This window comes from Microvirga sp. 3-52 (assembly GCF_018383585.1).
Taxonomy (GTDB): Bacteria; Pseudomonadota; Alphaproteobacteria; order Rhizobiales; family Beijerinckiaceae; genus Microvirga.
In genome coordinates, this window is sequence record NZ_JAHAMK010000001.1 from 279,423 (window position 1) to 337,093 (window position 57,671).

47 protein-coding genes (2 of these 47 cut by a window edge) are annotated in these 57,671 nt (G+C 62.3%); 27 read left to right on the forward strand and 20 right to left on the reverse strand.

What is annotated here, in order from left to right; all coding sequences use genetic code 11:
- The 3 genes in view from KHP60_RS01350 to KHP60_RS01360 are tightly spaced (each overlapping or abutting the next) and all read left to right on the forward strand, a layout consistent with a single transcriptional unit that may run on beyond the window.
- Positions 1-472, forward strand: partial view of a DUF3341 domain-containing protein gene (locus KHP60_RS01350; protein WP_213561732.1) — the 3' portion only. It extends 68 nt beyond the left edge of the window; only the last 472 of its 540 coding nucleotides appear in the window; its start codon lies off the left edge, out of view; its stop codon occupies positions 470-472.
- Positions 463-960, forward strand: a complete 498-nt coding sequence (locus tag KHP60_RS01355) for a cytochrome c (RefSeq protein ID WP_213561733.1) — start codon at positions 463-465, stop codon at positions 958-960. Before KHP60_RS01350 ends, KHP60_RS01355 begins: the two co-directional genes overlap by 10 nt.
- Positions 957-1,907, forward strand: coding sequence for a hypothetical protein (locus KHP60_RS01360; RefSeq protein WP_213561734.1), 951 nt, complete (start codon positions 957-959; stop codon positions 1,905-1,907). Before KHP60_RS01355 ends, KHP60_RS01360 begins: the two co-directional genes overlap by 4 nt.
- 4 nt (positions 1,908-1,911) lie before the next feature.
- Here the strand turns inward: KHP60_RS01360 and KHP60_RS01365 are convergent, their stop codons facing one another.
- Both KHP60_RS01365 and KHP60_RS01370 read right to left on the reverse strand, forming a co-directional pair.
- Positions 1,912-2,445 (reverse strand): cytochrome c family protein, encoded by a 534-nt coding sequence (locus KHP60_RS01365; RefSeq protein ID WP_213561735.1) that lies wholly within the window; start codon positions 2,443-2,445, stop codon positions 1,912-1,914.
- Entirely contained in the window at positions 2,442-3,425 is a 984-nt protein-coding gene (locus KHP60_RS01370) for a cytochrome c oxidase assembly protein (protein WP_311924528.1), read from the reverse strand. The genes KHP60_RS01365 and KHP60_RS01370 overlap by 4 nt, the downstream gene beginning before the upstream one ends.
- 45 nt (positions 3,426-3,470) lie before the next feature.
- Here KHP60_RS01370 and coxB (KHP60_RS01375) point away from each other — a divergent pair, with 45 nt between their 5' ends.
- From coxB (KHP60_RS01375) to KHP60_RS01390, 4 genes are read left to right on the forward strand one after another with little or no spacing between them, the layout of a single operon-like run.
- Entirely contained in the window at positions 3,471-4,499 is a 1,029-nt protein-coding gene (gene coxB, locus KHP60_RS01375) for a cytochrome c oxidase subunit II (RefSeq protein WP_249688394.1), read from the forward strand.
- On the forward strand, positions 4,496-7,063 hold the full coding sequence (locus tag KHP60_RS01380) for a cbb3-type cytochrome c oxidase subunit I (protein ID WP_213561738.1): 2,568 nt from the start codon (positions 4,496-4,498) through the stop codon (positions 7,061-7,063). Before coxB (KHP60_RS01375) ends, KHP60_RS01380 begins: the two co-directional genes overlap by 4 nt.
- A 1-nt stretch (position 7,064) precedes the next feature.
- Positions 7,065-7,421, forward strand: a complete 357-nt coding sequence (locus tag KHP60_RS01385; RefSeq protein ID WP_213561739.1) for a hypothetical protein — start codon at positions 7,065-7,067, stop codon at positions 7,419-7,421.
- A 25-nt stretch (positions 7,422-7,446) separates the two neighbouring features.
- Positions 7,447-7,974 (forward strand): DUF421 domain-containing protein, encoded by a 528-nt coding sequence (locus tag KHP60_RS01390; RefSeq protein WP_213561740.1) that lies wholly within the window; start codon positions 7,447-7,449, stop codon positions 7,972-7,974.
- Positions 7,975-7,979: 5 nt separating this feature from the next.
- Here the strand turns inward: KHP60_RS01390 and rhaI are convergent, their stop codons facing one another.
- Together rhaI and KHP60_RS01400 are read right to left on the reverse strand one after the other, a co-directional pair.
- On the reverse strand, positions 7,980-9,275 hold the full coding sequence (gene rhaI / locus KHP60_RS01395) for an L-rhamnose catabolism isomerase (protein ID WP_213561741.1): 1,296 nt from the start codon (positions 9,273-9,275) through the stop codon (positions 7,980-7,982).
- Positions 9,276-9,427: 152 nt separating this feature from the next.
- On the reverse strand, positions 9,428-11,533 hold the full coding sequence (locus tag KHP60_RS01400) for a bifunctional rhamnulose-1-phosphate aldolase/short-chain dehydrogenase (protein ID WP_213561742.1): 2,106 nt from the start codon (positions 11,531-11,533) through the stop codon (positions 9,428-9,430).
- Between the two features lie 244 nt (positions 11,534-11,777).
- On the opposite strand from KHP60_RS01400, the gene KHP60_RS01405 reads away from it, so the two are divergent.
- The 7 genes from KHP60_RS01405 to KHP60_RS01435 all read left to right on the forward strand — a co-directional run bounded on the left by KHP60_RS01405 (position 11,778) and on the right by KHP60_RS01435 (position 19,018).
- Positions 11,778-12,590, forward strand: a complete 813-nt coding sequence (locus KHP60_RS01405; RefSeq protein WP_213561743.1) for a DeoR/GlpR family DNA-binding transcription regulator — start codon at positions 11,778-11,780, stop codon at positions 12,588-12,590.
- A 36-nt stretch (positions 12,591-12,626) separates the two neighbouring features.
- Entirely contained in the window at positions 12,627-13,622 is a 996-nt protein-coding gene (gene rhaS / locus KHP60_RS01410; protein WP_213561744.1) for a rhamnose ABC transporter substrate-binding protein, read from the forward strand.
- A gap of 77 nt (positions 13,623-13,699) precedes the next feature.
- Positions 13,700-15,217, forward strand: coding sequence for a sugar ABC transporter ATP-binding protein (locus KHP60_RS01415; RefSeq protein ID WP_213561745.1), 1,518 nt, complete (start codon positions 13,700-13,702; stop codon positions 15,215-15,217).
- Positions 15,218-15,248: 31 nt separating this feature from the next.
- Positions 15,249-16,268, forward strand: a complete 1,020-nt coding sequence (locus tag KHP60_RS01420) for an ABC transporter permease (RefSeq protein ID WP_213561746.1) — start codon at positions 15,249-15,251, stop codon at positions 16,266-16,268.
- The gene (locus KHP60_RS01425; protein ID WP_213561747.1) at positions 16,265-17,311 is read left to right on the forward strand and encodes an ABC transporter permease; all 1,047 of its coding nucleotides are present in this window, start codon (positions 16,265-16,267) and stop codon (positions 17,309-17,311) included. The genes KHP60_RS01420 and KHP60_RS01425 overlap by 4 nt, the downstream gene beginning before the upstream one ends.
- On the forward strand, positions 17,308-17,631 hold the full coding sequence (rhaM, locus tag KHP60_RS01430) for an L-rhamnose mutarotase (RefSeq protein ID WP_213561748.1): 324 nt from the start codon (positions 17,308-17,310) through the stop codon (positions 17,629-17,631). The genes KHP60_RS01425 and rhaM overlap by 4 nt, the downstream gene beginning before the upstream one ends.
- 4 nt (positions 17,632-17,635) lie before the next feature.
- A complete protein-coding gene (locus tag KHP60_RS01435; protein ID WP_213561749.1) occupies positions 17,636-19,018 on the forward strand; it encodes an FGGY-family carbohydrate kinase in 1,383 nt (460 codons plus the stop codon).
- Between the two features lie 480 nt (positions 19,019-19,498).
- Here the strand turns inward: KHP60_RS01435 and KHP60_RS01440 are convergent, their stop codons facing one another.
- The gene (locus KHP60_RS01440) at positions 19,499-20,650 is read right to left on the reverse strand and encodes a GlxA family transcriptional regulator (RefSeq protein WP_213561750.1); all 1,152 of its coding nucleotides are present in this window, start codon (positions 20,648-20,650) and stop codon (positions 19,499-19,501) included.
- 167 nt (positions 20,651-20,817) lie between these two features.
- On the opposite strand from KHP60_RS01440, the gene KHP60_RS01445 reads away from it, so the two are divergent.
- Positions 20,818-22,698 (forward strand): tetratricopeptide repeat protein, encoded by a 1,881-nt coding sequence (locus KHP60_RS01445; protein WP_213561751.1) that lies wholly within the window; start codon positions 20,818-20,820, stop codon positions 22,696-22,698.
- A gap of 45 nt (positions 22,699-22,743) precedes the next feature.
- On the opposite strand, the gene KHP60_RS01450 is transcribed toward KHP60_RS01445, so the two are convergent.
- The 4 genes from KHP60_RS01450 to KHP60_RS01465 form a co-directional block, all read right to left on the reverse strand.
- Positions 22,744-24,624: a CHASE2 domain-containing protein gene (locus tag KHP60_RS01450; protein WP_213561752.1), complete on the reverse strand. Its 1,881-nt coding sequence runs from the start codon at positions 24,622-24,624 to the stop codon at positions 22,744-22,746.
- A 7-nt stretch (positions 24,625-24,631) separates the two neighbouring features.
- Positions 24,632-25,150, reverse strand: coding sequence for a FecR domain-containing protein (locus KHP60_RS01455; RefSeq protein ID WP_213561894.1), 519 nt, complete (start codon positions 25,148-25,150; stop codon positions 24,632-24,634).
- A gap of 207 nt (positions 25,151-25,357) precedes the next feature.
- The gene (gene tam, locus KHP60_RS01460; RefSeq protein WP_213561895.1) at positions 25,358-26,131 is read right to left on the reverse strand and encodes a trans-aconitate 2-methyltransferase; all 774 of its coding nucleotides are present in this window, start codon (positions 26,129-26,131) and stop codon (positions 25,358-25,360) included.
- A gap of 65 nt (positions 26,132-26,196) precedes the next feature.
- A complete protein-coding gene (locus KHP60_RS01465; protein WP_213561753.1) occupies positions 26,197-27,366 on the reverse strand; it encodes an adenylate/guanylate cyclase domain-containing protein in 1,170 nt (389 codons plus the stop codon).
- A 194-nt stretch (positions 27,367-27,560) separates the two neighbouring features.
- Between KHP60_RS01465 and KHP60_RS01470 the strand changes: the two genes are divergently transcribed.
- Entirely contained in the window at positions 27,561-28,949 is a 1,389-nt protein-coding gene (locus KHP60_RS01470) for a dipeptidase (protein ID WP_213561754.1), read from the forward strand.
- Between the two features lie 183 nt (positions 28,950-29,132).
- Positions 29,133-29,957 (forward strand): DUF2189 domain-containing protein, encoded by an 825-nt coding sequence (locus tag KHP60_RS01475; protein ID WP_213561755.1) that lies wholly within the window; start codon positions 29,133-29,135, stop codon positions 29,955-29,957.
- 58 nt (positions 29,958-30,015) lie between these two features.
- Here the strand turns inward: KHP60_RS01475 and KHP60_RS01480 are convergent, their stop codons facing one another.
- From KHP60_RS01480 to coxB (KHP60_RS01500), 5 genes are read right to left on the reverse strand one after another with little or no spacing between them, the layout of a single operon-like run.
- On the reverse strand, positions 30,016-30,357 hold the full coding sequence (locus KHP60_RS01480; RefSeq protein WP_213561756.1) for a cytochrome C oxidase subunit IV family protein: 342 nt from the start codon (positions 30,355-30,357) through the stop codon (positions 30,016-30,018).
- Between the two features lie 10 nt (positions 30,358-30,367).
- Positions 30,368-31,090, reverse strand: a complete 723-nt coding sequence (locus KHP60_RS01485; RefSeq protein WP_213561757.1) for a heme-copper oxidase subunit III family protein — start codon at positions 31,088-31,090, stop codon at positions 30,368-30,370.
- Between the two features lie 14 nt (positions 31,091-31,104).
- Entirely contained in the window at positions 31,105-31,803 is a 699-nt protein-coding gene (locus KHP60_RS01490; RefSeq protein ID WP_213561758.1) for a cytochrome c oxidase subunit 3, read from the reverse strand.
- The gene (gene ctaD, locus KHP60_RS01495; RefSeq protein WP_213561759.1) at positions 31,796-33,577 is read right to left on the reverse strand and encodes a cytochrome c oxidase subunit I; all 1,782 of its coding nucleotides are present in this window, start codon (positions 33,575-33,577) and stop codon (positions 31,796-31,798) included. The genes KHP60_RS01490 and ctaD overlap by 8 nt, the downstream gene beginning before the upstream one ends.
- A 58-nt stretch (positions 33,578-33,635) precedes the next feature.
- Positions 33,636-34,442: a cytochrome c oxidase subunit II gene (coxB, locus tag KHP60_RS01500; protein WP_213561760.1), complete on the reverse strand. Its 807-nt coding sequence runs from the start codon at positions 34,440-34,442 to the stop codon at positions 33,636-33,638.
- Positions 34,443-35,053: 611 nt separating this feature from the next.
- Between coxB (KHP60_RS01500) and KHP60_RS01505 the strand changes: the two genes are divergently transcribed.
- Positions 35,054-37,033, forward strand: a complete 1,980-nt coding sequence (locus KHP60_RS01505; RefSeq protein WP_213561761.1) for an autotransporter assembly complex family protein — start codon at positions 35,054-35,056, stop codon at positions 37,031-37,033.
- Entirely contained in the window at positions 37,033-41,334 is a 4,302-nt protein-coding gene (locus KHP60_RS01510) for a translocation/assembly module TamB domain-containing protein (RefSeq protein WP_213561762.1), read from the forward strand. The genes KHP60_RS01505 and KHP60_RS01510 overlap by 1 nt, the downstream gene beginning before the upstream one ends.
- A gap of 37 nt (positions 41,335-41,371) precedes the next feature.
- Here the strand turns inward: KHP60_RS01510 and KHP60_RS01515 are convergent, their stop codons facing one another.
- The 5 genes from KHP60_RS01515 to KHP60_RS01535 form a co-directional block, all read right to left on the reverse strand.
- Positions 41,372-42,373, reverse strand: a complete 1,002-nt coding sequence (locus KHP60_RS01515) for a tripartite tricarboxylate transporter substrate binding protein (protein WP_213561763.1) — start codon at positions 42,371-42,373, stop codon at positions 41,372-41,374.
- A 99-nt stretch (positions 42,374-42,472) separates the two neighbouring features.
- On the reverse strand, positions 42,473-43,126 hold the full coding sequence (locus tag KHP60_RS01520) for a methionine ABC transporter permease (protein ID WP_213561764.1): 654 nt from the start codon (positions 43,124-43,126) through the stop codon (positions 42,473-42,475).
- Positions 43,127-43,147: 21 nt separating this feature from the next.
- A complete protein-coding gene (locus KHP60_RS01525; RefSeq protein WP_213561765.1) occupies positions 43,148-44,461 on the reverse strand; it encodes an acyl-CoA dehydrogenase family protein in 1,314 nt (437 codons plus the stop codon).
- Between the two features lie 30 nt (positions 44,462-44,491).
- Complete coding sequence (locus KHP60_RS01530; protein WP_213561766.1) at positions 44,492-45,892, reverse strand: LLM class flavin-dependent oxidoreductase; 1,401 nt, start codon at positions 45,890-45,892, stop codon at positions 44,492-44,494.
- 31 nt (positions 45,893-45,923) lie between these two features.
- Positions 45,924-46,796, reverse strand: coding sequence for a MetQ/NlpA family ABC transporter substrate-binding protein (locus tag KHP60_RS01535; RefSeq protein ID WP_213561767.1), 873 nt, complete (start codon positions 46,794-46,796; stop codon positions 45,924-45,926).
- Between the two features lie 454 nt (positions 46,797-47,250).
- Between KHP60_RS01535 and KHP60_RS01540 the strand changes: the two genes are divergently transcribed.
- The gene (locus KHP60_RS01540; RefSeq protein ID WP_213561768.1) at positions 47,251-47,706 is read left to right on the forward strand and encodes an Lrp/AsnC family transcriptional regulator; all 456 of its coding nucleotides are present in this window, start codon (positions 47,251-47,253) and stop codon (positions 47,704-47,706) included.
- A 247-nt stretch (positions 47,707-47,953) separates the two neighbouring features.
- On the opposite strand, the gene KHP60_RS01545 is transcribed toward KHP60_RS01540, so the two are convergent.
- Complete coding sequence (locus KHP60_RS01545) at positions 47,954-48,634, reverse strand: GntR family transcriptional regulator (RefSeq protein WP_213561769.1); 681 nt, start codon at positions 48,632-48,634, stop codon at positions 47,954-47,956.
- A 193-nt stretch (positions 48,635-48,827) separates the two neighbouring features.
- On the opposite strand from KHP60_RS01545, the gene KHP60_RS01550 reads away from it, so the two are divergent.
- From KHP60_RS01550 to KHP60_RS01580, 7 genes are all read left to right on the forward strand, one after another.
- Positions 48,828-49,808, forward strand: coding sequence for a TRAP transporter substrate-binding protein (locus KHP60_RS01550; protein ID WP_213561770.1), 981 nt, complete (start codon positions 48,828-48,830; stop codon positions 49,806-49,808).
- Between the two features lie 73 nt (positions 49,809-49,881).
- Entirely contained in the window at positions 49,882-50,421 is a 540-nt protein-coding gene (locus KHP60_RS01555; protein WP_213561771.1) for a TRAP transporter small permease, read from the forward strand.
- A 4-nt stretch (positions 50,422-50,425) separates the two neighbouring features.
- Positions 50,426-51,706, forward strand: a complete 1,281-nt coding sequence (locus KHP60_RS01560) for a TRAP transporter large permease (protein ID WP_213561772.1) — start codon at positions 50,426-50,428, stop codon at positions 51,704-51,706.
- A 23-nt stretch (positions 51,707-51,729) separates the two neighbouring features.
- Positions 51,730-52,566 carry a 5-dehydro-4-deoxy-D-glucuronate isomerase gene (gene kduI, locus KHP60_RS01565; RefSeq protein ID WP_213561773.1) on the forward strand — a complete coding sequence of 279 codons (837 nt, stop codon included), beginning with the start codon at positions 51,730-51,732 and terminating at the stop codon, positions 52,564-52,566.
- 10 nt (positions 52,567-52,576) lie between these two features.
- Positions 52,577-53,335, forward strand: coding sequence for a 2-dehydro-3-deoxy-D-gluconate 5-dehydrogenase KduD (gene kduD, locus KHP60_RS01570; RefSeq protein ID WP_213561774.1), 759 nt, complete (start codon positions 52,577-52,579; stop codon positions 53,333-53,335).
- Positions 53,336-53,353: 18 nt separating this feature from the next.
- Positions 53,354-53,692: a cupin domain-containing protein gene (locus tag KHP60_RS01575; protein WP_249688395.1), complete on the forward strand. Its 339-nt coding sequence runs from the start codon at positions 53,354-53,356 to the stop codon at positions 53,690-53,692.
- Positions 53,693-54,104: 412 nt separating this feature from the next.
- Positions 54,105-57,671, forward strand: partial view of a HAMP domain-containing protein gene (locus KHP60_RS01580; RefSeq protein WP_213561775.1) — the 5' portion only. 2,283 nt of this gene lie beyond the right edge of the window; the window shows 3,567 of its 5,850 coding nt (coding positions 1-3,567); it begins with the start codon at positions 54,105-54,107; its stop codon lies beyond the right edge, outside the window.

Here is a 57,671-nt window from a genome sequence, read left to right on the forward strand (position 1 = left end):
GGCAACGAAGCGTGCGGGTTTTACCAGGCTCGATGCGTTCAGCCCCTTTCCGCTCTCGGATCTCGCCCAGGAACTCGGCGTTCGCACCGCCGTCATTCCCTGGATCGCATTCATGGCTGCGCTGGTCGGCGCAGGCCTTCAATATGGTTCTCAATACTGGATGAATGCCGTCGATTATCCCCTGAACGTCGGCGGACGGCCGCTCGACAGCTGGCCTGCCTTCATCCCGTCCACGCTGATTGTCGCGATTCTCTGGGCGGGCGCCGCGACCCTGATCGGCCTGCTTCTGATCCTGCGGCTGCCGCGGCTCCATCATCCCGTCTTCGAGGTTCATGGTTTCGAGCGTGCTTCCAACGATCGCTTCTTTCTCTGCATCCTGAGCGACGATCCGCTTTTCGAGAGTGCGGCGACCCGGAATTTCCTGGAGGGACTGGCGCCGCAGATCGTGCGGGAGGTTCCCGCATGCGCTTAGCCGCTGCCTTCATCGCGAGTGCACTCCTGGCAGCCTGCGATACGGGTACGGAGCAACGGGATGCCGTCGCCTCGACCCGCACGGTCCAAAGACCCTATCTGCCCGTTCCTCCAGGAACCATCGCCAGGGGAACGGCCGCACGGCAGGCGGCTCTTGCATCTCCTGGACCGGAGGTGACACGAGACGTCATGGCGCGGGGCGAAGAACGGTTCCGGGCCTTCTGCTCCCCATGCCATGGCTCCAGCGGACGCGGCGACGGGACGGTGGTCTCGCGCGGCTTTCCGCCGCCGCCCTCCTATCACGAAGAGCGCCTGCTCTCGCTGTCGCCGGAGCAGATCGTACAGGTGATTACCAACGGAAAGGGGCGGATGTTCCCATATGCGGACCGCGTGCTTCCCGAGGAGCGCTGGGCCATCGCGCATTATGTCAAAGCCTTGCAGGCCCGGGACCCGGGCTCGGGTCCGGATCGCGGGGCGGCACGCCCATGAATTCGATGGAAGTCTTCTACATCGTGTTCGTCAGCCTGTCGGGTCTCGCGATGGGCAGTCTCGCGGTGCTGATGATCGGCCATCTCATGAGCGAACATTGGCTGGCTCCCGTGCGCGGCGAGGTGGAGGCTGCGGCGCTCACGCTGCCTTTGCTGCTCCTTCTCGGCATTCCCCCTGCCTTCGGGCTCGAGCAGCTCTTTCCGTGGGCGACCTGGCGGGGCGACCTGCCGTCGCTGCGGGCCGCTTTCCTGAGCCCTGCCTTCTATCTGATGAGGAGCGCCATCTATCTGGCGGTCTGCATCGGGCTGGCGTTCTGGCTGATCCGGACGCCAAATGTGCGCCGTACGAGCGCCGTCGGTCTGGCCCTGTTGACTCCGGTCATGAGTTTCGCAGCCTATGACTGGGTTCTGTCGCGCGAGCCGCATTGGTGGTCGAGCCTGTTCGGGTTCGCTTTCGGCCTCAGCCAGGTTCTTGCCGCCCTCGCTATGGCGATCCTTCTAACCTTGCTCAAAAGTGAGCCTGCCTCTCCTGCGCGCATGAAAAGCCTGGAGCGCGCATTGCTGACGCTCGCCCTGCTGAAAATCTGGACATGGTTCGCGCAGTTCGTGATCGTCTGGCTCGCCAATCTGCCACAGGGGGCGGAGTGGTATATCAGGCGCTCCGATCCGGGAAGCCTCGCTCTTCTCGCCGCCTCATACGGCCTGATGCTGATTGCGATCGTGGTGCTGGTTCCCTCCGGGGTGAACCGGATCGGCATGATCGTGGGAAGCGCGCTTGCACTTCTGCATCATGCAACGCACGTCATCTGGATCCTTCAGCCCCGAGGCGATCCGTCCTGGTTCGATCTGGGCCTGTTCGCAAGTCTTGCGGGCCTCTGGGTCGCGGCGCTCGCAATCGTGATGCACCTTCGTCCCACCTATGCGGAGGAAGCCGCCGCAGAGCCTTAACTCGTCACATCGGGGCGGCCCGGTCCGGGACGGCGCGGCGTGTCCGGGGCTGCGTCTCCAGTGGAACGGGCGGCGGCTCCGGGAGATCGACCGTTGTCTCCTCCTGACCACGGAGGGGGAGTGGCGGATCAGGGGGGTAGACCCGGACCTTGCTGTCGCCAAGAGTGTAGAGATAGCTTGCGATATGGCGCGCCTCTGTCTCCGTCAGGCCCTGGGCGGGCATGCCGGTTCGGGGCTTCAACGCGACGGGATCGACCAGCCACGCGATCAGATTCTGAGACGTGTTCGGCAGGAAGCCCGCGAGAAGATGCTGCTGCGCGTAATCGTTCAATTCGGGACCGACCCGGCCTCGTGCACCTCTGACTCCACTGATCGTGTGGCAGGTGCCGCAGCCATAGGACTGGATCAGGGCGCGCCCCTGCTCGGGCTCGCCGCCCGCAATTCTCAACGCGGCGGACGGCTCCTGCGAGTCGCTGCACGCGGAGAGCGCAGCAAGGGCCGCCAGGATCACTCTGGGGATGAGGGCGTGACCGGTCATGAACTTTGCTTGAGGAGGTCCGGCGGGGAAACCGGCAATGGCTTCCTCCGTTCCCGCCCCGGCGGCGTCACGAGCCGGAATGCCATGAGCAGACCGGTGACGAGATAGATCCCGCACATGGGAAGGGACATGATCGCGCCCGCCAATTGCTGATCCTCCAGGGCGCTCAGGCCCCAGCTGGCCGTGTCGGGCGCGTGATACAGGGCCTCCCGGGCGAAGCTGAGAAGGGCGCTCAGGAGTCCGCTCTGCAGCAGGGTGACGAAGCACGCGATCAGGGCGGCCGCCGCGCCCTCGCGGCCCGACCGGGCTTTGATGACGCCGCGCCAGAACAGGAGCGCGGTTCCGAAGAAGAGAACATGCTCGAGCCAGTGAAGCCGGTCGGATGCGAGGGCGGCATCGAAGAGCGTCGGGCTGTGCCAGATCCACAGGGTCGCCATATGGATCATCGCGGCCGGAATCGGTCTCGCGCACGGCGAAAGGAAAGTGAGCGCCGCTCTCATCGGTCCGTTGCGGGCCAGCCCGCGCCGCCGGCGCTCGGGGAGCGCCCAGAGCCATGCGACCTCCGGCTTGCCGAGGACGAGGAGGGGCGGAGCGACCGCGATCAGGAGGATGTGCTGGACCATGTGGACGGACAGGAGCGGTTTGGAGAGCCCCTCCAGCGGCGAGAGGAGCGCGATGGCCAGCACGGTGATGCCCCCGGCGAAGCAGAGGATCTGCGGCATGCCGAAACCCGGCAGAAGACGACCGAAATGTCCTCGCAGACGCCACACGCCGAGGATGAACAGCAGGCTCGATGTGACGAGAGGAATTGTGACGAGAGGGTCGGCATGCCAGGAATGCCAGAGATCGTCCGGCCCGTGAGGCGCTGTTCCATGGGCAAAGGCAGGGCGGCTGGACAGGAGAGCTGCCAATGCGGCGGCGAGGCCGAGTTCGCTTTTTGGAGGCCTGTTGCAGGATGTTTTGCGGGAACCAAGTCTCACGGCCAAGCTTATCCGTTCAGTGCATGCAAGACCCATGTAGGGCAGATGGATCTCGAAGCGACATGGCGTGACGCCCCGCGGCGGCTGCGCGCGGCGACGGCGCGTGCGGCAGCCTTTGCGTGCGTGCTGTCCCTCATGGGCTGCAGCGGCGTGCAATCGGCGCTCGATCCGGCAGGCGGCGACGCCCGGCAGATCTACTGGCTCACCGTGATCATGACGGTGGGAGGCACTCTGATCTTTCTCTTCGTCACCGGGCTTCTGCTTTACGCGATCTTCGCTCCGCCCGAGCGGCGGGCTTGGCTCGGCAGCCGCAGGACCATCGTCTATGGCGGGCTCGCTTTTCCGATCGTGATCCTCTCGGCGCTTCTGCCCTATGGCCTCATCGTCATGCGCGACACGGACGTGCCGATGCCGGACGCGCTGCCCATCGAGGTTATCGGAGAGCAATATTGGTGGCGGGTGAAATATCCAGTCGAAGGCGGGAAGCCCGAGTTCGCCACCGCCAACGAGCTCGTCGTTCCCGTCGGGCGGCCGGTGACGGTGTCTGTGACCTCCGCCGACGTGATCCACAGTTTCTGGATCCCGAATTTCGGCGGCAAGATCGACATGATCCCGGGGCGCATCAACCGCCTCAACTTCACGGCCGAACGGCCCGGGATCTATCGCGGCGTCTGCGCCGAGTTCTGCGGCGACCAGCATGCCCGCATGGCCTTCGACATGGTGGCGCTGGAGCCTGCCGCCTTCGAGGCCTGGCGGGCCGCGCAGGCGAAGCCGGCGCAGGATCCGGACGCTCCACATCTCGCGCGCGGCCGGGAACTGTTCCGCATTGCCGGATGCGGGTCCTGTCATGTGGTGCGCGGCACGGAGGGCAACGGGGCGTTCGGGCCCGACCTGACCCATGTGGGCAGCAGGCGCACGATCGGGGCGGGTCAGTTTCCCAACAATATCGGCACGCTCGCCGGCTGGATCGCCAACACGCAGCATATCAAGCCGGGGGTGCGAATGCCGTCCTACGGCTCGTTCACGGGTGAGGATCTTCGCGCGCTTGCCGGCTATCTGGAGAGCTTGAAATGAACGTGCCCGAGCGCCCCAGATCCTTCGAACCGCGAGAACCGGATCCTCCCAACCCCCTGCCGCGTCCCGAGGGCGAGTTCGAGGCGCTCAAGAAAGCCTGGGAGCCCCCGCGCGGCATCAGCTTCATCACGGCGGTCAACAATACCTATGTGGGCCTGTGGTATGTCGGCACGGCGTTCCTGTTCTTCATCCTGGCGGGAATCCTCGCGCTGATCATGCGTGCGCAGCTGGCGGCGCCGGAAAGCGACCTCGTCGGTCACGATCTCTACAACCAGCTCTTCACCATGCACGGCACGGTGATGATGTTCCTCTTCGCCGTTCCGGCCGTGGAGGCGGCGAGCGTCTATCTCCTGCCGAACATGCAGGCGGCCCGGGACCTGCCGTTTCCGCGCCTCTCGGCCTATGCCTTCTGGGCCTATTTCGTCGGCGGTCTCGTGTTCTTCTGCACGATCTTCTTCGGCCTTGCGCCTAATGGCGGCTGGTTCATGTATCCTCCGCTGACCAGTACCAGGTACTCACCGGCCGACAACGCAGATTGGTGGCTTCTGGGCATCGGCTTCATCGAGATCTCGGCCATCGCGGGGGCGATCGAGATCATCGTCGGCGTGATGAAAACCCGCGCCGTCGGCATGAGCCTCGACAAGCTGCCGGTCTACTCCTGGGCCATGCTGGTCTTCGCCGTCATGATCGTCATCGGCTTTCCGGCGATCATCCTTGGCACGCTGCTGCTCGAGCTGGAGCGCGCCTTCGACTGGCCCTTCTTCATCGCCGAGCGGGGCGGGGATCCGCTCCTGTGGCAGCACCTGTTCTGGTTCTTCGGCCATCCGGAGGTCTACATCATCTTCCTGCCCGCGACCGGCATGGTGTCGATGATCGTGCCGACGATGGCGCAGACGCCGCTCGTCGGCTATCGCCTGGTCGTGCTGGCGCTGATCGCCACGGGCTTTCTCTCCTTCGGCCTGTGGGTGCACCATATGTTCGCCACGGGCCTGCCGAAGATGTCCCTGAGCTTCTTCTCGGCGGCCAGCACGGCGGTGGCCGTGCCGAGCGGGATCCAGGTCTTCGCCTGGATCGCCACCATCGCGTCGGGGCGCATGAAGCTGACGACGCCCTCGCTCTTCGTCATCGGCTTCCTGTTCATCTTCACCCTCGGCGGCCTCACCGGCGTGATGGTCGCCATGGCTCCCTTCGACTGGCAGGCCCATGACAGCTACTTCGTCGTGGCGCACCTGCACTACGTCCTCATCGGCGGCATGGTGTTCCCGCTCTTCGCAGCCTTCTATTACTGGGTGCCGGTGGCGAGCAGGCGTCCCCTGTCCGAGCGGCTCGGGCGCTGGGTTTTCGGCCTCATGTTCCTCGGCATGAACATCACCTTCCTGCCGATGCACATCACCGGCCTGATCGGCATGCCGCGGCGCGTCTATACCTATCCGGTCGGCATGGGATGGGACGCGCTCAATCTCGTGTCCACCATCGGAGCCTTCATGTTGGCTGCCGGCGTCGCGCTCTTCCTCGTCGATCTCGCAAGGAACTTCCGCTTCGCGGGCGAGGACAACGCGGGCAACGTCTGGAACGCCAGCACGCTTGAGTGGCTGCCGAACGGAAACTACAACACCCGCAGCATCCCGTCCGTCATCAGCCGCGATCCCCTCTGGGATCAGCCGAACCTGCCAAAGGACGTGGAGGACGGGCGCTATTATCTGCCGGGGACGGCCACGGGAGGACGCGAGGCCCTCGTGACGAGCCCGTTCGACGCCAGGCCGCAATACATCCTGCAGGTTCCGGGACCCGGATGGCAGCCGGTGTTGGCCGCCGTGTTCACGGCCGCCTTCTTCCTGCTCCTGACGGTGAAATTCGTTCTCATATCGACGATCTGTGGGGTGCTCGCGATCGGCTGCGTGATCTGGTGGCTCTGGGAGACCGATCCCGGGCCGGTCCGTCCGCCGGCCGACATCGGCGGCGGCGTCGTGATCCCGGTCTATGTCGCCGGCCCGATGAACCATTCCTGGTGGGCGATGATCGTTCTCATGGTGGTTTCGGGCATGGTCTTCACCTGCCTGATTTTCTCCTACCTCTTCCTGTGGCTCGTGAATCCGGGTGCATGGCCGCCTCAAGGGGTCGAACTTCCTGACCGGTTCTGGCCCTTCGCCGCCGCCGCTCTCTACAGCATCAGCGCGGCCCTGATCGCCTGTGCCAGCCGCACGCTGAGGGGGGACGATCGCCGCAGCCCGGGCTCCGTACCGGTTCTCATCGCCGTCGCGCTCCTGTTCGTGGCCGCAGCGTCCGCATTGGATCTATGGGCGCAATGGCAATCCGGCTTGAGTCCGTCAGCCCACGCTTATGGAGCGGCGGTCTACGCCATCGCCTCCCTGCAGATCTTCTTCGTGCTGACGACGCTCATCATGGGACTCTATACGATAGCCCGCTGGCTCGCCGGCAAGCTCGACAGCGTCCGCCATACGACGTTCGATAACACCATGCTGTTCTGGTGCTACACCGTCGGCCAGGGCCTGGTCGGTCTCATGGTCGTCTATGGCTTCCCTCGCCTGACCGGGGGCCTCTAGTATGACCGGGCAACGGACAGGGCAGGTTCTCCTGATGCTCGCCGGCCTTGTCGCATGGGCGGTCCAGTTCACCGTTATTTATGGAGCGACATCGACGCTGTGCGGCCGCGGATGGGTCGGCGCGACGATGCTCGGCGTGGGAAATGTTCAAGCGATCATCTTGGCTGCGACGCTCGCGGCTCTCGCCGTCACCGCCTTGGCCTTGGCCTGGTCGCTTCGGCTTTATGGACAGGCAGGGGATCGCGCCGCTCCGGCGGATCGGTTCATGAGCCAGACTGGCGCGCTGATCAACGGGTTCTCGCTTCTCGTCATCCTTTGGCATGGCATCCCTGCCTTCATCCTTCCGGCTTGCGCATAAGCGCTCAACTACATGGGGTCCCGCGATGATCGACTGGCAGGCGATTTTCATACCCGTTCATTCGATACCCGAGATCATCCTTCGCGGGACGATGACCTATATCATGCTGTTCCTGATCCTGAGATTTCTGCTCAAGCGGCAGACGGGCGTGATCGGGGTGGCGGACCTTCTCGTGATCGTCCTCATCGCCGATGCGTCGCAGAATGCGATGGCGAACGAGTACAAGTCGATCACCGAGGGAGCAATCCTGGTTCTCACCATCGTCTTCTGGAACTACGCCATCGATTGGCTGGGCTTCCACATCCCCGCCTTCCAGCGTTTCACCCGGCCCCCGCCGCTTCTGCTGATCGACAACGGCAGGATGCTGCCCCGGAACATGCGGCAGGAGATGATCACGAAGGAGGAGCTCGACAGTCAGCTTCGAGAGCAGGGGATCGAGCACTGCTCGGAAGTGAAGAGAGCCTATATCGAGGGCGACGGAACGATCAGCATCATTCGGAAGGACAAGGGTGAGACCGGCGGGAATGCCGAGTCGCTGAAGGGGATGACCTAGATGCTTCAGACGATGCCGCCGCTACCCCCGACGACGGCGGGACGCTCCTTCGAAACATTTTGGCGATAGCCGCTGGCGCGGTAGGCCGCAATCGGATCGATGGCGCCGCCGGCCTGCAGGCGCGCCGTTGCCAGAATCGGCTCGACATCGGTCCGATAGGCCGTCTTCAGCGTCTCCGAGGCCATAAGGGCATCATTGTCGTCCTGATAGCCTTCGAGTGCCTTCCGGTTCACGAGAAGCGCCTGGGCATAGGCGCGGCGGATCTCGTTGGCGCTGCGGATCAGGCTCTCGATCGGATCGGTCACGTTGTGCGACTGATCGATCATATGGGCCGGGTGGAAGTTCTCGGCCCGGCGGTGCTCGGCATCGACCAGCTCGTTGAAGACGAGGAAGAGGCGGTGGGGATCGATGGCACCGGCATCCAGATCGTCGTCGCCATATTTCGAGTCGTTGAAATGGAAGCCGCCGAGCTTCTTGAACTGGATCAGGCGGGCGACGATCATCTCGATATTGACGTTCGGCGCATGGTGGCCGAGATCGACGAGGCAATAGGCCTTGTCGCCAAGCTCCGTTGCGATCAGATAGTTGGTGCCCCAATCCTGCACGACGGTCGAATAGAAAGCCGGCTCGTACATCTTGTGCTCGGAGAAGATGCGCCAATCGTCCGGGAGTTGCTTATAGATGGCCTTCATGGAATCGAGATAGCGCTCGAAGCTCCGGGTGAAGTTCGTCTGCCCCGGAAAGTTCGAGCCGTCGCCGATCCACACCGTCAGAGCCTTGGAGCCGATCGCCTGACCGATCTCGATGCACTCGATGTTGTGCTCGATGGCCTGCCGGCGCGTTGCGGCGTCCGTGTGGCTCAAGGAGCCGAACTTATAGCTCTTCTCCTGACCCGGCGCATCGGAGAAGGTGTTGGAGTTCATGGCGTCGAAGCCGAGCCCCAGGGCGTCGCCATGGGCCTTGAGGCGCCTCGGATCATCGACCTTGTCCCAGGGGATATGGAGCGACACCGTTGGTGTCGCGCGGGTGAGCTGATGGATCACGGCGCAATCATCGAGCTTGTCGAAGATGTTGCGCGGCTCGCCGGTGCCTGGGAAGCGCGCGAACCGGGTGCCGCCCGTGCCGACGCCCCAGGACGGGACCGCCACGAAGAACTGCGCGACCTGGCCGGTTACGGCATCGATGTCGATGCCATCGCGCGCGAGCTTGGCACCCAGAGCATCGTAATCCGCCCTCAAGGCGCTCATGCGCTTCTCGTTCTCCGCGGAAATGATCGCTTCCGCAATCCTCTGTTCGGTCATGGCGTCCTCCCTGGAGCATCGGACCCAAAAGTGGATCCACTTTTGGGATCCAATCTGATGCTCAATTCCTTGAGCAGCGCATCGTGCGGAAAACCGGGGCCACTTTTCGCTGACGCGGCCCTCTGGGTCCGCACGATGCGCTGGTGCGGATCTTAGCGCGTGAATGATGTCGCGTTGCCCGCATCCACGTTGATGATGTTGCCGGTCGACTTGGCTGAAAGATCGGATGCGAGGAAGTAGATCGCCTCGGCAATGTCCTCCGGGAACACGTTCAGCTTCAACAGAGAGCGCTTGCGGTAATGCTCCTCCAGTTCGTCGACGGCGAGCTTCGACGAAGCGGCGCGCTGCTCGCGCCATTCCCCGGTCCAGATCTTGGAGCCGCGCAGGACCGCGTCCGGATTGACCGTGTTCACGCGGATTCCAGCTTCTGCTCCCTCCAGCGCCAGGCAGCGGGCGAGATGGATTTCGGCGGCTTTGGCGGTGCAATAGGCCGATGCATTGGGCGAGGAGGCGAGGCCGTTCTTCGACGAGACGAAGACGATATTGCCGCCGAGCTTCTGGCGCCGGAACAGTCGGAAGGCCTCCCGCGAGACGAGGAAGTAGCCCGTCGCGAGGATGTCGATGTTGCGGTTCCACATCGCCAGATCGGTCTCCTCCACGGGAGCCGAGGAGGCTATGCCGGCATTGGACACCAAAATGTCGATGCCGCCGAATTCGACGCTGGCCTCAATAAAGGAGGACAGGACCTCCGGCTCGCTCGTGACGTTGAGTTTCGCGCCGCGCACCGCGTCCTGCCCGAAGCGTTTGGAGAAATCCTCCACCGTGGAGGCCAGCGAGTCCTGATCGATATCCGCCAGCACCACGCAGGCGCCTTCACCCACCAGCCGTTCGGCGGTGGCACGGCCGATGCCGCCGGCGCCGCCGGTGATGAAGGCCACGCGGCCGGCAAGGCTCTTCGGCTTCGGCATGCGCTGGAGCTTGGCTTCCTCGAGCAGCCAGTACTCGATGTCGAAGGCTTCCTGCTCGGGCAGCCCCTGGTACTCGGACACCGAGGAGGCGCCGCGCATCACGTTGATGGCATTGACGTAGAACTCGCTCGCGATGCGCGCCGTTGCCTTGTCGCGGGCGAAGGACAGCAGGCCGACTCCGGGGATCAGGAAGATCACCGGATTGGGGTCGCGCATCTTCGGGCTGTTCGGATGCTTCGACTGCTCATAGTAGCGCGTGTAGTCGGCCCGATAGACCGCCAGCGCGTCATCGAGACCGGCGAGCACCGCATCGACATCCGGGGCCTTCGGATCGAAGTCGAGGACGAGCGGGCGGATCTTGGTGCGCAGGAAATGATCGGGGCAACTGGTGCCGAGCTGGGCGAGGGGCCTCAGGTCGGCCGAGTTGACGAATTCGAGCACCGCATCCTGATCGTCGAAGTGACCGAGCTTGCGCTCCGCCTGGCCGATCTTGCCGCGGATCTCCGGCATCAGGCGCGCTGCGATCCTGCGGCGCTCATCCCGCGAAAGGCTGGACGTGACGGCGCCGCCGAAAGCCGACTTGCCCGCCGTCTTCTCGGCAAACCACGTGATGGCCTGATTGATGATCCGAAGCGTCAGTTCGTAGCAATCCTTGGCGTCATCCGCCCAGGTGAACAGGCCGTGGCTCTCGAGCACCACGCCCTTGGCGTTGGGGTTGGCCTTGGCGAAAGCTTCTAGGTCGAGGCCCAGCTGGAAGCCGGGGCGGCGCCAGGGCAGCCATCCGATCTCGTCCCCGAAAATCTCCCGGGTCAGTTCACGGGAGTTCCTGGACGCGGCGATCGCGATGATCGCATCGGGGTGCATGTGATCGACATGCTTGTAGGGGAGGAAGCCGTGGAGAGGCGTGTCGATCGAGGCCGCCCGGGTGTTGAGGTTGAAGGTGGCATGGGGCAGGAAGCCTACCATGCGGTCTTCGTCCTCCACGCCCTTGTAGATGGTCTTCAGCGACCGCAGCTTGTCCATATAAAGCGTCGCGAAGCCGTCGAGCTTGATCGTGCCGACGTCGCCGCCCGAACCCTTGACCCAGAGCACCTCGACCTTGTCCCCCGTCAGCGGATCGGTCTCGGTCACTTTCGCCGATGTATTGCCGCCGCCGTAATTGGTGATCCGCTTGTCGGCGCCGAGAAGATTGGAGCGGTAGAGCAGCAGGCCCGGCTCGTCGAGGGTGGCTGCCTTTGCGTCGTCCCAGTGATTTTCGAGGAGTTTGACGGCTTGCGTCGCGGTGTCCACAGTTTCCTCCTGGCTGCTCGTGAGGCCGTAGGATGCCCCGGATTTGAGCGGAAAGGTGGCGGGAGCCCCCAGCATTGTCAACCAGAACCAATCAAATTTGATCAATAATGATCATGATACGAAGGTGGTATGCGGATATTGATTGACTGTGATTGGTCCGGTGAGCAGTCTAAGCCAGAACTTGCATGAATCTGAAAGGCACTCGATCCTCCCGATCTTTCTTGAGCCGCGTTGTTGAGGGACCATGCACGAACGTGAAAGGCACCGGATCATCCTGAGCGCCGTCCAGGAGAAGCCGGTCGCGACCGTCCAGGATCTTGTGGAGCTGACCTCCGCCTCGGAGGCCACGATCCGCCGCGATATCGCGGCCCTGCACGTTCAAGGGCGACTGCGCCGCGTCCGCGGAGGAGCAGAGGCCCTCCATCCGGCCCAAATCGGCAGTCTTGCGGCCAAGCCGTTTCGCGTGTCTGAAGGCGAGAACGTCGCCAAGAAGCGGGCCATCGCCCGGGAGGCCGTTGCTTTGTGCACGGAAGGGGATGCCATCATCATCAATGGTGGCACCACCACGTTCCAGATGGTGCATTATCTGACGGCCCGCCGCTTGCAGGTCTTCACGAACTCGTTCGCCATCGCCGAGCATCTCGTGAAGCATTCCAAGAACCAGGTGATGCTGCCAGGCGGATCGATCTATCGTGACCAGAGCATCATTCTCTCGCCGTTCGAGAATGACGTGACGCGCAATTTCTACGCTCGCCGCATGTTCATGGGTGCCCAGGGCGTCGGCGCGCTCGGCGTCATGGAGCAGGACGCCCTGATCATCCAGGCTGAGCAGAAGCTGATCAATCAGGCCGACGAACTGGTTCTGATGGTGGATTCCACCAAGTTTCAGCGCCGCTCCAGCCTCATTCTCTGTCCTCTCGATCGTGTCTCCACGCTGATTACCGATGACGCCATCCCGGATTCGGCCAGAACCATGATCGAGAATGCGGGGATCAAACTGATCATTGCCGGAACGACGGCGGCAGATCAGTCCGTGGAATCCTCATCGGCGGCCTGAGAGCCGGCGAGAGGTGTTTGAAAAGGGAGGAAGAACATGAAAGCAATTGCAAAGCTCGCCCTCGGTACAGCATTGGGTCTGGCGCTCTTCGCCGGATCCGCAAGCGCGCAGAATGTGAAGATCGGCCTTGTCGCAAAATCTCTCGGCAACGGATTCTTCGAGGCGGCCAACAAAGGCGCGCAAGAGGCGGCGAAGGAGCTGGGCGGCGTCGAGGTGATCTATACCGGACCGACCAGCACGACGGCCGAAGGGCAGATCGAGGTCATCAATGCCCTCATCGCGCAGCGCGTCGATGCGATCGCGATCTCGGCGAATGATCCCGATGCGGTCGTTCCGGCGCTGAAAAGGGCAGCGCAGCGCGGCATCAAGGTCATCTCCTGGGATTCCGCCGTCGGCAAGGACGGACGGATCGTGCACCTCAATCCGTCGTCGAACGAGCTGATCGGCAACATGTGCCTGAAGCTTGCAGCGTCCCATCTGCCGGACGGCAAGGGCGATTTCGCGATCCTGTCGGCGACATCCACCTCGACCAACCAGAACACCTGGATCGCCGAGATGAAGAAGCAGCTCCCGAAATACCCAGGACTGAACCTCGTCACGACCGTCTATGGCGATGATCTGGCCGACAAGAGCTATCGCGAAGCCCAGGGCCTGCTGAAGTCTCATCCCAATGTGAAGGTGATCGTTGCTCCGACGACGGTCGGCGTGCTCGCAGCCTCGCAGGTGGTGAAGGATGCCGGCAAGATCGGGCAGGTCTATGTGACGGGCCTTGGACTTCCCTCCGAGATGGCCGGTGCCGTCCATTCCGGCGCGACGAAGGAATTCGCCATCTGGAACCCGATCGATCTCGGCTATACCGCGACGCAGATCGCCTATCGCCTGGTCAAGAAGGAGACCGAGGGCAAGCCCGGTTCCGAGATCAACGTCGGCCGCATGGGCAAGATCAAGATCGGCGACAACGGCGAGGCCGCCATGGCCGACCCCTTCGTCTACAACAAGGGTAACGTCGACGAGTTCGCCAAGATCTTCTGAAATCGCGAAGCCACTTGGAACGAGGGCGCGGACAGCCGCGCCCTCCTTGCTCTCATCGGCTATTGGCAGAGTTTCCCATGTCCGTGGTTCAAGCGGTTCCCGAGAGCCAGACTCCGCTTCTGGAGATGCGCGGCATTTCCAAGTCGTTTCCCGGAGTCAAGGCCCTCGATCAGGTCGACGTCACGCTCCATCCGGGAACGGTGACGGCGCTGATCGGCGAGAATGGCGCGGGTAAATCGACGCTCGTCAAGATCCTGACCGGGATCTATCAGCCGGACGGCGGTGAGATCGTTGTCAGTGGCGCTCCGGTGCATTTCGCGAATGCCGAAGCGGCGATCCGGAGCGGCATTACGGCGATCCATCAGGAGACGGTGCTCTTCGACGAACTCTCGGTCGCCGAGAACATCTTTCTCGGGCATGCGCCACGCAATCGGCTGGGACTCGTCAATTGGGGCGCGATGAATGCGCGCGCCGCTGCTCTGCTGACCTCCATCGATGCGCCGATCAGTCCCTACACCCGCCTGAAGGACCTCTCCATCGCCCATCGCCATCTTGTCGCCATCGCGCGCGCGCTGTCCGTCGAGGCTCGCGTGGTCATTATGGACGAGCCCACTGCCGCACTGTCCTACAAAGAGGTGGAAGATCTCTTCCAGATCATCGAAAGGCTGAAGCGGCAGGGCAAGGCGATCCTCTTCATCAGCCACAAGTTCGAAGAGGTCTACCAGATCGCCGACAGATTCGTGGTGTTCCGCGATGGTCGCTCCATCGGTGCCGGGATGCTGTCACAGACCGGGCAGGACGAGATCGTCCGGATGATGGTCGGCCGCTCCGTCGAGCATGTCTTTCCGAAAGTCGATGTGGCGATCGGGAGCACCGTTCTGAATGTGTCGGGGTATTCGCATCCGACGGAGTTCAATGAAGTCTCCTTCGACCTGCGCCGCGGAGAAATCCTGGGTCTCTACGGACTGGTCGGGGCAGGGCGCTCGGAGTTCTGTCAGGCCTTGTTCGGCATCACCCGCCCGAGCGCAGGAACCATTGAACTGGAGGGGCGCCGGATCGACATCCGCTCACCGGCGGATGCCATTGCGGCCGGCATCGTCTACGTTCCCGAGGAGCGTGGTCGCCACGGTGCCGTTCTGCAGATGCCGATCTTCCAGAACATGTCCATGGCGACGCTCGGCAGCACGACCAGGGTGGGCTTCCTGCACCAGGCGGAGGAGTTCGCTTTGGCACGGCGGTATGCCGAGCGGCTGGATCTTCGTGCCGCAGCACTCTCGGTTCCCGTCGGCACCTTGTCCGGTGGCAACCAGCAGAAGGTCGTCATCGGGAAGTGGCTCGCGACAAGGCCGAAGGTCATCATCCTGGATGAGCCCACGAAGGGCATCGATATCGGCTCCAAGGCGGCGGTGCATGCCTTCATGAGCGAGCTCGCGGGCGAGGGCTTGAGCGTGATCATGGTCTCGTCCGAACTGCCTGAGATCCTCGGTATGTCCGATCGCGTGCTGGTCATGCGCGAGGGACGGATGGCCGGCATGTGGCAGCGCGACGGACTCGATGCCGAGGTGCTCGTACGGGCAGCCACGGGCAATATGTGATCCCTCAGGACAAGGAATTTGGAACGGAACGATGAGCCGAATCCTGAAGTATCGTGAACTCCTGCTGGTGGCGATCATCGTCGTGTTGATCGCAGTATTTTCCTATCGCGCGCCGGGCTTCGCCTCGCCGGAGAGCCTTGCCAACATCTTCAACGATACGTCCATTCTGATGATCCTGGCGCTTGGCCAGATGGCCGTGATCCTCACCAGGTCCATCGACCTCTCCGTGGCCGCGAACCTGTCGTTCACTGGTATGGCCATCGCCATGATGAACGCGGCCTTTCCGCAGATTCCGCTGCCTCTTCTCATCGCGGTGGCCATGAGCATCGGAGCGCTCCTTGGCGCCATCAACGGGTTCATGGTCTGGAAGATCGGCATACCATCCATCGTGGCGACGCTTGGCACCCTGACGATCTATCGCGGCATGGCTTTCGTGCTCTCCGGCGGTGCCTGGGTCAACCAGACCCAGATGACTCCGTCCTTCCTTAATACTCCCCGCATGTCGGTGCTCGGGCTGCCGTTGCTCGGCTGGATGGCTATCCTCGTGATTGCGATCATCAGTCTGGTCTTCACCCGCACGGTGTTCGGGCGCGCTCTCTATGCGACGGGTGGTAATCCGACGGCGGCGCTCTATGCGGGCATCGATGTCGGGCGCACGCGCTTCTTCGCCTTCGTCCTGTCAGGCGCTCTGGCGGGCCTTTGCGGGTATCTCTGGGTCTCCCGCTATGCGGTCGCCTATGTCGATATTGCGGCCGGGTTCGAGCTCGATACGGTCGCGGCCTGCGTGATCGGTGGAATCTCGACGCTCGGGGGCATCGGTTCCGTCGGCGGCGCGATTCTCGGCGCCCTGTTCCTCGGCGTGATCAAGAATGCATTGCCGGTGATCAACATCTCGCCGTTCTGGCAGATGGCCATTTCCGGCTTCGTGATCATCGTGGCGGTGCTCTTCAACGCTCGGCAGGAGAAGCGGAAGGGCCGCCTCATTCTGCGCGATGCCGTGAAGCATCAGCCTGCGCTGACGGAAACGCCGGCCGAAGGAGCAGCCGCATGAGCACGCTCGCTCTCGAGAAACAGCCGACGCGGCATATTCCTGACAAGCTCTCGACGCCGGCCGGGCGAATCCTTGGCAGCTGGGAGACTCTGCTTGCCGCGGTCGCAATCTCGATCTTCATCGCCAATTCGTTCGCCTCTCCGCATTTCCTTGATCCGTGGAACCTGTCGGACGCCACGTACAACTTCACAGAGAAGGCCATGATCGCCTTCGCGATGACATTGCTGATCATCTCCGGCGAGATCGATCTTTCGGTGGCTGCCATCATCGCATTGGCTTCGACGGCCATGGGAGCCGCTGCGCAAGCCGGATTTCAGACCCCGGCTCTCGTCGGGATCGGGCTTGGTGCCGGACTGCTCTGCGGAGCCTTCAACGGTCTTCTTGTGGCGCGTGTCGGTCTTCCCTCCATCGTCGTGACCATCGGCACCATGAGCCTGTTCCGAGGCATCGCGCAGATCGTCCTCGGCGATCAGGCCTATGGCGGCTACCCGGCGAGCTTTGCCTGGTTCGGGCAGGGCTACATGTCGGACTTTTCCTGGTGGCCTGCGCTCCCCGGTTTCGAAGTCGTCACCTTCGAAATGGTCGCTTTCGTGATCCTCGCCCTTGCCTTCGGTATCCTGCTCCACTGGACCGCTTTCGGACGGCGGATCTATGCCATCGGCAATAACGCCTTTGCAGCCCAGTTCTCCGGCATCCCGGTTCAGCGCACCAAGTTCATCCTCTTCCTGATGACCGGTCTCATGAGCGGGTTCGCGGCTGTCTGCCTCACCTCGCGGCTGGGCTCGACCCGGCACACCATCGCAGCCGGCTGGGAACTCGAGGTGGTCACCATGGCGGTTCTCGGCGGCGTCAGCATCCTCGGTGGTTCGGGAACGATTCCAGGGGTGGTGCTCGCTGCCATTGTGATGGGGCTCGTGACCTTCGGCCTCGGGCTTCTCAATGTGCCCGGCATCGTCATGTCGATCTTCATCGGACTGCTGCTGATCCTCGTGATCGCGCTGCCGATCGTCATCCGCCGCATTCGTTCAAAGGCCGCAGCATGAGCGCGAAAGAGAAGTATGCCTTCAAGATGCAACTCAACCCGGGCATGGAAGAGGAGTATCGCCGGCGTCATGACGAGATCTGGCCGGAACTCGTAGAGCTTCTGAAGGAGGCGGGCGTCGAGGATTACTCGATCCATCTCGACCGGGAAACGGGCATTCTCTTCGGGGTTTTGTGGCGAAGGGCGGATCATCGCATGGCGGACCTCCCCGGCCATCCCGTGATGAAACGCTGGTGGGCTCACATGGCAGACATCATGACGACGCATCCTGACAATTCACCGGTCGATAAGCCGCTTGTCACCGTCTTCCATATGGCATGATCCCATGAGAGTCGCAGTACTCGATGTGGGCAAGACCAATGTCAAAGCCGTCATCGTCGATGCCGATGAGAGGCGTGAAGTCGCTGCACGCACTCGCCCCAACCGGGTCCTGACGGATGGGCCCTACCCACACTTCGACGTGGATGGGATCTTCACCTTCTTCCTGCAGGCCCTGAAGGAACTCCACTCGGAATTCGGGTTCGATGCCATCTCGATCACCGCTCATGGCGCGAGCGGGGCTCTCTTGAGCGCTGAAGGCCTGGCGCTGCCGATCCTCGACTACGAGTTTCGCTTCCCCGCCCATGTCGAGGCTGCCTATGACGAGATCAGGCCGTCTTTTTCGGAGACGTTCTCACCGCGCCTGCCCGGCGGACTCAATCTCGGAGCACAGCTTCACTACCAGAAGACCGTCTTTCCGGAAGCATTCGGGAATGTGCAGAGCATCGTCACCTATCCGCAATATTGGGGCTGGACGCTGACCGGCATTGCGGCCACGGAGGTGACCTCCCTTGGCTGCCATACCGACCTCTGGAGACCAAAGCAGGGAGGCTTCTCGTCGCTCGTCGAGACGCTCGAGATAACCGACAAGGTGGCCCCCGTCAGAAGACCGTCCGATCTTCTCGGTTATGTGACGGATGAGATATCCAAAGAGATCGGACTTCCTCAACCTGTGCCTGTCTATTGCGGCATCCACGACTCGAACGCTTCGCTTCTGCCTCATCTCGGCCAGTACCATGCGCCGTTCGCCGTGGTTTCGACCGGGACGTGGATCGTAATCTTCGCGGTCGGCGGAGATCTCGATCATCTCGATGCGCATCGTGACACCCTTGCCAATGTGGATGCCCTTGGCCGTGCCGTGCCTTCCGCACGTTTCATGGGAGGGCGTGAATTCGAGCTGCTGACAAAAGGGCAGGGGGCAGCGACACCAGAAGCCGTTCGTCGTATCCTGGAGGAGCGCATTCTCGTGATGCCGAGCGTGGTACCGGGATGCGGGCCGTTCCCTGATTCCCAGCATCGGATCGTCAATGCCTCGAGCGGGCTGAACCCGGATGAGACCTATGTCGCGGCCTCGCTCTATGCATCCCTGATGACGAAGGCTTGCCTCGACCTGACGCGCGCTGCGGGGCCCGTCATCGTGGAAGGCCCCTTTGCACGCAATGCCCTCTATGCGGAAGCTCTGGCGAAGGTGACCGGACGTCCGGTCGTTCCCGTTGCCGGTTCGACAGGCACGAGCGTTGGTGCGGCTTTGCTCACGCTGGAATCCCCAGCCCCGACCTCATCTCGCAAAAGCCAGGAGACTTTCGACGGTCAGCTTTCGGAAGACTTTTATCAGTATTATGCCGAGTGGTTCCGCCATGTCGGGGATGAAGAAAACCGAGGAGCCTAGAGCCGCGCTCTGGTCGGTCGTTCATTCGCCGTGACTGTATGATGTGGAACGGAGACAAGGAGCGTTTCCAATTTAGAACATATGCATTCGTGCATCGTTAAACCGTTCTCGTGGGGCTAATCCGTTATAGCAAGATTTGCAATTAACCTCGTTCTCAGCCTGCCATATTGCAGCCGCACTGCGACGCTTAGCTTGAAGTACAATGCATCTGAAACATTGGAAAAGCGAAACAGGCTGCTGATGAAATTGGAACGAAAGAACCTAACAACTGTAGTGGATACGAACACTGTTCTGTCGGAACTTGAGCGCACGATGATCGCATCCATCGCTCTGATGAAACGCCTACGGCGCGAGAGGAGGCGTTCGATCCGGATCGAACGCTCGACGGAAGAACAGAGCGCTTGATCGAAGCGATTTTGTTTCAATCATGAAACGGTGGCGCGGCTTGCTGTCTCTCACCAGGAGGGTCTTGCCGAAACCTCAATGCGAGAGCCGCGCCGATTGACGGGGTTTGTCATGGGTGGCGTTCCGAAGCGGGTTCGGTACTCCGTGGGACATACACCCGTATGGCGTTTGNGCCGAAACCTCAATGCGAGAGCCGCGCCGATTGACGGGGTTTGTCATGGGTGGCGTTCCGAAGCGGGTTCGGTACTCCGTGGGACATACACCCGTATGGCGTTTGAACAGGTCGCGGAAAAAAATCACGTCCTCATAGCCAACCGCCTGACTCACTTCCTGAATGGTCTGCTGCCCGTCCTCCAACAATCGCTTCGCCATAGTCACGCGAATGGTGTGGATGTAGCTCAAAGGGGTATGCCCAGTCGCGTCCTTGAAACGGCGGATGAAGTTGCGAGGGCTCATCCCAACCCTCGCTGCTATGGTGTCAACACCAATGGGGTGTTGAAAATGCCTGTGAACCCAGTCCTGCGCGCGCTGGATGCTTTCGTCGTTATGGTCCTGGCGCAGCATGACATCGGCGAACGCGACCTGCCATGTGCGAGGCATCTCGATCAGCAGGGCCTTGGCACATTCCAAGGCAATCTCACGACTTGCAAACCTCTCGACCAGATAAAGGCTCAAATCCGCGGCTGAGTTGATGCCGCCGCTGCAGGCAATATCTCCGGCGTCGGTAATGAGATATTCCGGTTGCCAGTCAACATCGGGAAAGCGCTTGCGGTAGATTTCGGCCAGTCCCCAGTGCGTTGTTGCGCGTTTTCCAGCAAGCAGTCCTGCCTCGGCCAGCAGGGCGACACCCGAGCAGACCCCTGCGATCTTTATGCCCGCGCTTGCCCATTTCTGCAGCCACGGGATGATGGCGGCGTTAGGCTCGATGACGGCATCGATCATATAGCCTGTCTGCATCATTGTATCGAACGGCAATCCGCCTGCGGGAACGAAGATGATATCGGGTTGCTCCACATTCTCAACGGCGCAGGAAGGGAGAAGCGATACCAGTTGATCCGTGACGGCAGGGCCACCACCGAGCGATGCCGTTGTCACGCGAAAACGCGGCTCCGGTGCCTTGCCGCTCAGGAGATTCCAGAGGACGCCCGCATTGCGGAAGATCTCCATCGGCAGAAGGGCTGTCGAGGCGCATCCGCCATTCAGGAACAGAACGACCACGTGGAGCATCGGTGCGTCTCCTTGGCAGTTTTGCCCTCTCACGTTGTCATGATCGCCTCTCCCGAGCAAGTAAACTTCCCGGCACAATCAAGCTGAGTTTGCTGCGTCCGTCGCACAGCGTTGGGACTATCGCCTGCGGGCGCAGCCCCTTTCCTCCAACCTGGGAATCCGTGCTCATGACGACTTTTATCGCTCAGCGCTGCCGTCTCTCAGCAAGATCCGTGCTTCTCTCGGCAACTGCCGCCTTGGCAATTCTGGCGGCAGGTCCTGTCGACGCCTGTCCGCTCGGAAGTCATGACAGTCCGCGGGTACGGATGCTGCATGCTCTGCAGAAGCCGAGCCAGCATGGCGCAGGGCATCATACGACAGTCACGCAACTCCAATCGCAGCCGCAGGAGGCTCATCCGAAACGCACGGAACTCGGCACTTACAGCCGGGATCTGCCGCGAGGTGCCGCGGCGCCTCGCTCGGAGGGCAAGCCGCCCCTATACGACAATCTCGGTCAGCTCTCCTGGGCCGTGACCAAAGATCGGAACGGGCAGGCTCAGGCCTATTTCGACCAGGGTTACCGCCTGGGCTGGGGCTTCAATCATGCGGAGGCGGCGCGCGCCTTCCGGACTGCCCAGGAACTCGACCCGGACTGCGACATGTGCCTATGGGGTGAGGCATGGGTTCTAGGCCCACATATCAACTATCCGATGGATGCAGACGCGAATGCGCGCGCCCTTGTCGTGCTCGAGAAGGCACGAGGCCTCGCAGCCGGCAGCGGCGACCTGCAGGCTGCATTGGTGGAAGCGCTCTCGAAACGGCACTCACCCGATCCTAACGCCGATCGCAAGGCATTGGACCAGGCCTATGCGGATGCCATGGAAGCGGTGCAGGCCCGCTTCCCGCAGAACGCCCATGTGGCATTGCTTACAGCCGATGCGCTCATGAATCTCACGCCTTGGGATTATTGGGCGGACGGGGGAAAAACCCCGAAAGGAAAGACCGAGAGGATCGTCGCGCTGATCGAGGGCGTTCTTGGGGTGCAACAGCTCGGCCCCTTGGAGCCATACCCCGATCATCCAGGTGCCATCCATCTTTACATCCATGCGGTCGAATCATCCGACCATCCGGAGCGTGCCGCACCGCATGCCGAGCGTCTGGAGAAACTGATCCCTGGCGCTGGGCATCTGGTACATATGCCGAGCCACATCTGGTATCGCCTCGGACGATGGCGCGACAGCCTCGATGCCAATGTGCGTGCTGCGGCGGCGGATGAAACATTCCTGAAGCAGGGAGGTGCAAGCCTTCTCTATTCCGAAGCTTATTACGCCCATAATGTCCATTTCGTCATGGTCTCTGCCCTGACAGGAGGCGATGGACGCACGGCCATCGAGGCGGCGCAGAAGCTGTCCGGCATCGTGTCGGATCGAGCCAAGCGTGAGGTTCCCTGGACGCAGCCCATTGCCGCCGCGCCTTATAACGCCCATGCCCTCTTCTCGACGCCTGAGGATGTGCTGGCCCTTCCGAAGCCGCAGGGAGACTTTCCCTTGGTCGAGGCCGCCTGGCATTATGCCCGCGGTGTCGCCCTGGCCCGCCTGGGGCGCGCAGACGACGCCCATGCCGAGGCGGCTGCCATCGAGGACCTGGCGAAGAGGCCGGAGATCACCGCCTTGCCCGATGCCGGTGTGCCCGGACCGGATGTGCTGACCATTGCCGCACGCGAAGTCGAGGCGCGGATCGCACAGGCTGCGGGAGATCAGGCGAGAGCTGCCACGCTGTTCACGGAGGCCGCTACGATCCAGGATCGGTTACCCTATATGGAGCCACCATACTGGTATTATCCGGTGCACCAGTCCCTCGGGGCGGCGCTGATGGCGCAGGGAAAACCCGCGGAGGCCGAGGAAGCCTTCCGTGCCGCCCTCCAGCGCTCGCCGAACAATGGATGGGCTGCTGCCGGATTGCTTCTCGCTGGAAAGGCGCGCGGTGATCAGAAAACGGTCGAGGAAGCACAGACCCTGATGCAGAAGAACTGGTTCGGCACGGACATGCCTGCCCCCAGTCAACTCTGAAACTGAGTCATTGAATTGACGTATGGGAGGCTCTGATGGAGATCATCAGGGCTTTCCCCATCGGGCCTCTGTGGACCTTTTCCTCCAGAGCCAGACCGGTAGCGAACCCGCTCGCCCCCGGATCGACGTGGCAAATGGCCCGTCCAGAACACCAGATTCAAGGACCGAGCGTGCCGGACCCGCCGCGTCGTAGAGAGCATCGCTCAAAGCAAGGCTGGCGTGGTGGGCCGCCGCTACTTCCATCAATCGGCTTGCCACATTGACCGTATCGCCGGTCGCGGTGATGTGTTGGTGGCTGTCTCCTCCGAGCCGCGATGCGATGATCCGCCCGTAATGGGCGCCGATCTTGAACCCGATACGCGATGCAATCGGCTGCGGCAGCGTCGCAAGCCAACTCTCCGTGCGCATGCAAAGGGCAACGCAGGCAGCCAGGGCGTGCCCGGCATCCTGAGGAGAGGGATCGGGAAGTCCGAACAGGATCATGGCGCCATCTCCCATGAAGCTGGCGACAATTCCATGGTTACCCACGGCTTCCTGATCGACAAGGGTATGGAAGCTTCGAAGAACCTCGCGTGTCTCGTCGAGAGGAAGGATTTCGCTTAGACCGGTGAACCCCGACAGATCGATGAAGATCACCGCAGCCTGTTGGCGCACCGGTTTGATGAGAAAGGTTGAATCCTTCGTCAGACGCTCGGTCAGGCGCGGATGCTGAAAGCTCTGCAGGGTTCTGCTCTGCACGGTAAGGCGCTCCGCCCGGCTGCGATCCAGCCAGATCCGGGCCGCCCCAAAGAGAATGACAGGTGGCGCTGAGGCCAAAATTGGCAGAGCGGCACTGAGCCAGACACCCTGCATGAACGCCACGACAGTCACGCAGATCCATAGGATGGCGATGCCGGCGATAGAGGCAAAGCCCCAAATGCTGCGATGCCAGGAGAGAAGCAGTACGAAAAGAACGGGCAGAACGACGGCCATGGTGGCATCGATGAGGCGAACATGCCGGTCTCGCACGAGGCCATCGCCTTCCATCAGATGAGCGATTGCAGTCGCCAAAACCTCCACACCCGGAAGAACCGGATCGAAAGGGGTTGGAAAGCTGTCGCCGCCGCCCGTCACCGTCGCGCCGATGACGACGACTTTGTCGCGAACCGCATCTTCCGCAACATTGCCGTTTAGGATCTGGCCTGCGCTGATCGTGCGAACAGTGCCGCCGGGCCCATAGAAGCGAAGCGGCAAGGCGTACCCTCTCTCGGTGCTCGTCGATGTCCCGCCTATATCGATTCCATCCGAGTGAAGAACAGGATCGCGGTTCACGGCAATGGAGACGGCCCGCAGCGGAAAAGAGGGAATAATCCTGCCGTCCGACTGCAGCAGAAGAGGAACATGGCGCGGAACGCCGGACGCGTCCGTCGCAATATTGACAACACCTACGGCTGCCACTCTGGTCAGTAATTCAAGCGGCAGAAGCAGGCTTTGCGCGGCAGGAAGGCCCTCACGGGCGTCGGTACGTTCGTGAGGGCGGTGCGAGTCGCGCCTGAACTGGCCTGCGGCCGCGAGAACGCTCGGCGCTCCACGAAGGGCGTCCGCGAGTGCCAGATCGCCTTCCGCCGGACCTGGATCAATGAACAGGATATCAAGCGCGATCACCTTGGGCTTCATGCGTCCGAGGGCTGAAACAAGGCGGGCCATTGTTGCTCTGGACAGGGGATAGGATCCTGCCGCGTGGATCGTCTGATCGTCGATCGCGACGATCGTGACCCCATCCGGCGCCGGACGTGGACCCCGGATCAGAAAGCGCAAATCGGCCAGAGGCGCTTCCACGCGGTCGAGGAAGGCCGCGCGACCTTCCCAGTACGACAGCGCGAGTCCGGCACCCCAGAGCCCGGCCAATGCTGCCGCGATCAGAGTGAAGGCGTAGCGCCGACCCATATTGATGCTATCGTCCGAACCGCGCCAGGAGAGCAGACGCACGAGCGGCGGGCCACCGCCTGACGACCAGAGGCGCCGTTCCCGGCTCCACATCCACGCCTTCCCCCGGGCCGAGATTGACACTGCGTGTTCCGCCGCTTACCCGTCTGACCGATACGCGACCGGTCACCACGAAAACAGCAGTCTTGCCTCCGGCGACATCGACGGCCCACTGCGTGCCGCGCACGGCTGCAATGGCCTGAGGGGTCAGAATCTCGAAGCCTTGTCTCCTGGATCGTGCCGGTGCATCGATGAGAATGGCGCGGTTCCGCAGGCTGACCGCATCGGGCTGGCTATCCCCGTTCCGGTCGACGAGATTGTAGTCGGCTCCTGCCTCGGCCTCGATGGTCAGCCCGTCACGGCAGCGCAGAACCTGCCTTTGTGGAGCCGCCGCAGCCTCCAGCACGCACCCGACATTCTGCGCCTGCGCCTCTCCAATGAAAACAAAGCAGGCAAGAAGGACAGGCAGAATGTGCCCGACCGCCATAAGCGAGATCGCCCGGCGGCCCGTCCCATCCCATCTCATGATGTAACTCCGTCGCCAATGGGTCGGACGTCATCCCGAAGCGAATGTAACTTTTCGATGGTTTATACTATGAAGTCATTCGAAGTGCTAGAGAAGGCCAGTAGTAGACCTTTCGGCGGACCGATCATGGACGCACGAGGGGTTTGCCGCATTCCATCGATGCTCGATCTATTTACGTTGTGCGATGAAGAAGAGGCGTGGAAAGCGCAGTAAAACCTTTCCGTCTTGTTGAACAGGATACGCTTCGGCGATCGCTGCTTGGTATCGACTTAGATACTCGGAACGCTCCTCAGTCGAGAGACGATCGAGATAGGGCTTCAGGCCAGTGCTCTTGAACCACTCGACGATAGCCTCGGCACCATCGAGCGGATGAACATAGATCGTTTGCCAGATGTCAACCGAGCATCCGGCCTGCTGCAGCCAGGCATAATAATCCTCGAACGATCCGATCGTCTCTCTTGCCTGTGCGGCGAAGGACAGCTTTTCGGCCCAGGGTCCCTCCCGCGCAACCTGTACCATGAGCCGGTGGGAGGGCTCATACAGATTGTCCGGCATTTGAACGGCAAGACATCCTCCGTCTTTCAAGAACGAGACAAGACGTGCGAGAAGGCCGGGATGGTCAGGAAGCCATTGCAGGACGGCATTGGCGAATATCAGGTCGAAACGCTCCTCCGTCTGCCAGTTTGCGATGTCAGTCTCCTCAAAGTCTCGATCCGGCAATCGTGCTCGGGCCTTGGCGAGCATGTCGGGCGAATTGTCGAGCCCGAGGACTCGCGCCGTCGGATAGCGGCGGGCGATCAGTTCCGTGCTGTTTCCGGGTCCGCATCCGATATCGACGCAGTTCGTTGTTTCTTCCAAGGGCACGCGCCTGAGCAGGTCGATGGATGGCCGGGTACGCTCATCCTCGAACTTCAGGTACTGTCCCGCATTCCAATCAGCCAACGGAAAGCCCTCCTCGTTCAAGCCCCCAGTGTTGCAAAGGATGCATGTGCTCCGTACAGCAAATCCTATTCGAGCGGGGCGAAAACCTGCTGAGGACGATCAACGCCCGGCAGATGATGGCGGCCGAGATCGGACAGAGGTTGGTCGAGCTCTTGGGCAAAGACGCGTGACACGACCACCTTTCGATCCAGCTGCTTTGCCAGATCCAGAAGCCTGCTCGCGCGGTTCACGGCTGGGCCGATGACTGTAAAGTCGAGGCGATGAGGCGCGCCTACATTGCCATATGCGACCTCTCCGAAATGCAGAGATAGGCTGTGCATCAGCGGCGTGCGACCAATGGAACTGCGGAGATCGTTCTCTGCGTCCGTCCTCAGGCCAAACTCCTGAGCGGCCGCAAGGGCGCTCCGGCACGCGGACATGCCGTTCTGCGCAGAGGAGGTTGGAAATATCGCCAGTACGGAGTCGCCGATGAACTTGAGAACCTCGCCGCCATGCGCTTCGACGACGTCCCCGATGATCCCGAACCAGGAATTCAGGTCGGCCAGCACCTCGGGGATCGGTGAGTGCTCCGACAATCGGGTAAATCCGCGAAGATCGGTGAACCAGATCGCCGCCTCGATGAGTTCCATTGCCCCTCGGTCCACACGGCCTTCGATGATGCGCTGGCCCGTTCGCGGGCCCACATAGGTGTCGAGCAGATCGACCGCGATGCGTCGCAGGACGTGACGCTCCAGATAAGGGCTCAACATCTTCGCGGCGCGTGCCAGGCAGTCGATAGTCGCCTCATCGAACCCTTGTGCATCTTGCGTCGCGAAGGACATGGCCGCGGTCCGGGTCTGATCCAAGAAGGGCAACGGATACATGACGTAATCCGTCGCGCCGGATAGTCTCAGTTCCTCGAGCAGCGGCATCTCGGGGCAGGGCACGTCAAGCCTGCGGCGGAACGGCTTGCTCGTTTCATCCACGATGCGGGTCGGGCTGCTGAGATACGATGGCGACGATGCTGCGGTGGCGCGGTCGGATTGCCGCACGGAAAGGCTCTCGTCCACCCAGATATGCTGCCAGCCACTGACCTCCGGATGCAGCACTTCCAAGCCGAGGGACGCACGCCAGACGGGCCAGCCCGCCCGGACGGCCTCCCGGCAGAAGCCTGCGAACAGGTCCTTCACATTTCCGTGCGGCGCTTGATCGATCAGCCAGCGCGCAATCCCATCAATCCGATCCATAGCGCCCATACCTGTCTCGCCATGATGCCTCATCTGACCACCCCGACGGAATTCTGGCAAACACTTCAGGGGTAGCCTGCGCTTACACCGGTCGTGATGATTCTCCTTTTGCCTGCGCGAGGGAGGCGGTAAAACGGCTCGGCCCTGCCTTGAAAATCCGTTCCAGCGCCATTCCTTCGTGGCGAGCTAAAGAGGAACTTTCCGTGACAGACCATCTTCCCGCCGTTCTCGACCGTATCGATGCCGACCTGGATAAGAGCCTTGAGCGTCTCTTCGAGTTCATCCGCATCCCCAGCATCTCGACGGACCCGGCATATAAGGAAGAGTGCCGTCGGGCGGCGGACTGGCTCGCGGGCGAACTGCGCGGGTTGGGTTTCGATGCTTCAGCCCGCGCGACTCAGGGCCACCCCATGGTCGTCGGACATCAGGTGCAGCCTGCCAAGGGGCCACACGTGCTGTTCTACGGTCATTACGATGTGCAGCCTGTCGATCCCATCGAGCTGTGGAGCACGCCACCGTTCGAGCCGACCCTCGTAGCGGCACCCAACGGCGACACCTGGATCGTCGCGCGGGGCACGTCGGACGACAAGGGAGCCTTGATGACTTTCATCGAGGCCTGCAGGGCGTGGAAGGCTGTGTCCGGCGAGTTGCCGATTCGCGTGTCAATTCTGCTTGAGGGTGAGGAGGAATCCGGCAGCCCGAGTCTCAAGCCTTTCCTGGAAGCCTATCGGGATGAACTGGCGGCTGACGTCGCCCTCGTCTGCGACACCGACATGTGGGACAATGATACACCAGCCGTGACCACCATGCTGCGTGGCTTGGTGGGAGAGGAAGTGGAAATCACCTGCGCGAACAGGGATCTTCATTCCGGCATGTTCGGCTCTGCCGCACGCAACCCGATCCATGTTCTGACCGAGGTTCTCGCGACACTGCGCGATGTCGAAGGGCGCATCACCTTATCGGGATTCTACGACGGCGTGCAGGAACTCCCGACGGCCGTGAAGGAACAATGGGACCGTCTGCCATTCGACGAAGTCGGCTTTCTCGGGCAGGTCGGCCTGAGCATTCCGGCAGGCGAGAAGGGGCGCAGCGTGCTGGAGCAGATCTGGGCCCGGCCGACCTGCGAAATCAACGGGATCGTAGGCGGCTATACGGGCGAGGGCTTCAAGACGGTCATCCCATCAAAGGCTTCTGCCAAGGTTTCTTTCCGCCTTGTGACCGGGCAGGATCCAGCCAAGGTTCGAGAGGCTTTCCGTGCCCATGTCCGGGCCCGCATTCCCGCGGATTGCACCGTGACGTTCAAGGAGCACGGGGGCAGCCCAGCGCTCAGTCTTCCGCTGGATGGACCTTGGCTCAAGCCGACCCTGGAGGCTCTCACGCAGGAGTGGGGCCGTGAAGCCGCGCTGGCGGGAACGGGTGGTTCCATTCCGATCGTCGGGGATTTCAAACGCCTGCTCAACATGGATGCGTTGATGGTCGGCTTCGCACGGTTCGACAACCGCGTGCACTCGCCCAATGAGAAATACGATCTGTCAAGCTTCCATCACGGCATCCGTTCGTGGGCTCGAATCCTGGCAGCCTTTGCGCGTTAAGCGTCGCGCCTAGGCTTGTTGTCCCTGAATCAGGTCCCTCATGCGTCGTGCTCTAATCCGGGGCGACAGCCAGATTGTTCCGGCGTATACTCAAGGCATAGGTTACGGCTACGCGTGACCCGCTGGATGACACACGCAAGGCCGTGATCTCAACTGCCAAGGTTCAGCCCTGGAGGAGCGATTATGGCCAATTTTCATATTGTTGCCGGCGCAGGCGAGGCTCCGGCACATCCGGTTGTCAGAAAGATCACACCCGCCGACTTGAAAGAAGCCCTGGCGAAGGGATTTGATGATTTCTGGGCCATGCCGTCACACTTGGTTTTCCTTGGTCTGATCTATCCTGTCGTCGGCGTTTGCCTTGCCGCGCTTACCTTCAGCAACAACGCACTGCCGCTCCTCTATCCACTGGCCTCAGGCTTCGCGCTGATCGGCCCGTTCGCAGGCATCGGCCTTTATGAGATCAGCCGCAGGCGGGAACTTGGCTTGTCGACATCGTGGCAGGACGCGTTCAACGTACTGAAGTCCCCTTCGATCCCGTCGATCATCGCACTCGGCGTTCTGCTGCTGGTGATCTTCCTGACCTGGCTGACGACGGCTCGTCTTCTTTATCAATCGATCTTTGGCTATGCGGTGCCCACGTCCTATGCGGACCTCGTCAATCAGGTTCTCACGACGTCGGAGGGCATGCGATTGATCGTATTGGGCAACATTCTCGGCTTCATCTTCGCCGTAGCTGTCCTGAGCATCAGCGTGATTTCGTTCCCGCTTCTTCTCGACCGTGACGTCGGCGCGGCCGTTGCCGTTTATACTTCGATCAAGGCAGTCGCGATGAACCCGCTCACCATGGCGCTCTGGGGCCTCATCGTTGCGGCGGCGCTCCTCGTCGGATCCATCCCGCTCTTCGTCGGACTTGCCATCGTGATGCCGGTGCTCGGCCATGCAACCTGGCATCTCTACCGCCGGGTCGTGGAGCCTCCGCATCCTGACGAGGCTCATTCTGCGAGGTAGCTGAAGTTCTGGAGAGAAATCTGGAGGCGGTCCGTCCATCGGGCCGCCTTCATGCTGTTCAGGAGCCGGGTCCGAAGAACACGACCCTGGACAGAAGCGTGTAATCCGCTTCGAGCACCATGATCGCCACGAACACCAGAACGGCGCTCATCGGTATCAGGATGGCGTAGACCAGCGAGAGGCGCTCCCAGGCCATGTGCATGAAGACGGCGATGATGAGACCTGCCTTCAGCAGCATGAACAGGATGATGAGGGAGTATCTGAGCAGGCCCTGAAGCTGGAAAAAGTCGACGAAGTAGGAGCAGGCGCTCAGAATGAACAGCCACGCCCAGACCACCAGATAAAGCTTGATCGGGTGGTGCTGTCCCTGTGCGTGTGCCGATGCCTGTGCCTGTGCCATGGCGTGCCTCTTACCAAAGGTAGAAGAATGCGAAGATGAAAACCCAGACCAGATCGACGAAGTGCCAGTAGAGACCCATGATCTCGACAGCCTCGTACCGTCCCTTCCGGCTGGTGAAATAGCCCCGCCTCTCGTGATCGTAATCGCCCCGCCAGACTTTTCGTGCGATAATGAGAAGGAACAGCACGCCGAAGCTCACATGGGTGCCGTGGAAGCCGGTGATCATGAAGAATGACGAACCGAACTGGGCCGCCCCCCACGGATTGGCCCAGGGGCGGGCCCCCTCGTGGATGAGTTTGGTCCATTCGAAGGCCTGCATGCCCACGAAGGTGGCGCCGAGGAGAGCCGTCACCAGCATCAGGACGGCGGTTTTCTTGCGATCACGGCGGTATCCGAAGTTCACGGCCATAGCCATGGTTCCGCTACTGCTGATCAGGACGAAGGTCATGATCGCGATCAGAATCAGGGGAAGCGTGACGCCTCCGATGGTGAGGGCGAAAACTTCGCTCGGATTGGGCCACGGCACAGTCGTAGACATGCGCGCGGTCATGTAGGAGATCAGAAAGCAGCTGAAGACGAAGGTGTCGCTGAGGAGGAAGATCCACATCATGGCCTTGCCCCAGGACACATTCCTGAAGGCCTGGCGATCCGAGGAGAAGTCGGCAGCGACGCTGCGCAGGCCCGAGGCCTCGTTATGGGTGGTTCTTAAATCCGTCAGAGCCTGTTCCGCCATACGCAGGACTCCTCCTATGTCAGCAATTGCCGACAGATATCCACGAATTCACCCGCCCAGCCTGTCAGCACGCTGAGGAAGACGAGCCAGACGAGGAGCATGAAGTGCCAGTAAGTGGCGCAGAGCTCCACGGACAGGCGCAGGGGCTCCGCGGTCGTCTCGCGCCATGCCTTCTCGGTGGTCCTCCCCAGCGCCACCAACCCGCCGAGGAGATGAAGGCCGTGCATGCCGGTCAGGACGTAGAAGAAGGCGTTGGCCGGATTGGCAGCCAGAAGGTAGCCTTCGCCGGTCAGCTGCCGCCAGGCCAGGAGCTGGCCCGAGAGAAAGGCCAGGGCCGATATGCCTGCCGCGAGGAGGCCCAGCCTCAATTCGGGCATCGCTCCCCGACCGGCTGCGTTCTTTGCGCCATGCAGAGCAAGGCTGCTCAGAACGAGCATCGCCGTGTTGAGCCACAGAATCCGTGGCATCGGCACCATGCGCCAGTCGGGCAATTGCATGCGCATCGCGTAGGCACTGATGAAAAGCGCAAACAGGGAGCCGACCACTGCGAGAAAGATGCCGAGCCCGATCTTGGATGGAGGCGTGGCATTTGCTTCCACCAAGGCGCTCGCCGTTCCCTGTTCCAGCCAGGGCTTGGACGCCAGCCCCTGTCGCGAGAGCCACCAGGCGCCGATAACGGCCAGCACACTCAGGAACAGGAGGATGCTACCCATGGGACGATCCTGGCACTGTTCGCGTGATCCCGGGCTGGTTTTGCGGCAGGAAATCCTGATCGGCTCCCGGAACGCTGTAATCGTAGGCCCAGCGATAGACGACCGGCAGGTCCTTGCCCCAGTTGCCGTGGGGCGGCGGTGTTTCCGGCGTCTGCCATTCCAGCGTGGTGGCCTGCCAAGGATTGCCGCCGGACGGACGGCCATGACGCAGGCTCCAGAACAAATTGAAGACGAAGACCAGTTGCGTGGCGCCGACGATCAGGGCCACGATGGTGATGAACGCATTGAGCGTATGGGCCGATGGCGGAACGAAGGACATGTCGGCGATGTCATGATACCGCCTTGGGATGCCCATCAGCCCCAGGTAATGCATGGGAAAGAAGATCGCATAGGCTCCGAGGAACGTGACCCAGAAATGGAGCTTGCCGAGCGTGTCGTTCAGCATGCGCCCGGTCACCTTCGGATACCAGTGATAGATTGCTCCGAAGATCACGAGGATCGGGGCCACGCCCATGACCATATGGAAATGTGCGACCACGAACATGGTATCCGAGAGCGGCACGTCCACCACCACGTTGCCGAGGAACAGGCCCGTGAGACCGCCGTTCACGAAGGTCACGATGAACGCAAGTGCGAACAGCATGGGAACGGTAAGGTGGATGTTGCCGCGCCAGAGCGTCAGGATCCAGTTATAGACCTTGATCGCCGTCGGAACGGCGATGATCAGCGTCGTCGTGGCGAAGAAGAACCCGAAATAGGGATTCATGCCGCTCACATACATGTGGTGCGCCCACACCACGAAGCTCAGGGCGCCGATGGCGAGCAATGCCCAGACCATCATGCGATAGCCGAAGATGTTGCGTCGCGCATGGGTGCTGATCAGGTCCGAGACGATGCCGAAGGCGGGCAGGGCGACGATGTAGACTTCCGGATGCCCGAAGAACCAGAAGAGGTGCTGGAAGAGGAGGGGGCTGCCGCCGTTGCGATCCAGCGGTTGGCCCATCTCGACGATGGCCGGCATGAAGAAGCTCGTGCCGAAGATCCTATCAAAGAGCATCATCACGGCGCCGACGAAGAGGGCAGGGAAGGCCAGCAAGGCCATGAAGCTCGCCGTGAAGATGCCCCAGACGGTGAGCGGCATGCGCATCAGCGTCATGCCGCGCGCGCGCGCCTGCAGCACCGTCACCACATAATTAAGGCCACCCATGGTGAAGCCGATAATGAAGATCATCAGAGAGGCGAGCATCAGGACGATGCCCCAATCCTGTCCTCCCGGCGTGCCCGACAGAATAGCCTGGGGCGGATAGAGCGTCCATCCGGCGCCTGTAGGTCCTCCCGGTGCGAAGAAGCTTGCGACAAGAACCAGAACCGCGAGCAGATAGATCCAGAAGCTCAGCATGTTGATATAGGGAAAGACCATGTCGCGCGCGCCGACCATCAGCGGAATGAGGTAGTTGCCGAAACCTCCCAGGAACAGGGCGGTAAGCACATAGACGACCATCATCATGCCGTGCATGGTGATGAATTGATAATAGGCATTGGCATCGATGAAGGAGAAGACGCCCGGAAAGCCGAGCTGCAACCGCATCAGCCAGGACAGCACGAGAGCGATCAATCCTACCGACAGAGCGACGAAAGAATACTGGATCGCAATGATCTTCGCATCCTGACTGAAGACGTACTTCGTCACCCAGCTATGAGGATGGTAAAGCTCAACGTCTTCGACATCGGCCGGCGCAACGGCACCAGTCGGACCAAGTGGCACATCGACCATCAGGCGGCTCTCCTCGGTAGTTTCCGTTTCCTCTCCGTCCAATGAGGCAAACGCCCCGTCAGTTGGCGGCGGGCGTGAGGCGCGCGAAGCTTCGCGCTGCCTGATCCTGCAGCCATGCCTGATAGTCACTTTGTTCCTGAACCACGAGCTTTCCGCGCATCTGTGAGTGACCGACGCCGCAGAGTTCCGCGCAGAGGATATCGAACGTTCCCGTCCGAGTCGGCGTGAACCAGATGTAGGAAACCTGGCCCGGTACCAGATCCATCTTGGCCCGCAGCTCCGGCACATAGAAATTGTGAAGGACATCGACAGAGCGCAGGAGCGCCTTGACGGGCTTTCCGATCGGAAGGTGCAGTTCGCCGCCTTCGATCACGACATCGTCCTGCGATTTCGGATCCTCCCGGTTGATGCCGAGGGGGTTGTCCGGATCGATCAGGTGCGCGCCCGAGGTGGCGAGTTGGCCATCAGCTCCGGGCAAGCGGAAACTCCATTGCCATTGCTGCCCAAAGATCTCGATGTCGGTTGCATCTTCCGGAACCGTGATGAACTGCCGCCAGACGAACAATCCGGGGGCCAGCATGGCTGCAACGCCGATGCCTGTGACAACCGTCAGCCACCATTCGAGCCGCTTGTTCTCAGGCTCGTAGTGTGCCTGTCGGCCGGCCTGATGGCGGAACCGATAAACGCAATAGGCCATGAAGAGCACGACGGCGACGAAGACTGCTCCGGTGATCCAGAAGGTGATGATGATCGTGTTGTCGATGTAGCGCCAGTTCGAGGCAATCGGCGTCCACCACCAAGGGCTGACGAGGTGGAACACGACCGAGCCGACGGCCACCAGAACGAGTATGAGCGCTACAGCCATTCCTCACCCATCTTGCCATGAGAGGCCTTGGACATGAAGCAGAAGGCAATAACTCTTTTTACGCCATTACATTGTTTTTGGTCGGAAAACTCTACACGAGGATTCAACCATAACAAATCTATTGGCAATATTGGTTGCTCTACATCGGAGCAACTTGGAATAAGCCATAAGCCGAACTGAAAAATTACACCCGGCGGAACGGTTGGTCAATCAGCCTTGGCTATCGGATATCTGAGAGACATACTTCAGCATCGTTCTTAGGGAGATGCCAATAAGAACTCATTTTCGCCACATTCTGCGAATCCGAGCAATCCGCAGTCGATCGGAATCCAGAATAGGGTAGATTGTGATCGGCTCGCTGGTGGCGGTACTCTTTAGGGGCTGGTTAACTTGCTTCTTCGACGGTCTCTATTGGAAGTATATTTTCCTCGCTGCTGCATGTGATCTTTCATCAACTATCAACCCAAATTCGAGCGGTCAGGGTTTTGTCGTTGGGGAAACTGTGGTTAGGTGCCTCTCGATAGACTGAACTCGTCTTCATCCGAATGCGCGAGCTGGACGAGGGCGGCTGTGACACAAGGGAATATTGGTCCGTTTTGACCAGAGGGATCGTGCCTCAATTGCGGTGGCTGAGTAACAAACGACGGATCGTAATTCCCGTTCTAGTAGGCGTTCTGTTCAGTGGACTGCCGACCGCGCCTGCCGTCGCTCTGGATCTCTTCGGTTGGCTCCGTGGGGGTGGCGATGCGCCACCGCCTCCGAGCCAGCAGGCCCTGCCTTACTCCCTCGATATTGTGGTAGGCGGCGACAACAGCGACCTGAAGCGGACCCTGAAGGACGCTTCGACCCTTCAAAGCCTGCAATCGGATCCGCCGCCCGATGCCGCGGCTCTTGCCAGCCGGGCCCAGGCCGATCTGCCCCGCCTGATCGATGCGCTCTGGGGCGCCGGGTACTACAATGCCCGCATCACCATCAACGTCGCCGGCGTTCCGATGATGTTGCAGGCGCCCCGCACGGATGCCGCCACCCGGGCAGCCTCAGGCTATCTCGCTCGCGCGCTCGTGCCCGTTCAGATCATCGCAGACCCCGGTCCGCAGTTTGCCTTGAGAGATGTCGCGGTTCTCGATGCGAGGACCGGCCGGCCCTTCCCACCGGGCGAGCTTCCGCCGCGGGTCGTGCAGATCAAGCCGGGAGATCCGGCCCGCTCCGCCGACATCGTCGCCGCCGAGGCGCGCATCGTCGACCATTTCCGGTCCCAATCGCGCCCCTTCGCCAAGATCCGGCGGCAGGATCCTGTGGTAATCCATCCAGCGCAAGCGATGGATGTGAGCCTTGCCGTCGATCCGGGGCCGCGGGCGGGGATCGGAGCGGTTTCGATCCACGGGGCGGAGAATGTCGATCCGGCCGTGGTGCGCTCCTTCATCTATACGGAGCCAGGCGATCCCTATTCACCGGCGGAACTGGCCTCCATGCGCAAGTCGATCTCCCAGATCGAGGCTCTGGCGTCAGTGCGCATCCGTGAAGGCGAGGCCCTGGACGCCTATGGCAACCTGCCCCTTTTCGTGGAGCTGACCGAGCGTCCGCAGCGGGTCGTCGGAGCCTCGGTTCAGTATTCGACGACCGATGGACCGGCCGTACGGGCCTACTGGGCCCATCGGAACCTGTTCGGCGGCGCCGAGCGGCTGAGGTTTGAGGGCAGCATCTTCTATCTCACCGAGGATGGCGGCCAGCCCGACCGGAACCAGGATTTCACATGGGACAACCTGGGAGGCCGATTCCGCGCGAGCTTCCTCAAGCCTGCTCTCTGGGGCACCCGCAACGATTGGCTGGTCGATGGCCTCGTCGAACGCGACAGGACGGAAGGCTATACGAGCCGCCTCGTCAACGCGAGCACCGGCATCCGCCACCGCTTCAGCGAGACCTTCTCGATCCAGGGTGGAATTGAGTACGAGAAAGGGCAGACGACAGACGTTCTCGGGCAGATCGATTACACTCTCGTCGGCCTGCCGGTCTCCCTCAGCTACGACTCGACCGACAATCTCCTCAATCCCACTGAGGGCATCCGGGTGCTCGCCTCCGTGGCTCCTTACCCGGAATTCCTCGGCTCATCCGTGCCGATGACCATCGCGAGGGGAACGGCCTCCGCGTATTACTCCCTAGACGAGGAAGCCCGCTACATCCTGGCCGGCCGAATCGGCTTGGGTTCTATCGTCGGCGCGGATCTCGATGAGATCCCGGCCAATCGGCGCTTCTTCGCCGGCGGCGGCGGTTCGGTGCGCGGCTACCGCTACCGGACCCTCGGTCCGACCTTCCTCGGGGAGCCGATCGGTGGCCGGAGCCTGCTCGAAGCCTCGCTCGAGGCTCGCATCAAGATCACCAACACGATCGGCATCGTGCCCTTCGTCGACGCCGGAACGGCCTTCGAGTCGAGCTTCCCCGATTTCGACGAGGACATCCGCGTCGCGGCAGGCCTGGGCCTGCGCTACTACACGGCCATCGGCCCTATCCGCTTGGATGTCGCGATTCCGGTCAATCCGGGACCCGGCGATCCCTCTTACGCCATTTATGTCGGAATCGGGCAGGCCTTCTGATGATCAAGCCAATCCGAACCATCGCCTTCGTCTCGATCGTCATCGTTCTGGCGATTGCCGCATTCTGGCTGCTGGCCGGCCGTCCGAGCCAGGCGCAGAGCGACCAGGGCATTCTGGCCAATCTAATCTCACGTCTCCTATCGACGCCGACCACGCGCGTTACCATCGGAAGCATCGAGGGAGCGCTCTCCTCGAATGCGGTCATTCGTGACATCCGCATTGCCGATCGGGATGGCGTGTGGCTCAACCTCGATCGCGCCCGCCTCGTCTGGAGCCGCACCGCGCTGCTGAGCGGGCGGCTCCAGGTCGATGAGCTCACCATCGACCGGTTGCAGATTTCACGCAGGCCGCTGCCTGCCGAGGAGGATGCGCCGGTCTCCGATGAGCCGATCCTGCCCGAACTGCCGGTGCGTGTCATCGTCGATCGCTTCGCCCTGCAGGAACTCAATCTCGGTCAGCCGGTGCTCGGTACGCAGGCGCAGCTCTCGGCCGCCGGCTCTGCTCAACTCGGCAATCCGTCCGAGGGGCTCGATCTGAACTTCCAGGCGCAGCGTCTCGATGCTCCCGGCCGGCTGTCGATTGATCTCACCTATGTTCCGCAGACGAACCGTCTCTCCCTCGACCTCGCGCACCAGGAGCCCGCGGGCGGCATTGCGGCCCGGTTGATGGATCTGCCCGGCCTTCCTCCTGTCGACCTGAAGATCGTCGGTCAGGGACCCATGAGCGATTTCGCAGCACGGCTCGATTTCTCCGCCGGGCCAACGATCGGCGCGGCGGGGACGGCGACCGTCAAGCGCGCGACAGCTGCTTATGATGTTAATCTGGACCTTGCCGCCCGCATCGAGGGATTGCTGCCGGCACCGGCCGCGCCGGTCTTTAGCGGGACCACCCAGCTCGTCGGCAATGTCACCGTCGGTGATGACAGCAGTCTGCGCTTCCAGCCGGTGCGCATCACGTCGAACGTGGCGCGCTTCGACATGACCGGAACCGTCAGCTCCGGCCAGATTCTCGATCTGACGCTCAACGCCCGCGCCTTGCCGACCGACGGTACGAAAACGCGTGCAGGGGAGGCGGAGATCGCCCGGCTCAATTTCGACGGGACGGTGCAGGGTCCGTTGACGGCGCCACGGATCAACGGCCTGCTCGATGCAGCAGAGATCAGACTGCCGCAGGGAGCGTTGGACACGCTGACAGCGCAGGTGACGATGAATCCGGTGGACGGCACGTCACCTCCCAGCCGGTTCTCCTTTGCCGTCGACGCCAATGCCGGAGGTATTCGGCCTGCCGACCGGGCGCTCGCCCGAGCGATTGGGACGACGCTTTCGGTCACCTCGCGTGGCTCCTTCGGCCTGGACGGCATTGCTGATGTCGAGACGGCGCGTATCGAGACCTCCACAGCCCGGGCAGGCTTCACGGGACGGGTGGGAGGCACAATCCTAGATGGCACACTCGATGCCAACATTCCGGCACTGGCGTCCTTTTCAGGGATCGCAGGCCGACCGTTGCAGGGCGCCGCTACCCTGAGGGCACAATTGTCAGGCAATCCGCGTCGGTATGACATGGCGGCTGTCGTTGATGCCCGGCTGCGGGAACTCTCGACGGGAACCCCGGCAGTCGACGGTCTCCTGGGGCGCACGGTTACAGCTGCGGGCACGGTGCGCCGCATCCCCAATGGTTTCGCCTTCGAGAACTTCCGCGTCGACGGGGCGCATCTCGATGCCCGTGTTGACGGGCGTGCCACGCAAACCGCGGCCGATCTGGGCCTCGACATTACCATCGACGAGTTGAGGCGAGTGGATCAGCGGGTCACCGCAGGCCGGGCGAATGTCATGGCTCGTCTTGCAGGTTCGCTCGAACGGCCGGACGTGAGGGGCGTTGCAACGCTCACCGACGTGCGCGCCTTGAACCGATCGATCCCGCGCCTTGCGATCAGTCTCGACGCCAAGGACGTGACGGGGGCGCTCGACGCCGCCCTGATGCTCGATGGGGAAGTGAACGGGAAGCCCGCAACGGGCTCCGTCCATCTCGCAAGGCCCCCGGAAGGCGGGTGGCTCCTGGACCGGCTCGATATCGATATCGGCTCGGTCGGGTTGAACGGAAATCTCCGTCTGGGCTCCGACGAGCTGGCGCAGGGTGAGATCACCCTGTCCGGCAGCAGCTTCGACGATCTCTCTCCGCTCGTGCTGATGAAGCTCGACGGGGCGCTCAATGCCGTCATCTCACTCACTGCACGTGACGGCGGTCAGAACGCCGAGATCACGGCGCGGGGCACGCGCTTTGCCGTGGCGGATGTGTCGGTGAGGGATTTCGATGCAAAGCTCAGCGTTCAGGATCTCTACCGCCGTCCCATGATTGACGGCACCATCTCCGCCGAGGCGCTGACCGCTGGCGGTCAAACCTACAGAACCGTGAGGTTCGTCGCTGATGGGGCGCCGGATGTTTCGCGCTTTACGGCGTCTGCCGTCGGGCAGGGCTTCAACCTCGATGCACAGGGGCGCGTCGTTCCGGGTGATGCGACACGGATCGAGCTCGCCAGCTTCACGGCACGTCGCGGAGGCAGGCGGTTGGCCCTGGCCCAGCCTGCTGCCATTACGCTTCAGAATGGCGCGGTCACCCTGTCAAACCTTGTGATCGCGGCGGATCAGGGCCGTATCGCGGTTTCCGGCACGATTGCCGACAGGCTCGATCTCTCCGTCGACGTCCGCAGCCTGCCGCTTCAGGTCGCCGACATCGTGGTGCCCAATCTCGGTCTGGCCGGCACGGTCAACGGAAATGCTTCCATTGGCGGAACCATGGAAGCTCCTACCGGAAACTACCGTGTCAACGTATCAGGCCTTGCCACGGCGGAGACCCGCCGGGCCGGATTGCCGCCGCTCACCATCGAGGCGCAGGGGCGTCTTGCCGATCAGCGGGCAGGGATCGATGCCCGGATCGCCATCGGGCGCGGCGGAACCTTGCAGGTTTCGGGAAGCCTTCCGCTCGATCCGGCCGAGGAACTGGCGCTCAGGGTGGCGGGGCGCACCGATCTTGCCATCGCCAACTCGTTTCTGTCCGCATCTGGTCAACGTCTGACAGGAGCTGCCAATCTCGACCTGTCAATCGCCGGACGCTTCTCGAACCCGCGCATCGAGGGGACCGTCAACTTGGCAAATGGCAGCTTCGTCGACTCGCTCCAGGGCATCCAGCTGAACGGCATCGCCGGACGGTTCGTCGCGCGCGGGCAGGTGCTTTCCATCGAGAATCTGACGGCGCAGACGCCGAGCGGTGGCTCTTTGGCCGCTCGAGGCCAGGTGACGATCGATCCGGCCGCGGGGTTGCCTGGCGAGATCCGCATTACGGGCAATCGCGCCCAGCTCGTCTCCAATGAGACCATCGAGGCCAGCGCCGACCTGGATCTCACCATCTCGGGGCCGCTTCTGAGCAGGCCGCGGGCCGCGGGCCGCATCAACATCATCACGATGAACGTCTCGGTGCCCGACCGGCTGCCCACCACCCTGAGGCCGCTCCCCGGAACCAGGCATGTGAGGCCGACGCCGACCGCCGCCGCGCGGCTTGCTCTCGCGCAGCGGCGGCAATCCGCTTCTGCGAGAGGCACCCCGTTCCGCGCCGAACTCGATCTGATGCTGACGGCGCAGAACCGGATCTTCGTGCGAGGACGCGGCATCAATGCCGAACTCGGCGGCGACCTGCGTCTCCAGGGCACGAGCCAGGATCCTGTCGCCATCGGCGCCTTCGAACTCCGGCGCGGCCGCTTCGACCTTCTGGGCCAGAGGCTCGAGTTCGTGCGCGGGCGGCTGGACTTCACCGGCGATCTCACGCCGTCCCTCGATTTCCTGGCGGAGACGCAGGCAGGCGACGTGACGGCTCGCATCGGCGTGACGGGCCCGGCCTCGAGCCCCGAATTCACGTTCAGCTCCGAACCCTACCTGCCCCAGGACGAGGTCCTCTCCCGCATCCTGTTCCAGAGGCCGTCGGGCGGGCTGTCGGCGGGGCAGGCCCTGCAGCTCGCGCAGGCCGTCGCGCAGCTCTCCGGCGGTTCCGACAACGACGCGTTCGAACAGCTGCGTCGTTCGCTCGGCGTCGACAGCCTTGACATCACCGTCGGTGCCAGCGGAGGACCGGGCGTGGGCGTCTCTCGCTATATCAGCGACAATGTGCGGGTGGGCGTCAAGGCCGGCGCTCAGCCCGAGGAGAGCGGCGTCACGGTCGATATCGACCTGACCCGGCGCCTGAAGGCCCAGGGCGAGATCAATGCCGAGGGCGGCAGTTCCGTCGGGCTTGGGTTCGAGCTGGAGTACTGACAGGGGGCGCCTTCAAGGCGCCCCTCGTTCCCGACGATCAATCGACTTTGGCGCCGGAGGCTTTGACCACCTTGGCCCATTTCTCATGCTCGGTTCTCACATAGGCCATGAGCTCGTCCGGGCTCATCGGCTGGATCTCGCCGCCGAGATCGGCGAACCGCTTCTGCAGCTCCGGCGTCTCCAGGGCCTTGCGCACTTCCTGGTTCAGCCTGGAGGTGATTTCAGGCGGCGTGCCCTTCGGGGCAAACAGGGCAAACCAGCTCGACGCCTCGAAATCGGGCAGGCCCGCCTCGGCCAGGGTGGGCTTGTCCGGGATGGCGGGCGAGCGCTTGGACGAGGTGACCGCGAGCGCGCGCAGGTTTCCGCTTCGCACCTGCTCGATGGAGGAGGGCAGGTTGTCGAACATCACGTCCACCTGACCGCCGATCAGGTCGTTCACCGCCGGCCCGCTGCCGCGATAGGGAACGTGCGGCATCTCGATCCCCGTCATCTGCTTGAAGAGCTCGCCTGACAGATGGATGGAGGTGCCATTGCCGGAGGATGCCATCGTCATCTTGCCCGGCGTCGCCTTCGCCTCGGCGATGAATTCCTGGACGGTGGCCGCCTTCACTTTCTTGGGGCTCACCACCATCAGGTTCGGCACCCCGGCCACGTAGGCGACCGGTGCGAAATCGGTGAGCGCGTCATACGGCATCTTGGCATAGAGGCTCGGGTTGATGGCATGGGTGCCTACGGTTCCCATTACGAGGGTGTAGCCATCCGGGTCGGCCTTGGCGACCGCATCGGTCCCGATATTGCCGCCCGCTCCGCCGCGGTTCTCGATGACGAATTGCTGTCCGAGGGATTGCGACAGCTTCTCGCCGACGAGGCGGGCGAAAATGTCGGTGGTGCCGCCTGGCGTGAACGGCACGATGAGGCGCACGGGCCGGGAGGGATAGGTGGCCTGCTGCGAGAGCGCGGCTCCGGATACCAGGCAGGCCGAAGCACTCAAGGCAAGGCCGAGCACATGCCGACGCGTGAGGCTGGAAAGGAATGGCATTGCGGCTCCCTATAGGGTTGATGTCGTTGACCGCACCAAGTTCCGGTGCGGCAACCACCATGAGAGCGCAAGGTCCTGCCCGAGGCAACGGCTTTCCAGTCAGCGCCGGTCGAAGCGGCTTGCGATGAGGTCTCCCGTGGACTGGACCACCGTGACGATGACGATCAGGACGGCGATGACGCTGACCATGACGGTGGTGTCGAAGCGCTGATAGCCGTAGCGCATGGCAAGATCGCCCAACCCGCCGGCACCTACGGCCCCTGCCATGGCCGAGGAGCCGATCATCGACACCAGCGTGATGGTGAAGCCCCGGATGATGCCCGGCAGGGCTTCCGGCAGAAGCACATGGACGATGATCTGCCAGCGGCTCGCGCCCATGGCCTGGGCCGCCTCGACGAGGCCGTGATCGACTTCCCGCAGGCTGACTTCGGCGATGCGGGCGAAGAACGGTGTTGCCGCGATGCTCAACGGCACGACCGCGGCCCAGAGCCCGATCGATGTGCCGACGATGAGGCGCGTGAACGGGATGAGGGCGACCAGAAGGATGATGAAGGGGGTCGAGCGGAAGCCGTTGATGACGCTGCCCAGGACCCGGTTGAGACGGGGCATCTCGTAGATGCCCCCGATGCTGGTGGTGACGAGAACGACGGCGAGGGGAATCCCGGCCGCGAAAGCGAAGAGACCGGCCGTGCCGACCATGATCAGGCTCTCGAGGAACGCATCCCAGAACATCGGGAGGAAGTTTGTGGGCATGTCTGATGATCCCGTCTCTGGTTATGGATTCCGTGCTGAGGCGCCAGTGGCGTTCTTCGCCTGGGCTTCGCTCTGGATGACCGCCTGGAGGACGCCGACGGGCGGCGTGCCGTTCAGCCAGTAATCGCCGATGGCACGCGCACGCTGAACGGCGGGATTGTGGGATGCCAGCGTGCGGGCATTGCGCCAGTAGCGGTCGAGGCGCCGCGTCTCGCTCACGGCGGATGCGCCGCCGATCTCGAAGAGCAAGGTCGTCGCTTCGAGCACCTGCTCGATCACGATCTGCTGCGCCTGATAGGCCTTGATGTTGGCCGACGTATAATGCTCCGTCGCGTCCTGGCCATTGAGAGCGGTCCGGTAGGAGTCCTCGATGGCATCGGCAACGCCTTCCACCAGCGTGTCCGCCGTGAAGGAGAGGCTCGCGAGACGTCCGATCACGCTCTGGACGAGCGGGTCATGGCGCGGGCTGGACTTGCCGGGAACCGCAAAGGTCCTGGTCTTGGCCCGGGTAAACTCGATGGCGTCCTTCAGGACGGCCCGCGCGATGCCCGCGAGGGCGGCCAGGTGGAACAGCTGGTAATACGCGATGATGTAGGATGTCTTGGGCGGCTGCTCGACGGAGACCCGGCGCAGGATCTGATCCGCCCCGATCTCGACCCGGCTGAAACGTGTCGTGCCGCTGCCGGTCAGGCGCTGGCCGAAGCCGTCCCAATCGTCTTCGATCACGACACCCGGAGCCGTCGTCGGGAGGACGAGGGACACATACTCCGTTCCCTCGAGGGCGACCGCCACGATCCACGTCGCATAGATCGTCCCGGTGCTGTAGAATTTATAGCCGTCGAGAAGCCAGCGATCGCCTTCCTTCGTGAGGGTGACGGTCGTCTCGGTGCCTTCCGTCTTCTCGGCCATGGCGGCGCCGAAGAGGGCGCCGTCGACGATGAGGGAAAACCATCGCCGGCGGTCGGATTCGTCCGGGCTGTTGAGGCGCTCTTCCACGAAAGCGAAGTGAGCGCGGAAGATCTGGGGCAGGTTGGAATCGGCCTCGCCCAGTTCGATGAGAAGCCGGAACGCCTGGGGCAGGCTGGCGCCGAGACCGCCATAAGCCTGCGGAATGCGCAGGGCACCGAAGCCCGCTTCGCGCAGCCAGGCGACGGCCTCGAAGGCCAAGGCGCGCGACTGCTCCCGGGCGACGGCTCCCTCGGCAATCCTTGCGAAAATCGGCCGGAAGCGCCGCGCCAGCTCGTCATAGGAGACGGGCGGGGACGCAAGCCGGTGTGGGGCGTCACCGGGTCCGACATGCGGGTCAGATGCGAAAAGGCTCGTGGCGGCAGACATCGTTGCTTCCGTTCGAATGGAGAGAGGGGATCAGGCAATTTTTCTGGCGGGAGCAGGCTGCTCCGCGTTCGAACGATAGCGAGCACCCCAATGCTCGGACGGAAGACGGCTTCGGCCCTCGCCGAACAGCTTCTCGCGCAGGGTGCCGTCGGCATAATCGGCCTTGAACAGGCCCCGCTCCTGGAGCGCCGGCACGACCAGATCGACGAAGTCGGCCAGGCTTTCCGGCGCTACCGTGCGGGGCAGGTTGATGCCGTCGATATCGGCGGTCTCGACCCATGAGGCGATGTGGTCGGCGATCTGCTCCGGCGTTCCCACGAACGGCTTCTGCCGGCTGCCCAGGATCATCTGATCGATCAGCTTGCGAACCGTCCAGACCGTGCCGGCGCTTCGCGTGGTGATGGCTTCGAGCGTCGAGTTGTTGGCGTTGTTCTTCTCGTACTGGATCGGCTCGTCGAGATCGTATTTCGAGAAGTCCACGCCCGACGAGCTCGAGAAATGCGCCAGAGCGCCTTCCACGCTTGCGTGCCGGCGATACTCCTCCAGCTTGTCCTGGGCTTCCTTCTCCGTGCGGCCGACCACGACGCTCATGCCGACGAAGACCTTCACGTCACGGGGATTGCGGCCGTAGCTTCCGGCCCGCGCACGGATATCGGCGATGATGTCACGGGCGACATTCGGATTCGGCCCGCCGGTAAACACGCATTCGGCGTGCTTGGCCGCGAACTCGCGTCCGCGGGTCGAGGAACCGGCCTGATACAGAACGGGCGTGCGCTGAGGAGACGGTTCGCTCAGGTGAATGGCGTCGATCTGGTAATAGGGCCCATCGTGCTTGATGGACCTGACCTTCTCGGGACGCGCATAGATGCCTTCGGCGCGGTCGCGGATGACGGCATCGTCGTCCCAGCTGCCTTCCCAGAACTTGTAGAGCACGTCGAGATAATCGTCCGCGATGTCGTAGCGGTGATCGTGGTCGAGCTGCTCGGAAAGCCCCATGCCGCGCGCCGCGCTGTCGAGATAGCCGGTGACGATGTTCCAGCCGACGCGGCCCTTGGTCAGATGATCGAGCGTCGACATGCGGCGGGCATGAAGATAGGGCTGCTCGTAGGTCGTGTTGACGGTGACGCCGAAGCCGAGGTGCTTCGTGGCATGGGCCATGGCCGGCACGAGGAGCATCGGGTCGTTGACGGGAACCTGCACGCCGGCCGCGATGGCGCTCCCGGGCCCGCCCTTGTAGACATCGTAGACGCCCACGATGTCGGCCAGGAAGATGCCGTCGAGCTTGCCCCGCTCGGCGATCTTCGCGAGGTTCACCCAATAGTCCAGGCTCGTATAGGACGAGGAGAGATCGCGCGGGTGGGTCCACATCCCGTGATTGATGTGGCCCACGCAGTTCATGTCGAAGGCGTAGATGTTGATCTTCTTGGTCATTGTCTCACCCGGCTCGATCGTCAGCTGACGCTCAGTTCGTTGGATTGGGTTCGGATTTCTGCGCGGGCTCCCACGCGGGAACGGTCATGTCGCCGAAGTGCTTCCTGAGGATGGCTTTGACCTCGGGCGAGTTCTGGTAGATGGACACGAACCTGTTGATCCGGGGATCCTTCGCATCTTCGGGGCGGACGACCCATTGGATGGCGAAGCGCTTCTGCACGTCGTCGAAGATCAGGGCCGAGTTCGGATCGATGTCGAATTGCTTGAGGGTCGCCGGATAGCCCTGGCCGAGATCCACGTCATCGAGTGCCGTGGGCAATTGCTGGGCGATGAGCTCGGTGATCTTGATGTTCTTGGGGTTGGAAACGATGTCGGCGACCGTCGCCTTGTATTCCAAGCCTTCCTTGAGCTTGATCAAGCCGATCCGCTCGAGAAGAACGAGGCCCCTTCCGCCGTTCACCGGATCGTTGGCGATGGCGACCTTCGCGCCATTCGGCAGGTCGGCGACATTCTTGTATTTCTTCGAGTAGAGGCCGACCTTCGACATCGTGCCGACGCCGATGGAGACGAAATCGTAGCCCCGCGCCTTCTTGGCATCTTCCAGGAAGGGGATGTGCTGGAAGTAGTTGGCGTCGATGTCCTTGTTGGCGAGCGCGGCATTGGGCGTGACCCAGTCTGTGAACTCGATCACCTTCACGTCGAGCCCCTGCGCCTTGGCCTCCTTGGCGGCCTGATGAACGGCGTCGGCCGAGAGGCCGGAATTGATCCCGATCCTCAATGGGGATGCGGCCTGAGCCGCACCCGGAACGAGCGCCCAGGTGGATGCGGCCAGAAAGGCCAGGACCGCAAAGGATCTGGAGCGTGATCGGCGGCGGTTCCATTCGGATAAAAACGTAATCGGCATCGGTCTGTCCCTTGTGTTTAACGAAAGTATAGGCTGGCCTTTCCTGTGTCCGGATCGGACGAACAACAGGATGAGTGGTCGTCATCTTGGGAGATGACGAGTTTTGGCAGCTATGAAGATCTGCGTACTGGATGGCAGATGCTTCGTTGTGCTTTCACATCCGGCACATGCTGCGCTTCGGAAACTTGCAGGAATGGTGCCCAGGAGACGGGCCGGGGTCAATTAGATTGTTCTTTTTTTAGAACACGGGAGTGAAGAAAAAACTTCTTCCTTCCCGGAACGCCGCAGCAATAATCTTCCTGCGGGGGTTCTGATTTTCTCCCGGCCCGGCTTTTCAAAGGAAAAGGGTGCCAAGGTCGAGTTGCCTTTTGCATGTCCGAGAAGGCTGGCCGGCTTGACCTTGTTCTATATAAAGAACATAACTGGTGCAGCGAAACGCTGCGCAGGTCTGCTGATGGATGCAATCGACGCCAAGATCTTAGGGTTCCTGCAGGAGGATGCGAGCATCTCCGTGGCTGAGCTCGCCCAAAGGGTGAACCTGTCCCAGACGCCGTGCTGGAAGCGGATCCAGCGGCTGGAGGCGTCCGGGGTCATCAAGAGGCGGGTGGCCCTCGTCGATCCGGAGAAGGTCGGCCTCAGCTTGACGGCTTTCGTGGCCGTCGAGGCCCACGATCATTCCGAGGCCTGGATGCAGCAATTCGCCGATTTCGTCACGGCGATCCCCGAGGTGATGGAAATCTATCGCATGGCCGGCGACGTGGACTACATCCTGCGTGTCGTGGTGCCCGACATGGCGGCCTACGACCTCTTCTATAAGCAGCTCGTCAAGGCGATTCCGCTCAAGAACGTCACGTCGCGGTTCGCCATGGAGCGCATCAAGTCCACGACGGCCTTCGTGCTGCGGTCCTGAGAGCGGGTCATCGGGGGGGGCGCAAGCCTCTTCCTCCCTCGTCATGGCCGGGCTCGTCCCGGTGATCTCGTTTCGGTGAGGCGCGGCGTTCTTCCATCGGGATGGCCGGCCATGACGTGGTGGGCGTTGTTCCCGGCGTAACATTGGCGGAGGGGGCGAACCCGCACACACGCTCAGCGCCATGGATCCTCTTCCCCCGCCTTCGGCACGCCGAGCATGAGAGGGGGCAGCCTGCGACACTGGCCTCTCACGAACTGAACAGCTCCGGATGCTCGGTCTCGACCCGGGGCAGGGCACGCAGGATCTCGGTGAGATGCCGGCGCATCGCCTCGGCGGCCCCCTCTTCGTCGCGGGCATCGATGGCGGCCATGATGGCACGGTGCTGATCGATCAGCGGCAGCATCGCCTCCGGTCCGGGGAGGGTGAGCTGACATACCCGATCCATGTGGGCCTTGATGTCCTGAACGGCCTCCCAGGCCAAGGGGCACCCGGCGCCCTCGGCCAGCGCGATATGGAAGAGCTCATCGTAACGCTGGAAGGCATCGTGGTCGTCCCGCCGGGCGGCCTGTTCCTGCATCTCCAAGAGATCGTTGATCCGCTCACGGCTCTGCTGATCGAAGGACGAGCAGGCGCGGCGCACGACCGCCGTCTCGATCGCCTCCCGGACGAATCGGGCCTCCATCATCTTCCGGACCGAAATCTTGACCACCGTGGTGCCGCGCTGCGGCTGGATTTCCACCAGACGCGTTCGCGCCAGGCCGATCAGCGCCTCGCGCACCGGCTGGCGCGAGACCCCGTGGCGCTCGGCGATGTCCTGCTCGGAAAGTCGGCTCCCGGGCGGAAGCTCCAAGGCGATGATCAGGCGGCGCAATTCGCTCTCGATGCGCTGGGCGGCTGAGCCTTGGCCGACGGGGAAGGGCGTGTTCACGGCACTCTCATTCTTTTGGCGGGTTGCGTAACATATAAGTGCATACTACCATACAACGGTCGACCAGGTAAGCCGCAGTAAGCAGCGTCTGGTCCCGTCCTGATGGGTCGCATGGGCCACGGGCGCAGGACAAGCCGGCTGAAGGTCTGGTTTGAAACAATAAAGCACTTGAGGAAGCTTAAGGAGGAACATGATGTTGACCAGGAGAACTCTCGCCGCAACCGCTCTCGGCGTGTGGGCGGCTCTTATGAGTGGCACGGCAGGCGCCCAGACGACACTGCGCTCGGCCGATATCCATCCGGACGGATATCCCACGGTCGAAGCCGTGAAGCATTTCGGCTCCCTGCTCGAGAAGAAGACCAACGGCCGATATAAGGTGCAGGTCTTCCACTCCGCGCAGCTGGGCCAGGAAAAGGACACGATCGAGCAGACCCGCTTCGGCGTGATCGACCTGAACCGGATCAACATGGGTCCGTTCAACAATCTCATTCCCGAAACGCTTGTCCCGTCGCTGCCCTTCATCTTCCGGTCGGTAGACCATATGCGCAAGACCATGGATGGCCCCGTCGGTGATCAGATCCTGAAGGCGTTCGAGCCCCATGGACTCGTGGCGCTGGCCTTCTACGATTCGGGCGCGCGCTCGTTCTACAATTCGAAACGCGCCATCAACACGCCCGCCGATCTCAAGGGCATGAAGGTGCGCGTGATCCAGTCCGACCTGTTTCTCGACATGGTGAACGCACTCGGCGCCAATGCGACGCCGATGCCCCCGGGCGAGGTCTATTCCGCACTCCAGACCGGCGTCGTCGACGGAGCCGAGAACAACTGGCCGAGCTACGATTCCTTCCGCCACTTCGAGGTGGCGAAGTTCTACTCGCTGACCGAGCATTCCATGTCGCCGGAAGTGCTGGTGATGTCGAAGAAGAGCTTCGACAAGCTGTCACCGGAAGACCAGAAGGCGGTGCGCGAGACGGCCAAGGAGTCCGTCGTGAAGATGCGCGAGCTCTGGGAAGCCCGCGAGAAGGAAGCCGAGAAGAAGATCCGGGCGAGTGGCAGCCAGATCAACAATGTCGACAAGCAGCCCTTCATCGATGCCATGAAGCCTGTCTACGAAAAATACGCCAAGGATGCGAAGGTGAAGGAGCTGGTCTCCCGCATCCAGGCGATGAACTGAGCCATATAAGGCTGATAGATTAACGGACCGGCTCCGGCCGGTCCGCCTCTAGCTACACTGGAGACCTTCACCGATGCGCGCTGAACTTGCCGCGCTATCCCGCATCCTCGCCGTCGTGAACCGTGCGGCTCTCTGGATTTCCGGGATCGGCCTCGTCGTCATGACCGCCTTTGTCGCCTGGCAGGTGTTCGGACGTTATGTGCTGAACCAGTCGCCGAGCTGGACGGAGCCCGCCTCCCTGCTCCTCATGAGCTGGTTCATCCTGCTGGGATCCGCCGTGGGGGTGCGCGACGGTAACCATCTCGGCTTCGAGATCGCCCTCCACTATGCCCCTCATGGCCTGCGCCATATCATGCTTGCCGTGACCGAGGTGTTGGTGGCGATCTTCGGCGGTGCCATGGCCTGGTACGGCACGGCGCTCGCCGTGGAGACCTGGACCGCCGCGATGCCCGGCCTGCCGATCCCGCAGGGGTTCGATTATGTGCCGCTTGCCGTCGGCGGTGTGCTGATCGCCCTCTTTTCCCTGGAAAAGCTCGTTCGCCTTCTGCTGGTTGGAGACGACGCGCCCATGGTGCGCGTCGACGAGCCTCATCTCGTTGCCGTGAAGGATTGAGACAATGGAGATCTGGGTTCTCTTCGGCGTCTTCACGCTCCTGCTCATCATCGGCACGCCGGTCGCCTTCTGTCTCGGCATCGCGTCGCTGGCGACCGTGCTCTACATGCAGCTCCCGCCGGTCGTGGTGTTCCAGCAGATCAATTCCGGCATGAACGCGTTCGCCATGATGGCGATCCCGTTCTTCATCTATGCCGGCGATCTTATGATGCGCGGCGGCATCGCCGACCGCCTGATCCGTCTCGCCGCCGGTTTCGTCGGCCATCTGCGTGGCGGCCTGGGGCAGGTGAACGTGGTCGCCTCGACCCTGTTCGGCGGCATCTCGGGCTCGGCGATCGCAGATGCCTCGGCCATCGGCGGCATCATGATCCCGCAGATGGAGAAGCGCGGCTACGCCAAGGATTATAGCGTCAACGTGACGGTGAACGCCGCCATCATCGCGCTGCTCATTCCGCCGTCCCACAACATGATCATCTATTCGATCGCGGCGGGCGGCACGATTTCCGTGGCGGATCTGTTCACCGCCGGCGTCGTGCCAGGGTTCCTCCTGGCCGCCGCATTGATGATCACGGCCTATGTGGTGGCCGTTCGTCGCGGGTATCCGGCCGATCCGTTTCCGGGCTTTCGGATGCTGGCCTATTTCTTCGTCTCCGCCGTGCCCGGCATCCTGCTGATCTTCATCATCTTCGGCGGCGTGCGTTCGGGGATTTTCACGGCAACCGAGAGTTCGTGCATCGCCGTCGTCTATGCCTTGCTCGTCACGCTCTTCGTCTATCGCGAGATGAACTGGGAGAGCTTCGTCGAGGCGACGCTCGGCGCCGTGCGCACCACCGCCATGGTCCTGCTCGTCATCGGGACCGCCAGCGCCTTCGGCTGGCTCATGGCCTTCCTGCAGGTGCCGCAGGCGACGATCGCTCTCATGAAGACGGTGTCCGACAACCCGATCGTCGTGCTCCTCCTCATCAACGTGATCCTGCTGGTGCTCGGCACCTTCATGGACATGGCGCCGATGATCATCATCTGCACACCGATCTTTCTGCCCGTGATCAAGGCCTTCGGCATCGATCCGGTGCATTTCGGCGTGATCCTGATCCTCAATGCCGGCATCGGCCTCAACACGCCGCCGGTCGGCTCGGTGCTCTTCGTCGGATGCGCGGTGGGCAAGATCAGCATCGGCGAGGCCATGAAGACCATCTGGCCGTTCCTGGGCGCTAGCATCGTCGTCCTGCTGCTCGTCACCTACATTCCCGGCCTGTCGCTCTGGCTTCCGGCCCTGTTCCGCTGATCCATTCAATCAATGAGGTAATGATGACCATCGAAATCCGGCAGGTATGCCACCCCGAGGCCGTCCGCCATTTCAGCTCGGCCGAACTGCGCCGCCATTTCCTGATCGAGACGCTTTTCGTTCCCGGAGAGGTCAAACTGACCTACAGCCATATCGACCGGCTGGTGGTCGGCGGCGTGACGCCGACTTCCGGCGCGATCAGGCTGGAATCGCACAAGCAGATCGGCTCTCCCAACTTTCTCGATCGACGGGAACTGGGCGTCGTCAATCTCGGCGGTCCCGGACGCGTCCACACGGATGGTGAGGTTCACACTCTCGAGCCGCGCGATGCGCTTTACATCGCCATGGGCACGAAGGAGGTTCGCTTCGAGAGCCTCGATGAAGGGACTCCAGCAAAGTTCTACCTCGTCAGCACGCCGGCTCATGCCCGCTTCGAGACGGTGAAGATCGGCCTCGACCGGGCCCGCCGCGTCGATCTCGGCGATGCCGCGAACGGAAACGTCCGCACGATCTTCCAGATGATTCACCCGGAGGTGTGCCGCTCTGCCCAGCTCGTCCTCGGCATGACGCAACTGAAGCCCGGCAGCATGTGGAACACCATGCCGGCGCACCTGCACGATCGCCGCTCCGAGGTCTATGTCTATTTCGACATGCAGCCCGACACGCGCGTCTTCCACTTCATGGGCGAACCGGACGAGACGAAGCACCTCGTCGTCGCCAACGAGCAGGCGATCCTGTCTCCCGGCTGGTCGATCCATTCCGGCGTCGGCACGAGCAATTACACGTTCGTCTGGGCCATGGGAGGCGACAACCAGGACTTCACCGACATGGACATGGTGCCCATGGATAAGCTGCGGTGAGGGTGCTGCGATGACATTGTCCTTCGATCTGACCGGCAAGACTGCCATCGTGACCGGCGCCAATACGGGACTCGGTCAAGGGATCGCGGTGGCGCTGGCACAAGCGGGGGCATCCATCGTCGCCGTCGGGCGCTCATCGATGGAAGAGACCGAGCGCCTGTGCCGCGACACGGGCGCGGGCTTTCATGCCGTGCAGGCGGACCTGTCGAGCCTGGAGCCGATCGAACGGATCGTCGGCGAGGCAGTATCGGTCAGCGGCCGGATCGACATTCTGGTCAACAATGCCGGGATCATCCGCCGTGCCGATGCGATCGAGTTCTCGGAAAAGGACTGGGACGACGTGATGAACGTCAACCTCAAGTCCACCTTCTTCCTGTCTCAGGCCGTGGCGCGCACGATGCTGGCGGATGAGGGAGGCGGCAAGATCATCAACATCGCCTCGCTCCTGTCCTTCCAGGGGGGCATCCGCATTCCGTCCTACACGGCGAGCAAGAGTGGTCTTGCCGGTCTCACGCGATTGCTGGCCTGCGAGTGGGCCGCCAAGGGCATCAATGTGAATGCCATTGCGCCCGGCTACTTCGTGACCAACAACACAGAGGCGCTTCGCAACGACCCGAAGCGAAGCAGCGAAATCCTTGGACGGATCCCGGCCGGACGCTGGGGCGATCCGACTGACCTCGGCGGCGCTGCCGTCTTCCTAGCGTCACCGGCCGCAGACTACATCCACGGCGTCGTTCTGCCGGTGGACGGTGGTTGGCTCGCCCGCTGAAACCCTTTTGGAGGAACCATGAACCGTATCAATCAGCCTTTCGCCTTCGACAGCGAGATCGAATGGGAGCCCGCAGGCGAGGGCATCCGCCGCAAGATCCTCACCTATAATTCAGAGGTGATGATGGTGCGTGTCGACTTTCAGGCCGGAGCTGTCGGTACCCCGCACTCGCATCCCCATATCCAGTGCAGCCTCGTCGAGACGGGTGTCTTCGATATCACCATCGCCGGCCGGACCGAGCGTCTCAAGCAGGGCGACAGCTTCCTCGTCCCGCCCGACGCCGTCCACGGAGCCGTTGCCGTCGAAGCAGGCACGCTGCTCGATGTCTTCACTCCCATGCGCGAAGACTTTGTGTGATCTGAAGCCTGAGACGAGCGATCGGTGTTCTCCCTCAAGCCGCAACCATGTTGCGGCTTGAATTGCGTTTGGAACGATCATCTCTCGGCCTCGGAGTCTGTACCCTAACGTAACGTATATGGGGCCTCGATCATCCGCTTGTCTCGGTTCTCGGGGCGCCCAATTCCTCTATGCAGGGGCAAGACGTAGCAACGAACTTGGCCTCCTCGAACGCACGTTCTGCGTTAATATGGTTATAACGTATCGCGTTAACCGAGCTCCTCAGAAATTCTCCCCTGCGGGAACTTCGGCCCTTGAAAAGCGTTAAACGGGGTCGAATTCCATCTGAAGACGAACACAATAGCTTTTGGGACGTCGGCACATATGGGGACCCGGGCGAGAGTAGGCCTGGGACAGCGTAACGGGGGGCCTTATGTCACAAGTCGAAACCGCCACTTCGCAGCTTGATCCCAGGCTGCTTCTCAAGACATTGCGTGCCTTCAGAAAAGGCGATTTTTCTGCCCGTCTGCCATCAGACCTGACCGGCATTGATGGCGAGATCGCTGAAGCTTTCAATGACATTGCCGATCTGAACCACGGCCTCGCGCAGGAACTCGAGCGAGTCGCCAAGGTCGTCGGCAAAGAGGGCCGGATCGAGGAGCGCGGGCGGCTGGCAGGGGCGACCGGCTGCTGGAGCGAATGTGTCGATTCCGTCAATGCCATGATCGGCGACATCGTTCAGCCGACCGTCGAGGTGGCCCGGGTCATCGGCGCCGTGGCAAAGGGCGATCTGAGCCAGACGATCGATCTCGCGACGGACGGGCGACCGCTACGTGGCGAGTTCCTGCGCATCGGCAAGGTCGTGAACACCATGGTGGGGCAGCTCGGCAGCTTCGCCTCGGAAGTGACCCGCGTGGCGCGTGAGGTGGGCTCGGAAGGCAAGCTCGGTGGTCAGGCGAAGGTCAAGGGCGTTGCCGGCACCTGGAAGGACTTGACTGAGAACGTGAACCTGATGGCGGCGAACCTGACCGGTCAGGTGCGTAACATCGCCGAGGTCACCACCGCGGTCGCAAATGGCGATCTGTCCAAGAAAATTACCGTGGATGTGAAGGGTGAAATCCTTGAGCTCAAGGACACCATCAACACGATGGTCGATCAGCTGAACTCCTTCGCTTCCGAGGTGACCCGCGTCGCGAAGGAAGTGGGCTCGGAGGGCAAGCTCGGCGGACAGGCGCAGGTGCGCGGCGTCGGCGGCGTCTGGAAGGACCTGACCGACAACGTCAACATGATGGCGGCCAATCTGACCGGTCAGGTGCGTAACATTGCGGAAGTCACCACGGCGGTCGCCCGGGGGGATCTGTCGAAGAAGATCACCGTCGATGTGAAGGGCGAGATTCTGGCTCTCAAATCCACCATCAATACCATGGTGGACCAGCTCAACTCCTTTGCCTCCGAGGTGACGCGCGTCGCCAAGGAGGTGGGCTCGGAAGGCAAGCTCGGCGGTCAGGCGCAGGTCGAGGGCGTCGGCGGTGTCTGGCGCGACCTGACCGAGAACGTGAACATGATGGGCTCGAACCTCACCGCCCAGGTTCGCAACATCGCGGACGTGACGACAGCGGTCGCGAACGGCGATCTCTCCAAGAAGATCACCGTGGAGGTGCGCGGCGAAATCCTTGAGCTCAAGAACACCATCAACACCATGGTGGATCAGCTCAACTCCTTTGCTTCGGAAGTGACGCGCGTTGCGAAGGAAGTGGGTTCCGAGGGCAAGCTTGGGGGACAGGCACAGGTGCGCGGCGTGGCCGGCACCTGGAAGGACCTGACCGACAACGTGAACCTGATGGCGGCGAATCTAACCGGTCAGGTGCGTAATATCGCCGAGGTCACCACAGCGGTGGCCAATGGTGACTTGTCGAAGAAGATCACCGTGGAGGTACGCGGCGAGATTCTGGAGCTGAAATCGACCATCAACACCATGGTGGACCAGCTCAATTCCTTCGCCGGAGAGGTGACCCGCGTCGCGAAGGAAGTGGGCTCCGAGGGCAAGCTCGGCGGCCAGGCCCGTGTGGAAGGCGTTGCCGGCACCTGGAAGGACCTCACCGACAATGTGAACCTGATGGCGGCGAATCTAACCGGTCAGGTGCGTAATATCGCCGAGGTCACCACAGCGGTGGCCAATGGTGACTTGTCGAAGAAGATCACCGTGGATGTGCGCGGCGAGATTCTGGAGCTGAAGTCGACCATCAACACGATGGTCGATCAGCTGAACTCCTTCGCCGGAGAGGTGACCCGTGTGGCCCGCGAGGTGGGCACGGAAGGAAAGCTCGGCGGGCAGGCGCAGGTGCGCGGCGTTGGCGGCGTCTGGAAGGACCTGACCGACAACGTCAACATGATGGCGGCGAACCTGACGGGTCAGGTGCGCAACATCGCCGAGGTCACCACAGCGGTCGCGAACGGCGACCTGTCGAAAAAGATTACTGTTGCGGTCGAGGGCGAGATCCTGGAGCTGAAGTCGACCATCAACACCATGGTCGATCAGCTGAACTCCTTCGCCGGAGAGGTGACCCGTGTGGCCCGCGAGGTGGGCACGGAAGGAAAGCTCGGAGGGCAGGCCCAGGTGCGCGGGGTCGGTGGCGTGTGGAAGGATCTCACCGACAACGTCAACATGATGGCGGCGAACCTGACGGGTCAGGTGCGCAACATCGCCGAGGTCACCACAGCGGTCGCGAACGGCGACCTGTCGAAGAAGATCACCGTGGATGTGCGCGGCGAGATCCTCGAGCTGAAGTCGACCATCAACACCATGGTGGACCAGCTGAACTCGTTTGCCTCCGAAGTGACGCGTGTGGCCCGCGAAGTGGGCATCGAGGGCAAGCTCGGCGGACAGGCGCAGGTGCGCGGCGTGGCCGGCACCTGGAAGGACCTGACCGACAACGTCAACATGATGGCGAACAATCTCACCGGTCAGGTGCGAGGCATCGCCAGCGTGGTGACGGCAGTTGCCGAGGGCGATCTCAAGCGCAAGCTGATCGTGGATGCCAAGGGCGAAATCGCGGCACTCGCCGAAACCATCAACGAGATGATCGATACCCTCGCGACCTTCGCCGATCAGGTGACGAACGTTGCCCGTGAAGTGGGTGTGGAAGGAAAGCTCGGCGGTCAGGCGAGGGTGCCCGGTGCCGCCGGCCTGTGGCGCGATCTCACGGATAACGTGAACCAGCTCGCCGCCAACCTGACCACCCAGGTGCGAGCCATCGCCGACGTCGCCACCGCCGTGACCAAGGGCGACCTGACCCGGTCGATCTCGGTGGAAGCCTCGGGCGAGTTGGCTTCGCTGAAGGATAACGTCAACGAGATGATCCGCAACTTGCGCGATACGACGCTCAAGAACGCGGAGCAGGATTGGCTGAAGACCAACCTCGCCAAGTTCACCCGTATGCTGCAGGGCGAGCGCGATCTCACCACCGTGTCCAACATGATCCTGTCGGAGATCGCCCCGCTCGTGAACGCCCAGCAGGGTGTCTTCTACACAGTCGGGAGCGATGGCAGCGAGCCCATGTTGGAGATGGTCGCCTCCTATGCCTTCACCGAGAGGAAGCATCTCAACAACCGCTTCCGCCTCCGCGAAGGTCTCGTCGGGCAGGTCGCCTATGAGAAGAAGCGGATTCTCCTCACCAACGTGCCGGGCGACTACATCACCATCAGTTCGGCTCTCGGAGAGGCCCCGCCCCTGAACATCATCGTGCTTCCGGTCCTGTTCGAGCAGGAGGTGAAGGCGGTGATCGAACTTGCCTCGTTCAGCCGATTCTCAGAAACGCATCAATCCTTCCTTGAGCAGCTCACCGAGTCGATCGGTATCGTTCTGAACACCATTGCCGCCAACATGCGGACGGAAGGCCTTCTGAAGCAGTCTCAGCTTCTGACCACCGAACTGCAGAGCCAGCAGGAGGAGTTGAGGAACACCAACGACCGGCTGGAGCAGCAGGCCGCAACCTTGCGT

Bases quoted from the DNA above. Each gene is read 5' to 3' on its own strand.
- KHP60_RS01490 (WP_213561758.1), bottom strand. From the start codon at position 31,803: ATGGGTAGCATCCTCCTGTTCCTGAGTGTGCTGGCCGTTATCGGCGCC.
- KHP60_RS01405 (WP_213561743.1), top strand. From the start codon at position 11,778: ATGCACGAACGTGAAAGGCACCGGATCATCCTGAGCGCCGTCCAGGAG.
- KHP60_RS01420 (WP_213561746.1), top strand. From the start codon at position 15,249: ATGAGCCGAATCCTGAAGTATCGTGAACTCCTGCTGGTGGCGATCATC.
- KHP60_RS01450 (WP_213561752.1), bottom strand. From the start codon at position 24,624: ATGGGTCGGCGCTACGCCTTCACTCTGATCGCGGCAGCATTGGCCGGG.
- KHP60_RS01425 (WP_213561747.1), top strand. From the start codon at position 16,265: ATGAGCACGCTCGCTCTCGAGAAACAGCCGACGCGGCATATTCCTGAC.
- KHP60_RS01575 (WP_249688395.1), top strand. From the start codon at position 53,354: ATGAACCGTATCAATCAGCCTTTCGCCTTCGACAGCGAGATCGAATGG.
- KHP60_RS01360 (WP_213561734.1), top strand. From the start codon at position 957: ATGAATTCGATGGAAGTCTTCTACATCGTGTTCGTCAGCCTGTCGGGT.
- KHP60_RS01535 (WP_213561767.1), bottom strand. From the start codon at position 46,796: ATGCCGATTACGTTTTTATCCGAATGGAACCGCCGCCGATCACGCTCC.
- KHP60_RS01555 (WP_213561771.1), top strand. From the start codon at position 49,882: ATGCGCGCTGAACTTGCCGCGCTATCCCGCATCCTCGCCGTCGTGAAC.
- rhaS (WP_213561744.1), top strand. From the start codon at position 12,627: ATGAAAGCAATTGCAAAGCTCGCCCTCGGTACAGCATTGGGTCTGGCG.
- ctaD (WP_213561759.1), bottom strand. From the start codon at position 33,577: ATGGTCGATGTGCCACTTGGTCCGACTGGTGCCGTTGCGCCGGCCGAT.
- rhaI (WP_213561741.1), bottom strand. From the start codon at position 9,275: ATGACCGAACAGAGGATTGCGGAAGCGATCATTTCCGCGGAGAACGAG.
- KHP60_RS01475 (WP_213561755.1), top strand. From the start codon at position 29,133: ATGGCCAATTTTCATATTGTTGCCGGCGCAGGCGAGGCTCCGGCACAT.
- KHP60_RS01355 (WP_213561733.1), top strand. From the start codon at position 463: ATGCGCTTAGCCGCTGCCTTCATCGCGAGTGCACTCCTGGCAGCCTGC.
- KHP60_RS01480 (WP_213561756.1), bottom strand. From the start codon at position 30,357: ATGGCACAGGCACAGGCATCGGCACACGCACAGGGACAGCACCACCCG.
- KHP60_RS01380 (WP_213561738.1), top strand. From the start codon at position 4,496: ATGAACGTGCCCGAGCGCCCCAGATCCTTCGAACCGCGAGAACCGGAT.
- KHP60_RS01485 (WP_213561757.1), bottom strand. From the start codon at position 31,090: ATGGCGGAACAGGCTCTGACGGATTTAAGAACCACCCATAACGAGGCC.
- KHP60_RS01515 (WP_213561763.1), bottom strand. From the start codon at position 42,373: ATGCCATTCCTTTCCAGCCTCACGCGTCGGCATGTGCTCGGCCTTGCC.
- KHP60_RS01415 (WP_213561745.1), top strand. From the start codon at position 13,700: ATGTCCGTGGTTCAAGCGGTTCCCGAGAGCCAGACTCCGCTTCTGGAG.
- KHP60_RS01550 (WP_213561770.1), top strand. From the start codon at position 48,828: ATGTTGACCAGGAGAACTCTCGCCGCAACCGCTCTCGGCGTGTGGGCG.
- KHP60_RS01455 (WP_213561894.1), bottom strand. From the start codon at position 25,150: ATGGCGGTCGGGCACATTCTGCCTGTCCTTCTTGCCTGCTTTGTTTTC.
- KHP60_RS01445 (WP_213561751.1), top strand. From the start codon at position 20,818: ATGACGACTTTTATCGCTCAGCGCTGCCGTCTCTCAGCAAGATCCGTG.
- KHP60_RS01385 (WP_213561739.1), top strand. From the start codon at position 7,065: ATGACCGGGCAACGGACAGGGCAGGTTCTCCTGATGCTCGCCGGCCTT.
- KHP60_RS01510 (WP_213561762.1), top strand. From the start codon at position 37,033: ATGATCAAGCCAATCCGAACCATCGCCTTCGTCTCGATCGTCATCGTT.
- KHP60_RS01390 (WP_213561740.1), top strand. From the start codon at position 7,447: ATGATCGACTGGCAGGCGATTTTCATACCCGTTCATTCGATACCCGAG.
- KHP60_RS01540 (WP_213561768.1), top strand. From the start codon at position 47,251: ATGGATGCAATCGACGCCAAGATCTTAGGGTTCCTGCAGGAGGATGCG.
- kduI (WP_213561773.1), top strand. From the start codon at position 51,730: ATGACCATCGAAATCCGGCAGGTATGCCACCCCGAGGCCGTCCGCCAT.
- KHP60_RS01435 (WP_213561749.1), top strand. From the start codon at position 17,636: ATGAGAGTCGCAGTACTCGATGTGGGCAAGACCAATGTCAAAGCCGTC.
- KHP60_RS01465 (WP_213561753.1), bottom strand. From the start codon at position 27,366: ATGGGCGCTATGGATCGGATTGATGGGATTGCGCGCTGGCTGATCGAT.
- coxB (WP_213561760.1), bottom strand. From the start codon at position 34,442: ATGGCTGTAGCGCTCATACTCGTTCTGGTGGCCGTCGGCTCGGTCGTG.
- KHP60_RS01365 (WP_213561735.1), bottom strand. From the start codon at position 2,445: ATGACCGGTCACGCCCTCATCCCCAGAGTGATCCTGGCGGCCCTTGCT.
- KHP60_RS01525 (WP_213561765.1), bottom strand. From the start codon at position 44,461: ATGTCTGCCGCCACGAGCCTTTTCGCATCTGACCCGCATGTCGGACCC.
- KHP60_RS01530 (WP_213561766.1), bottom strand. From the start codon at position 45,892: ATGACCAAGAAGATCAACATCTACGCCTTCGACATGAACTGCGTGGGC.
- coxB (WP_249688394.1), top strand. From the start codon at position 3,471: ATGGATCTCGAAGCGACATGGCGTGACGCCCCGCGGCGGCTGCGCGCG.
- kduD (WP_213561774.1), top strand. From the start codon at position 52,577: ATGACATTGTCCTTCGATCTGACCGGCAAGACTGCCATCGTGACCGGC.
- rhaM (WP_213561748.1), top strand. From the start codon at position 17,308: ATGAGCGCGAAAGAGAAGTATGCCTTCAAGATGCAACTCAACCCGGGC.
- KHP60_RS01520 (WP_213561764.1), bottom strand. From the start codon at position 43,126: ATGCCCACAAACTTCCTCCCGATGTTCTGGGATGCGTTCCTCGAGAGC.
- KHP60_RS01560 (WP_213561772.1), top strand. From the start codon at position 50,426: ATGGAGATCTGGGTTCTCTTCGGCGTCTTCACGCTCCTGCTCATCATC.